Below are 56283 nucleotides of genomic sequence, written 5' to 3' on the forward strand. Positions count from 1 at the left end.
CCAGAAGAAAGACGCTCGATAGCGGTGCTCAGAGAAGCCTGTGATTTGTTCAGGTTGTTCTGAGTGGTCAGGGACATGATGTTAGTATTGATAACGGACATAATCGTTTCCTTAAAGTTTAACCAGGGTTCGGATACGGCGCCAGGATGCCCGTCACCGTCTGTATTATTTATCGTCACACCCTGAAAAAACTTTAAACAGTTTTAGCATAAAACCTGCACAAAACGGCTTATTCCTCCACATACGAACGATATCAATGGGTTACCCGGATGATTGGCTGAAGCATCGCTAATATTTCATCAACAGCACAAAATGAATTTACACATTTAAATGTTTAAATATAATGGCGGCTCTTATTACCTGAGCGAGTGGAATTATGAGCAAGCAAACCCTGTTTACGCCTTTGCAAATTGGCGATCTGACCTTACGTAACCGTATCGTGCTGCCGCCGCTGACGCGTTGCCGCAGCGACCAGCCGGGCAACGTGCCGGGCGAGATGATGGTGGACTACTACCGCCAGCGCGCCAGCGCCGGTTTTATGATCACGGAAGGCACGCAGATTGAACCGCGCGGGCAGGGCTACGCCTGGACGCCAGGTATCCACAGCGCGGAGCAGATTGCGGGCTGGAAAAAGGTCACCGCAGCCGTCCATCAGGAAGGCGGAACAATTTTTTGCCAGCTGTGGCATGTGGGACGCGTTTCACATAGCGAACTGCAACCGGGCAAGCAGCCGCCGGTGGCGCCGTCTGCCGTGCCTGCAACGGGCGTACGCGTCTTTATCGAAACCGGACCGGGCGAAGGCATCCTGACCGCGCCGGATGCGCCGCGCGAACTGACCACCGCCGAAGTCAAAGAGATTGTCGAGCTGTACCGCACGGCGGCGCAAAACGCGAAGGAAGCCGGGTTTGACGGCGTTGAGCTGCATTCAGCCAACGGCTACCTGATCAATCAGTTTATTTCCGAACACAGCAATTTCCGCACCGATGAATATGGCGGCTCGCTGGAAAACAGGCTGCGCTTCCTGAAAGAAGTTACCGAAGCGGTCAGTTCCGTGTTTGGCAGCCATCGCGTCGGGGTACGCTTTGCACCGCTGTTTACCAGTACGGATGAAGAGCGGGTTTACCTGGGCCTGGTGGAAAGCGATCCGCAGACTACCTACACCGTAGCGGCAGAGATGCTGAATACGCTTGAGATCGGTTATCTGTCAATCGCAGAAGCCGACTGGGATAACAGCCCCGATCTGCCGGAAACCTTCCGCATTGCGCTGCGTAAAGCCTGGCGCGGGCCAATTATCTATTCCGGCCGCTACACCCAGGAAAAGGCAGAACACGTGCTGCAACAGGGCTGGGGCGATCTGTTTGGCTTTGGCAGAACCTTTATTGCCAACCCGGATCTGCCGGAACGCTTTCGCCACGGCTATCCGCTGAATGCCGTGGATGCCGCTTCGCTATATGGCGGCACGCGTAAAGGGTATACTGACTATCCTTTTTACGGTTCCTGATTTTGTGAGGCTGGATGACCCCTGAAAACGCGATGAAGCTGCTGGCCAATCCGACACGTATGGCCGTGCTGGCCTGGCTGAAAAACCCTGATGAAGCCTTTGCCGGCTATAGCCAGCTGTATGACTTCGACCGTTACGGGGTGTGCGCCAGCCTGATTCAGGACAAGGCGGGCTTATCGCAGCCCGCCACCTCGCTCTGCCTGAAGGTGCTTCAGGAAGCGGGCCTGCTGGAGGCGAGCAAAGTCGGCAAGTGGACCTACTATCGCCGCTGCGAGCCGCGTATCCGCGAGCTTGCCGACACGATAGGTAATTTCCTGGGCGCGTTATAGTTTACGCGTCCGGTCTCGTCACGCGGCGGCGCAGCGTCCGCCATGAGTAAACCGCATTGAAAAGCACGATGGCGGCCGTCACGATAAACACCGCACGAAACCCCCAGTGAGCCGAAACCACCGCGCCCATCAGCGGCCCGGTAACGTTGCCAATATCGCGAAATGACTGGTTATAGCTAAAGATACGTCCGGCGACGCTATTACTGACGTTATAGATCAGCAGCGTCTGTACCGCGGGCAGCAGCGCGCCGTCGGCCGCGCCCAGCAGAAAACGCAGGATCCCCAGTTGCAAAGGGGTCTGCACCAGCGACATCGGGATCAGTAGCAGCACGGAAACCACCAGCATGGCGATAAGAATACGCTCAGGCCCGATACGGTCGCCCAGTTTACCCAGCCGGGGCGCGCTGAGCAGCGCAGCGACGCCGGGCACCGAGGCAATCATTCCGCTGACAAACGCCAGATTCTGGATATCGCCAGCCAGATCCCGCACGTAGAGCGTCAGAATAGGCGCGATAGATCCGGTAGCGACCTGAATAATCAGCGTGGTGACAAACAGCGCCAGCACCAGCTTAGGCCGTTTTAAAGAGCTAAAAACGTCACGGGCGTGCAGCATATCTTTCTTCTGTACCGGCACGAAGGTTTCGCGGATAGCAAACAACGTCATCAGGAAACAGAGAAACAGCACGGCGGCGGTAATAAAGAACACCGGGCGCAGGCCAAAGCTGTCGGCCAGCAATCCGCCAATCAGTGGGCCGATCAATGCGCCGCTAACCGCGCCCGTCGACAGCCAGCCCAGCGCCCAGCCGCTTCGCTTCCGCGGCACCTGAGTCGCTATCAGCGCGTTGGCATTGGGCACAAAACCGCCCAGCAGACCTAACAACGCCCGCAGCGCCAGAAACTGCCAGATGGAGGTGGTCATCCCCATCAGCACCATCACTATCGCCATGCCAAGCGCCGACCGCAACAGCATGATTTTGCGGCCTTTACGATCGGCCAGCCCGCCCCAGAATGGCGACGCGACAGCGGAAAACAAAAAGGTAATGCTGAATACCACCCCCGACCAAAGATTCAGCGACTGCGGATCGGTTACGCCAAGCTGCTCGACGTAAAGCGGCAGAAAGGGCATCACGAGGCTGAAGGCGACGCCGGTCAGAAAACAGCCGCACCAGGCGACAAAGAGGTTTTTTTGCCAGTTAATCGGGGAAGGGGAAGCATCGGTCACAGCCATAAGCGCAGCCTGGTCAGTTTGTTAGCAGACTAAGTATGCGCCTAAAGCGCACGACTTAATAGCACCCGCCGGGGAAAACGCGGGAGGATTGAGCCGTGGTTGAGAAACGGGCGGGGTCGGTTCCGCCCGGAGCATCAATACAGAGAGGGTTCGCCTGCGGGGCGCGTTTTAAAGCGGCGGTGCAGCCACATATACTGCTCCGGCGCCATCAGCACGCCGTGCTCGACGACTTTATTCATTCGCGCGGCGGTAGCAGCTTCATCATCCAGCGGCATATTCTCTTCCGCCGGCAGGATCACCATCTCATAGCCTCTGCCGTGCGGTAAGCGACGCGGCACAAAAGGGATCACGGCGGGCTGGCCGCTGCGGATCAGCAGATAGCTGCCTTTGGTGGAAGCCGCTTTTTCCACGCCGAAAAAGGGCACGAACACGCTGCTTTTTGGGCCGTAGTCATGATCGGGCGCGTACCAGATAATATCGCCGTTTTTCAGCGCGCGGATCATGCCTTTCAGATCCTTGCGATCCAACATGCTTTTATTGGATCGCATTCTGCCCCAGGTTTGCAGCCAGTCCAGCAGCGCGTTGTCGTTAGGACGATAAACGCCGATACCGGGATTATGGATGCCGAAGATGCGGGCGCCCAGTTCCAGGGTCAGAAAATGCATCCCGATCAGCAGCACGCCTTTGCCTTCCTGATGCGCTTTGTCGATATGCTCCAGACCGCTGACCTGAAACCATTTGCTGATGCGCCAGTCGGGCCAGAACCAGGCCATGCCGGTTTCGATTAAGCCCATGCCGACGGATTCGAAGTTGCGAATCACCATCGCCTCGCGCTCCGCTTCCGGCATTTCAGGGAAGCAAAGTTCCAGATTGCGTCGGGCTACCGCCACGCGGCGAGTGATAAAACGCATGGAAAGACGACCCAGGCCGCAACCGAGGCGATAGAGCACGGGATAGGGCAACAGCACCAGCACGTAGAGCAGACCAATACCCAACCAGGTAAACCAATAACGGGGATGCAACAAAGCGCGCGAAAACTGAGGCAGCTGAGTCATGAGTTTCCAGATCGTAAAAAAGGGGCACCATTATGCTGCCCGGGATTTATTATTTATGACCTATTGTGCCATTTTTTGACAGCGAACTGAAATAATGCGTTGAGATTCAGAAGGTTTAAACACCAGCGCGCGGGCGCGCGCTGGTTAACAGGGACTACGAATTAAACAGCCCTTTGACTTCATGGGGTTCGCAACGCCAGTATTGCTCTGGCGCGTCCACCTTCGCACCCAGCTCGGCGGCGGCATGCCACGGCCAGCGCGGGTTATAAAGCATACCGCGAGCCAGCGCGACCATATCCGCTTCACCTTCCACCAGCACCGCTTCCGCCTGGCGCGGTTCGGTAATCAGCCCGACCGCAATCACCGGGATGGCGACTTCTTTTTTAATCGCCGCAGCGAAAGGCACCTGATAGTTCGGGCCGACGGTGATTTTCTGCTGCGGTGCCAGGCCGCCGCTGGACACGTGGATATAGGCACAGCCTTCCGCCTCCAGCGCTTTGCTCAGCGCGATGGACTGCGCCAGATCCCAGCCGCCGTCTACCCAGTCGGTAGCGGAAATACGCACGCCAACCGGCTTGTCTGCCGGGAATACGCGACGCACCTCGCGGAACACTTCCAGCGTCAGGCGCATACGGTTTTCCAGCGAGCCGCCGTACTGGTCTTCGCGCTTGTTGGAAAGCGGTGACAGGAACTGATGCAGCAGATAGCCATGCGCGGCGTGAACTTCCACCAGATCCAGACCAAGGCGATCGGCACGAACAGCGCTGTCGACGAAGGCCTGTTTGATCTCTTCAATACGTTCGAGCGTGAGCGCAACCGGCGCGTTATCGTCATCGCTGAAAGGCACCGCAGAAGGCGCGGAGGTCTGCCAACCGCCCTGTTCCGGCTGCAGGAAACCGCCGCCGCGCCATGGCACATCGGTAGAGGCTTTGCGGCCGGCATGGGCCAGCTGGATACCAATCGGCATCGTGGAATAGCTGCGTACATCCTGCAGCACGCTGCCCAGCGCCTGTTCGGTTTCGTCATCCCACAGGCCTAAATCCTGCGGCGTAATGCGGCCGGCGGCTTCAATGGCCGCCGCTTCGACAATCAGCAGGCCGGCGCCGGAGAGCGCCAGATGACCCAGATGAATGCGGTGCCAGGCGGTGGCTTTGCCGTGCTCGGCGGAGTACTGGCACATCGGTGCGATGGCGATACGGTTCTTAAGCGTTAACTTGCCCAGCTCGATTGGGGTAAATAGCTGACTCATGCAATATCTCCGTAAAAAATTAAGTCGGAACAGGCTAACTATAGGCGGATTTTTTTGTGATGTTGGTCCGGATATGCTTTTCCACCTGTTGCAAGGCTCTAACTTTCCTGAGACGAATTTTTTACGCTGCGGCCCGATTTTGGTTTGCTTCTGGCGCTATTCAGGTATGATATCGCCCGCAAAATTTCTCAAAAGTCGCAGGAACGTACACCATGCCAGTGTTACATAACCTTGTTTCTAATGAAGAGCTGAAAGCGCGGATGCTGGCCGAGACCGAGCCGCGTACCACAGTCTCTTTTTACAAGTATTTCACCATTACCGATCCCAAAGCGTTTCGTGACGCGCTCTATATCGCCTTAACCAAACTGAAAGTGTTTGGTCGCGTTTACGTCGCCGCAGAAGGGATCAATGCGCAAATCAGCGTGCCGGCCAGCAATTATGAAGCGATGAAGACGATGCTTTACGCTTTCGACCCGGCGCTGGATAACCTGCGAATGAATATAGCGCTCGACGATGACGGAAAATCGTTCTGGGTGCTGCGTCTGAAAGTGCGCGAGCGCATCGTTGCTGACGGCATCGCAGACGAAACCTTCGATGCCAGCGACGTCGGCGGCTACCTGAAAGCGGGCGAGGTCAACGCCATGCTGGACGATCCGGATGCGGTCTTTGTCGATATGCGCAACCACTACGAGTATGAAGTCGGGCACTTTGACAACGCGCTGGAAATCCCGGCGGATACCTTCCGCGACCAGCTGCCGATGGCCGTGGATATGCTGCAGGACAGCAAAGATAAAAAAATCGTGATGTACTGCACCGGCGGGATCCGCTGTGAAAAGGCGAGCGCCTGGATGCGGCACAACGGTTTTGAGAACGTCTATCACATTGAAGGCGGCATTATCGAATACGCGCGTCGCGCACGCGAGCAGGGGCTGCCGGTACGCTTCAAGGGCAAAAACTTTGTTTTTGATGAGCGCATGGGCGAACGTATTTCCGATGATGTTATTGCGCATTGCCATCAGTGCGGCACGGCCTGCGATACGCACGTTAACTGCAAAAACGACGGCTGCCATCTGCTGTTTATTCAGTGCGCCAGCTGTGCGGAAAAGTATCACGACTGCTGTAGCCCAATCTGTATGGAAGAGCTGGCGCTGGCGCCGGAAGAACAGCGGGCGCGTCGCGCCGGTCGGGAAAACGGCAATAAAATTTTCAACAAGTCGCGCGGCTTGCTGAATATGACGCTAAAAATCCCAACGCCCGATAACTGAGTGACCGTCAGGCAGCATTCAGGGCCGGTTTTACCGGCCTTTTTTGCTCTTTCAGCCGGTAACGGCGGCAATTCCCCGTTTTCTCACTTTTTTGCCTCGCTAACATTGCGCTAACGTTTTGTCGTCTACATATAGTTACAACATAGTGAAAGCCCGTAAAGAATGTCAATCTCAGCAGTCAGTAGCGCATCAGCACGGCTTTTTCAGGCAGGGCGTCCTGCTGCCTTCCGGCCCCACAACGCGATACGCACAGTATTAAAATGGCTATTACAGCGATTTCTGTCACAAACTTGATAAAAAGAAGACTGTCGTATAGAGTAAATTCCCGTAAAGAAACGTTTTTAAGCGCCGTACTTTTAATCTTCGCTGCTTTATAGCTTTCATTCCCTTCTTTCTCTACAGGCTCCACCGGCAACGAAAGCTATGATGCTGCCAGTCATTCTCATTAAGGGGACTGCATGAGCACGCACTCAGAAAACAGACATAAAAAGCACTTCTGGCAGAAAAAACAGAAAGAACTCACCGTAGACGATATCACCATCGTGGATAACGACATGCTGAAGCGTGCCGTAGGCGCAGCCGCGCTCGGTAACGCGATGGAATGGTTCGACTTCGGCGTCTACAGCTATCTGGCCGTGACTATTGGTAAGGTCTTCTTCCCCGGCGGCAGTTCGGCGGCCCAGCTGCTTGCCGCCTTTGGTGCCTTTGCGGCAGCCTTTGTGGTGCGTCCTATCGGTGGGCTGGTGTTCGGGCCGCTGGGCGATAAAGTTGGACGGCAGAAAGTGCTGGCCGTCACCATGATTATGATGGCTATCGGTACCTTCTGTATCGGCCTGATCCCCAGCTATGACAGCATCGGTATTCTTGCGCCAATTCTGCTGCTGGTCGCTCGCCTGGTGCAGGGCTTCTCCACCGGCGGTGAATATGGCGGCGCGGCGACTTTTATCGCCGAATACTCTACCGATAACCGTCGCGGCTTTATGGGTAGCTTCCTGGAGTTCGGCACGTTAGGCGGCTATCTGCTCGGCGCAGGGCTGGTCACCGGCCTGACGGCGGCGATGCCGGAGGCGACGCTACTGGACTGGGGCTGGCGTATTCCGTTCTTTATCGCCGCGCCGCTGGGGCTGTTTGGTCTTTATGTCCGTCTGAAGCTGGAAGAAACTCCGGCGTTCCAGAAGCATATGGAAAAGCAGGACGCACTGGAACACAGCAAGCCACGTCTGACGCTGCTGCAAATGCTGAGCAAATATCGCGCCCAGATGCTGAAATGTATTGGCCTGGTGCTGCTGTTTAACGTCTCCAACTACATGCTGACCTCCTATATGCCAAGCTACCTGACCGGTATCCTCGGCCTGAGCGAGATGAGCAGCCTGCTGCTGATCCTGGTGGTGATGTTTGTGATGATGCCGCTGACGCTGTTTTCCGGGCACTGGAACGATCGCCTGGGCCGTCGTCCGGTTATTTTAAGCGGCGCTATCGGCCTGATTGTGCTGGCTATCCCAAGCATGATGCTGATTGGTTCCGGTAATATGTGGCTGGTGTTTGCCGGGCTGATCATCCTTGGCGTGCTGCACACCTGCTTTAGCGGCTCGATGCCGGCCACGCTGCCTGCGCTGTTTGCCACGGATATTCGCTATAGCGCGCTGGCGATCGGCTTTAACCTGTCCGTTTCGCTGTTTGGCGGCACCACGCCGCTGATTACTACCTGGCTGGTGGAAACGACGCATAACCTGATGATGCCGGCTTACTATCTGATGGGCGCTGGCGCAATCGGCGTGATCACCGTCTTTACCATGCGTGAAACGGCACGTAAGCCGCTGACCGGTTCAGCGCCTGCGGTTGGCAGCGAAGCGGAAGCGCACAAGCTGGTGAAAAAACTCCGTCTGCGTCAGCAAAAGAAAGATGCGGCGGCGTCGGTTAAATAATATTTCTCGCCGTTATCAGATGACGGCTGGAAATAATTAGCGTTATGGAAAGGCGGCATTTAACGATGCCGCCTTTTTTATTTATAAGCGGGAAAGTGAGAAGGGCGTTAAATCAAATTCTGCGGTTTTTCCCTGAGCAAATTGCGCGGCGATTTCACCCAATACCGTGGCGAATTTAAATCCGTGTCCGCTTAGCCCGCTAATAATCAACCTGTCTGCTCCCAGCGTATCGATAATAAAATCTTCGTCCGCCGTATTATCGTAGGTACAGGCTTCACCACGCAGGCAAACGCCTACACCAGGTAAAAACTGCCGTAAAAATCCGAAGAGTTCGCTGCCGTCTTCAGCAACGGCGCCAAAAGGCTTACGTTGTTCCGGCGCGCTAATCGGCTGACCGCCGTTGTGCTTGCCGATTTTGATCGCGTTGTTTTCAGCAGGAAATCCATAAAAATGGGTGCCGTCCGGCATTTCCACGGCAAACGCGGGAAACTTATTATTTTCACTGTAGCGGCCGTCCGCCTGATGCCAGGCAAAGACTTTTCTGACAGGGGTGACAGGCAGTTCCGGCAGCAGCGTTTTGATCCAGGTTCCGGCGCTCAGCAGCAGCTTTTTGCCCCGGAAGGCGCCTTCCGGGGTCTGGACGACTTGCAGGCCGTCACGCTCCTCCAGCCCGGTGACCGCGCAGTTAAACAGCTGCGCGCAGCCCGCTTCTTTGCACAGGCGGATCAGGTGACGAATAGCCAGTTCGGATTTCAGATAGCCGGACTGCGGCTCGTAAATCCCCGTATAGTTTTCAGGGACGGCCAGCTGCGGCCAGCGCCGCATGGCATCTTCACCGCTGAAGATCTCCACCGGCAGGCTATAGGTTTCGGCGCTCTGCCGCACGTTGCGGATAAATTCGGAACGATCAGGCGCAAGATTCAGCACGCCGCTGCGCTGCATAATTCGCTCGCCGCACTGCTGCTCCAGCTCGTCCCACAGCTGCTGAGCGCGCAATACCATCGGCACGTAGCGGGCGCCTTCGCCGTAAGCGTGGCGAATTAAACGCGTGTCTCCATGATGGCTGCCTTCGCGATGGGGCGGATGCGCCCGATCGATCATCAGGACATTCAGTCCCGCCTGGGTGGCGTACCAGCCGGCCGCTGCACCTACCGAGCCGCTGCCCACCACAATTAAGTCATAAACCATCAGTACCTGGCTCCATCGGTTATACAGGCAGGCAGAATAGCAAAATGCGGCTGGAATGAAAAAAAATGCGGCAGAAATGAAAAAGGCACCCATTTGGGTGCCTTCAGGCCAACGCGGACGAAATTAGTGCTTTTTGTAGTCGCGATCCTGATATTCAGTAGCTTCTATCTTCGCTATGCCAGCTTCGAGAATGGAGATAAATTGTCTGGCAACATCGGTGGTCAGCCAGTAGGTCTGGCCCACTTCAGCTTCATCGTCTGGCTGTTCATTTGATGAAAGTGAATGCAGACGGATCATCATAGCATCGTAGCTGTCTACGGTACTGATATCCCACCCAACGAGGGGATGTGTCTGGATAACCTCTTTGTTTCTGTCCATTATAACCCCCTTATTACTCGTGTTAACAATGACAACGAAGTGATTTATCGAGGTTCAATGCGGCTTTTTTTCATAGAACAGGAAAATTATAACAGAAATTCCAATGTTCGCAGAATGAAATGTCGATCTGAGCCGATTGCCTTTAATTGTTACGGGATTGCGTACGCAGAAACTAAGAGCGGGTGCTCCCGATATAATAAATATCGGCAGCGAAATAACAATACTTGAGTAAATATTATTCACCCGGCTCGTTTGGCTAACTCATCGGCCAGCGCGGCGAAGTGCTGCCGCTTATTTTCATCATAATCTGAACGGGTCGCTTCCAGACGAAGCTTGTCGACCAGCCGCAGCGCGGCCTGTTCATCCAGGCACAAAGAGAGAGAGGAGAAAGCAACTTCCAGCACGCTCAGGCGGCGCTGTTGATCGGCGATCAGCGCCAGCAGCTCGCCAAACGTCATCGCTTCTTCAGGATTTTCAACATTCATGGCAGACCTCTTAGCCAGCGGCAGCAACGCATATTTGGTCACTCTACTATAGCCAGATTCCGTCAGGAGCAAAGAGGGGAGAAAAGAAAAAAGCCGGACGGCGAAGCCCGGCAAAAAACGGAAAGACCACGGGACGTCGATCAGTCGGTGATAAACCAGTCGTCGGCGCTTTCCCAGGTTTCCTGCAGGATATCGGTAATCTGGTCTTTTGCCTCTTTACCGCCGCCCATCACCGTCAGATTATTGGCTGCGGCGTAGCGTACCGAAACGCTGTGGGCGGATTCAGGAAATTGTTTGTCGATTCGCTTGCTCAGCTCGGCGCTCAGCGCATCGATGGCGCCAGCGGGCAGCGAGGTGGTTCTTGCTACAGTGACTTCAATACGCATAAAAGCCTCCGATGAATTCACTGTGAATATATACAGTAAGATCGGCGGAAGCAATCATTTTGTCTGAATTACAGCTCGACGCGCCAGTTCAGCGTTTCGCCAGCCAGGAACGGCACCAGCGTGTCTTCGCCCAGCGTGACGCTCTCCGGCACCGTCCACGGCTGACGCACCAGCTTCAGCGTGCCTTCATTCAGCGGCAGGCCGTAGAAGCGCGGGCCGTTCTCGGAACAGAACGCGGCGAAATGCGCCAGCGCGCCCAGCTCTTCAAACACGGTGGCGTAGGCGGGCAGGGAAGAAGGGGCATTAAAGACGCCTGCACAGCCGCAGCTGGCCTCCTTACGATGACGCAGGTGCGGCGCGGTGTCCGTTCCCAAAAAGAAGCGTTCGTGGCCGCTGGCGACCACTTTGCGCAGTGCTTCCTGATGCACGTTGCGCTTCAGGATGGGCAGACAGTAAAGATGCGGACGCACGCCGCCCACCAGCATATGGTTACGGTTGAACATCAGGTGCTGCGGGGTGATGGTAGCACCAAGCAGATGATTGCCTTCCTGCACGTACTCAGCGGCTTCTTTGGTGGTGATATGCTCAAAAACCACTTTCAGCGCCGGATAGCGTTTGCGCAACGGCTCCATCACGGTTTCGATAAAGCGTGCCTCGCGATCGAAAATATCGATGTGCGCATCGGTCACTTCGCCGTGGATCAACAGCGGCATGCCGATTTTCTGCATCCGCTCCAGCACGGTGGCGATGGCATCGATATTGGTCACGCCGTGGCTGGAATTGGTGGTCGCATGGGCGGGATAAAGTTTGGCAGCGGTAAACACGCCTTCGCTAAAGCCTTTCTCGACCTCGTCCGCAGCCAGCGAATCGGTCAGATAACAGGTCATCAGCGGCGTAAAACGGTGGCCTTCCGGCACGGCGGCCAGGATGCGATCGCGATAGGCCACGGCGGCGGCTACGCTAACAATCGGCGGCACCAGATTAGGCATAACGATTGCCCGACCGTTGACCTCGCTGGTGAAGGGCAGCACGGTTTTCAGCATCTCATCGTCTCGCAGATGGATATGCCAGTCGTCAGGGCGGCGGATAATAAGTTGCTGAGGGTGTGCAGTCATGAACAGGCTCCGGCAGAAGTGAAATCGTATGGCGCGATTTGGCCGGGTATCAAGGATAAAGGGAAAGCCAAACGTTTGCACCTGCTTTGTGAGGGCGGCAGCGAAATGGGTCAGGGTTTCCCATAGCGTTTGCACCTGCTTTATAAAGGCGGCGGAGAAATAAATCAGGGTTTCCCGCAGCAATTGGGAAACCCTGAGGTGTTAATCAGTAAATGGGATCACCAGCTCGCCAGGCTTCACTACCAGACCTTTAGCGAAACGCTTCGCCATCGACTCCGCCTTGCTGCGATCGGTGCTGAGCAGGTAAGCCGGCTTCTGATTGAAATACTCTTTCAGCGACTGATTCAGGTAGGGCGTCAGCGTATTCAGCACGCCCTGCATTTTCGCGGGCTGCGCCTGGACGTCGGTCAGCTGCATATCTTTCAGGAAGATTGCCCCCTTTTCCTTATCGAAAACAGGCTGCGCCTTCATGGTCAGCAGCATTTCCGCGTGCTGTGGGCCGAACAGCGAGCTGATGTCCACGGTAGCTTTACCGGTCAGCGTGACTTTGTCCGCCTCTTCGCGCCCGATTTTGCTGTTGAGATCGGTCAGGACAATATGGGCATCGACCAGCCCGGCCACGCCAATCTGCTTTTCATAATTATTATGCTTTTGCAGCGCCTGGTTTACTTCCTGCTCGCTGACGGAATATTGAGTCAGCTTGTTGCAGCCTGCCAGGCTCAGCGCCAGCATCAGGGCCATCGCGCCCCGCATAAGATTGTTCATAGTGCTCCTCGTCACGTTATGACGTCAGTTACCCCTTCTGACGCGCAGCGATAGCTTGCCCGACAAATGACAAAGAGTCACCCGGCTGGTGGGAAAAGTTGTGACGAAATAAGGCGGGGCCGTGAAAACGGCCCCGGAAGATCAGGCAGCCACGGAAGAAAGCAGATTGATCTGCGTCTGTTTCGCCATATTGTCGCGATAGTCAGCCACGCGGCTGGGATAGTCGACGCCCGCGACCAGGGTCAGGGAACGCAGCACCGGGAAAAGGTGGATATCATCCAGCGACAGCTCGCCGTTCACCGCGTTGGGCTTCACAATCAGCTTGTCGAGCTTGCGCAGATCGTCATTGATATTTTTAATAAAGCCTGCGGAATGCTGCCTCAGCTCGTCAAAGCTGCCGACGCTGGCTTCTTTTTTCTCCGTGAAGTAGCGGCGCGCTTCGGGCGTGGCGAACTCGGCAAAGGATGCCGTGGCGATGCGAGGCAGCAGCAGCTTGTTCAGATAGCTGTTAACGTGACGCAGCCAGTCGCTGATCGCGGGATTAGGACGGCCCTTCAGCAGCGGCTCGCCGTCGCTTTTATCAACAAAGGCGACGATATCCAGGCTTTCCGGCATGCAGCTGCCGTCTTCTTTCATCAGGATCGGCGCCATTTTTTGTCCGATCAGCTTCTTCGGCGTTTCTTCATCGTCATTCAGCATCACCACCAGTTCGACCGGCAGGTTTTTCAGGCCAAAGATCATGCGTGCCTTTACGCAGAACGGACAGTGTTCGTAAATAAACAGTTTCAAAAGTGCCTCCTTACAGCGATAAAGGTAACGGCAAATACCATTAACCTTCTTAATGTATGCAGGGAGTATGGAAGAGAACGGCTGACAGGGCAAACCGGTGCGCCAGCTATCGTGCGTTTCAGCCGTTTCCGCCATTCACAACGGGAATATTTCCCGGCATTATTTTACCCGACTGCAATCAGGCGGTTATAGTAAAAAGACGTGCCGTCGACGCAACGCGGCGCTTTTATTTATGATCGGCTGAATTCAGGAGAGAAGATGTTTGGCTATCGTTCCGCAGCCCCTAAAGTGCGCCTGACTACCGACAGGCTGGTCGTGCGCCTGGTACACGAGAGAGACGCCTGGCGTCTGGCGGATTACTATGCGGAAAACCGGGCATTTCTTAAGCCCTGGGAGCCGATTCGGGATGAAAGCCACTGCTATCCTTCCGGCTGGCAGGCGCGGCTGGGGCTGATCACCGATATGCATAAGCAGGGCAACGCCTACTATTTTGCGGTGATGGATCCGGACGAAAACGAAGTGCGCGGCGTGGCCAACTTCAGTAACGTGGTGCGCGGCTCGTTTCACGCCTGCTATCTGGGCTATTCGCTGGGGCAGAAATGGCAGGGACAGGGCATGATGTTCGAGGCGCTCCAGTCGGCTATTCGTTATATGCAGCGCCAGCAACATATGCACAGAATTATGGCGAACTACATGCCGCATAATCAGCGCAGCGGCAACTTACTGGCCCGGCTCGGCTTTGAAAAAGAGGGCTATGCCAAAGACTATCTGCTGATAGACGGACGCTGGCAGGATCACGTGCTGACCGCGCTGACCGCCAGAGAATGGACACCCGAACGACGTGGACCTCTTTGATGAAAATTCTTCTTCCGCCCGTTGAGGCGCGCATTATTGGCTGCCTGCTGGAAAAGCAGGTGACGACGCCCGATCAGTATCCCATGTCGTTGAACGGCGTGGTCACGGCCTGTAACCAGAAATCGAACCGCGAACCCGTGATGACGCTGGCTGAAACCGGCGTGCAGGATGCGCTGGACATGCTGGCGAAAAAGCATTTGGTTACCTCGTTTAGCGGATCCGGCCAGAGAGTGGTGAAATATGAGCACCGCTTCTGCAACAGCGAGTTCGGCCAGCTCAAATTTTCTGCCGCAGAGCTGGCGCTGGTGGCTACTTTGCTGCTGCGCGGCCCGCAAACGCCGGGCGAACTGCGCACGCGCAGCGCCCGGCTGCATGAATTTGCCGATATGGCTGAGCTTGAGCGGACGCTGGAAAATCTTGCCGCGCGCGAGGACGGCCCCTTTGTCGTCCGGCTGGCGCGTGAGCCAGGCAAGCGGGAAAGCCGCTATATGCATCTGTTCAGCGGCGAGGTGGATGAGGCCGCGTTGCCCGCCTCTTCAGACGCACCAGAAAGCGGCGATTTGACAGAAAGAGTGGCGGAACTCGAGCGCCAGATGGCGGAAATGCAGCGGCAGCTGGCTCAATTGCTGAAAGGATCCTGATATGACGTTGCGTATAGGTATGGTGGGGCTGGGCAATATTGCGCAGAAAGCCTGGCTTCCGGTGCTGGCTGACGCGCAGGGCTGGCGGCTGGCGGGCGCGTTTTCCCCTAATCAGCAGAAGGCCCGCCCGATTTGCGACAGCTGGCGTATTCCTCTTTATGCCACGCTGGAGGGATTGATTAACGACTGTGACGCGATCTTTGTGCATACCTCAACCGCCACGCACTTCAGCATCGTTAAACAGCTGCTGCTGGCGGGCAAGGATGTCTGCGTCGATAAACCGCTGGCGGCAACGCTTGCCGAAGCCGAACAGCTGGTGGCGCTGGCGCAGCAGCGTGGCCGCAAGCTGATGGTGGCGTTCAACCGCCGCTTTGCGCCTCGCTATCTGCAGCTAAAAGCGCTGGGCGGTCTGGCCTCGCTGCGCATGGACAAACACCGCAGCGACAGCGTCGGCCCGCGCGATCTCTTTTTTACGCTGCTGGACGATTATCTGCACGTCGTGGATACCGCGCTGTGGCTCGGTGGCGGCGGGGCGACACTGCAAAGCGGCACGCTGCTGACCAATGACGACGGCGAAATGCTCTATGCCGAGCACCATTTTCAGGTCGACAAGCTGCAAATCACCACCAGTATGCACCGTCGGGCGGGCACCCAGCGCGAATCGGTGATGGCGATAGCGGACGGCAGCGTCTGGCAGGTTGACGATATGCGGGAGCTACGGCAGGAAACGGCCGGTCGCCTCGTTATCGATCCCGTTCCAGGCTGGCAGAGCACGCTGGAGCAGCGTGGGTTTGCTGGCGCGGCGCGCCATTTTATCGACTGCGCGCAAAATCAGACTATGCCGCAAACCTCCGGCGAGCAGGCGCTGGCGGCGCAGCGCGTCATTGAAAAGCTCTGGCGCGACAGCGACAGGGAATAATGCTGTAACAATAGGATGTGGTTATTTCACGGCATATCAGTAGACTATGCCAGCTTTCGCGCCGTCTGAAGCGGCCGGATGATAACCGTGGCGCGCCACCTCCTTTAAAAGAATCGAAGATCATGAACCTGTTGAAATCCCTGGCAGCGGTCAGCTCGATGACCCTGTTTTCTCGCGTGCTGGGCTTTGCGCGCGATGCCATCGTGGCAAGAGTGTTCGGCGCGGGAATGGCAACCGACGCCTTCTTTGTCGCCTTTAAACTGCCGAACCTGCTGCGCCGCATCTTTGCCGAAGGCGCCTTTTCTCAGGCCTTTGTGCCGATCCTTGCGGAGTACAAAAGCAAGCAGGGCGAGGAGGCGACGCGGGTGTTTATCGCCTACGTCTCGGGGCTGTTAACGCTGGCGCTGGCGATTATTACCGTGGCCGGGATGTTTGCCGCGCCCTGGGTGATTTTAGTGACCGCGCCCGGCTTTGCCGATACGGCCGACAAGTTTGCGCTGACTTCAGCGCTGCTGCGCGTCACCTTTCCCTATATCATGCTGATTTCGCTGGCCTCACTGACGGGCGCGATCCTGAATACCTGGAACCGCTTTTCCGTGCCGGCCTTTGCGCCGACGCTGCTGAACATCAGCATGATCGGCTTTGCGCTGTTCGCGGCCCCGCATTTCCACCCGCCGGTGATGGCGCTGGCCTGGGCCGTGGTGGTCGGCGGCGTCTTACAGCTGGGCTATCAGCTGCCGCATTTAAAGAAAATTGGCATGCTGGTGCTGCCGCGCCTTAACCTGAAGGATGCGGGCGTCTGGCGGGTGATGCGCCAGATGGGGCCAGCGATCCTGGGCGTGTCCGTCAGCCAGATTTCCTTGATTATCAACACTATTTTCGCTTCATTTCTGGTTTCCGGTTCCGTTTCCTGGATGTACTACGCCGACCGCCTGATGGAGTTTCCTTCCGGGGTGCTGGGCGTGGCGCTGGGCACCATTTTGCTGCCCTCGCTGGCCAAAAGCTTCGCCAGCAATAATCACGATGAATATAACCGTCTGATGGACTGGGGACTGCGCCTCTGCTTCGTGCTGGCGCTGCCAAGCGCGGTTGCACTGGGGATCCTCGCTAAGCCGCTGACCGTCGCGCTGTTTCAGTATGGGAAATTCTCCGCGTTTGACGCGGCCATGACCCAGCGCGCGCTGGTCGCCTATTCGGTCGGACTGATGGGGCTGATCGTGGTGAAAATCCTGGCGCCGGGCTTTTATTCGCGGCAGGACATCAAAACGCCGGTCAAAATCGCCATCGTGACGCTGATTATGACGCAGGTAATGAACCTGGCCTTTATCGGCCCGCTGAAACATGCCGGTTTGTCGCTGTCGATTGGTCTGGCGGCCTGTCTGAACGCCGCGCTGCTTTACTGGCAGCTGCGCAAACAGAAAATATTTCTGCCACAGCCTGGCTGGTTCAGCTTTTTGCTGCGTTTGGTTATCGCGGTTATCGCTATGGCGGCCGCGCTGGCAGGGATGATGTGGGTCATGCCGGAATGGGCGCAGGGCAATATGCTGATGCGTTTGCTGCGTCTGGCGGCGGTCTGCGCCGTTGGCGGCGGCGTCTACTTTGCGGTGCTGGCGCTGCTGGGATTCCGCGTTAAGGATTTCGCCCGCACTACGGCCATATAAAACAAAACCCCGTTGCAAAACGGGGTTTTTAGCTTCTGCACTCACTAAAACGCAAAACCCGGCGCAGGCCGGGGTAGTGACGGCGCTTTATACCTTACGGCTGATAAAGCCGCTTGAAGTTGCCTGGCCGTTCGGGCCATAAAACTTCTGGGTCTGATAGGGCTTTAATACCTCAATCGCCTTTTCCGTAAAGGTGATTTGATGGTTAAGCAACATCCCGTTATGCAAATTAGTATCGCGCAGTTTTACCGTCTGCTCCTGTAGCGCAGCCCAGCGACGAGCCATTTCCGGCTGACCGCTGTAGGGCGCGTGGAAGCCCGCTTCTTTCTCCGCATCGCGGCGCAGCTGCTCAAGGAAATTGAGCGTGGCCAGCAGCGAACTTTTATCTTCCGTAATACGTTGCAGCAGGCTGCTGTTGATCTGACCGCTCGAGAGCTGTTGTTGCTCTGCCGCCATTACGTCAGACAGACTTTTCAGGACTTCCAGCATTTTATCGAGCGCGTTCAACAGTTTAGTCATTTACCTGATTAACCTTTTAAAGAGTCTTTGGCTAGCTGGATCAGGGCGTCGGCGATTTTGCCGGTGTCCATTTTCAGTTCGCCGTTACGGATGGCGGTCTTCAGCTGCTCAACGCGCGCGGTATTAATATCCTGCGAGCTGGATTTGGTCAGCTGTGACTGTGCGCCGCTCAGTACCACCTGGGTACCTGATTCGGTTGTTTTTGTCTCTACCTTCTGCGCCTTCGGCGTAGCCATTTCAGGAAGATCGCGAGGCTGCACGGTACTGGCCGGCTTCATAGGTTGAGTTCTGTCAATGCTCATAATCTGGCTCCAGTTTGCTCAGGCAAATAGCGGCCTGAATTGCTCAAGTGTATTACGTCTGTTATTTACACTATCGGCAGAGATGAAGCCATCTTTAACGCTTTACAACGATATAAGAATATTCCCATCGGAGCCGACTTTCCCGCTCACAATCTGCCCTGAATTCATGCGTACTCTGACCGGCTGCGCCGCCGTGGCGTTGTTCATGGCGCGGCCCTCGCTGGCGACGTTAAAACCGTCTCCGCTGGCGATAACATTGACGTTGTCGCCGGCCTTCACGCGCCACGGCTGGCGCACCATCATCATCGTCAGCGGCTGGCCGGGCACGATGTCCCGCAGCGCGACAGCGTCGGCCACGTCGGCCATATTGATCACCGCACGCGCCGGCAGCGTATCCAGACGGCCATGCACCACTTTTAAATCGTCCGCGGTCAGCGCGGTACCGCGCACGACCTGGCGAGCCGCCACCAGATAATCGCCTTCAACCTGCACCTGTACCTGTAGATAGCGCCGGTTCTGGCCACAGTTGGCGGCCACGCTCATGTTGCCCCACATCCGGCTATTGCCCGGTAAGGAAAATTGCGGTGCATCACAGGCGGGCCACTGCCCCTGCGGCGTTTTCACTACCACGCTCAGGGTATCGGCACCCTGGCCGGTTTCCCCATAGCGGGCTTTAAAAAATTGATTGAGCTGGGCCGTCAGGTCGGCGGCGCTGGCGCTAACCGTTGCCAGACTCAGACTCATCAGGAAGAGAGTCAACACACGCATATTTTTCATCCTCGCTGCAACATGGCGACGATTCTACGCACGGGGCCGCAAAGTCAAGGCGCAAATTAACGACGCTTTTTAGCGCTATTCTGCCGATCGGATTAATCCTAACCCGCTTATTCTCTCCCCACTGAATTTTCAATTGCGGAGGAAACATGCTCGACAAACTCGACGCAGCCCTACGGTTTAACACTGAAGCACTTAACCTGCGTGCACAGAGGCAGGAAATCCTGGCATCCAATATCGCTAACGCGGACACGCCAGGCTATCAGGCGCGCGATATCGATTTCGCCAGCCAGCTGAGCAAAGTGATGGAGCAGGGGCGAGCGCAGGGAACGGGCATGTCGCTGGCGGTCACCTCGTCACGCCATATTGCTGCGCAGTCTTCTGCACCGGCATCAATGGATCTGATGTACCGCGTGCCGTCCCAGCCCTCGCTGGATGGCAACACGGTGGATATGGACCGCGAACGTACCGAATTTGCCGATAATAGCCTGAAGTATCAAACGGATCTGACTCTTATCAGCGGCCAGATCAAAGGCATGATGTCCGTATTACAGGGGCAATAATAAATGGCTTTACTGAACATTTTTAATATCGCCGGATCGGCAATGGCTGCCCAGTCGCAGCGTCTGAACGTCAGCGCCAGTAACCTGGCCAACGCCGACAGCGTAACCGGGCCGGACGGTCAGCCTTACGTGGCGAAGCAGGTGGTTTTCCAGACCGATGCGGCGCCAGGCGCAGCGACCGGCGGCGTACGCGTCGCGCAGGTAGTGGACGATCCTACGCCAGCGAAGCTGGTTTACGAACCGGGCAACCCAATGGCCGACGCGAAAGGTTACGTCAAGATGCCAAACGTGGACGTGGTCGGGGAAACGGTTAACACCATGTCGGCGTCGCGCAGTTACCAGGCCAACGTTGAAGTGCTGAACACCGTTAAACAAATGATGATGAAAACCCTGACGATGGGTCAATAAGGAACAGACAGATGGGCATTACCGTTGGCGTTAATGAGTCACTTGACAACACAGCTATTACTTCTTCGTCGTCGACTACCGATAAAACGGCAGCCGACCTGCAAAGTAACTTCCTGACCCTGCTGGTCACGCAGTTAAAAAACCAGGATCCGACGAACCCAATGGATAACGGCCAGCTGACTACACAGCTGGCACAGATCAATACCCTGAGCGGCATTGAAAAACTGAACACCACGCTGGGATCGATTTCCGGCCAGATCAACAGCGGACAGTCTTTGCAGGCTTCCACCCTGATCGGCAAAGGCGTGATGGTTAACGGCTCGCAGGTGCTGGTCGGCAGCGGTCAGACCACGCCGTTTGGCGTTAGCCTGGAACAGGCTTCAACGGCGACCACCGCCACCATTACCGATCCTTCTGGCAAGGTAGTGCAAACCATTAACCTGGGTGCGCTCAGCGCCGGCGTCCACACCTTCTCCTGGGATGGTTCGTCAGCAGACGGCACCACCGCAGGCGACGGCAAATATAACGTGGCCATCAGCGCCAGCAACGCTACCGGACAGCTGGTCGCGCAGCCGCTGAATTATGCATTAGTCAATGGGGTTACTAACGACACCAGCGGTGCCGTTCTCGACCTCGGCACGATGGGTAAGACCACCATCGCGAATGTTCGTCAGATTATTTAACTTAACCCCGATTCAGGAATACACACATGGCATTTTCTCAGGCAGTCAGCGGTTTAAACGCAGCATCCAGCAACCTGGACGTTATCGGCAACAACATCGCCAACTCCGCAACGGTGGGTTTTAAATCCGCTACCGTTTCCTTCGCTGATATGTTCGCCGATTCTAAAGTCGGTCTGGGCGTAAAAGTAGCTGCGGTAACCCAGGACTTTAACGACGGTACGACCACTTCTACCAGCCGTGGCCTGGACGTGGCAATCAGCCAGGCCGGCTTCTTCCGTATGGCTGACGCCAGCGGCGCGGTTTACTACAGCCGTAACGGCCAGTTCACGCTGGACGCTAACCGTAACATCGTTAACGCCAACGGCCTGCAGCTGACCGGTTATCCGGCAACCGGCACGCCGCCAACCGTGCAGACCGGTGCTAACCCGGTTGCGCTGAGCGTACCAACCACGGCGATGGCGGCGAAATCCACCAGCGCAGCGGCACTGGTAGCTAACCTGAACTCAACCGACAGCGTGCCGACGACCACGCCGCTGGATATTAACAATACCAGCTCTTACAACAGCAAAGCGTCAATGACCACCTATGACTCGCTGGGTAACGAGCACAACCTGAACCTGTACTTCACCAAAACGGCTGACAACGCCTGGACGGTGAACGTGAAGGACGGCAGCTCGGCGAACCCAACCGCTGACGTGGGCACGTTCAACATGACTTTTGATACCAGCGGCCAGATGACATCCACCGCGACGCAGGCGATTACGCTGGCGGGCCTGAACGGTTCTGCTGCCACTAACTTCACGCTGAACATGGCGGGCAGCCAGCAGCAGAACACCGGCACCAGCACCTTCGGCAACCCAACGCAGGATGGTTACAAGCCGGGCGAACTGACCAGCTACCAGATCAACAACGACGGCACGGTAGTAGGTAACTACTCCAACGAGAAAACCCAGACCCTGGGTCAGATCGCCCTGGCTAACTTTGCTAACCCGGAAGGCCTGAAGTCTGAAGGCAACAACGTGTGGTCAGCAACGGCTTCTTCTGGTCAGGCGCTGGTTGGCCTGGCGGGCACCGGTAACCTGGGTACGCTGACCGCAGGCGCGCTGGAGTCTTCCAACGTCGACCTGAGTAAAGAACTGGTCAACATGATTGTGGCACAGCGTAACTATCAGTCTAACGCCCAGACCATTAAAACACAGGACCAGATCCTCAACACCCTGGTCAACCTGCGTTAATTCGGCTAACAGGGGAGTCAAATGGATCACGCGATATATACCGCAATGGGGGCTGCCAGTCAGACCCTCCAACAGCAGGCAGTCACGGCGAACAACCTGGCCAACGCCTCCACGCCTGGCTTCCGTGCGCAGCTGAACGCGCTGCGCGCCGTGCCGGTGCAGGGCGAGTCACTGCCGACACGTACGCTGGTGACGGCTTCGACGCCGGGCTCAGATATGACCCCGGGCGCGATGGACTACACGGGACGTTCGCTGGACGTCGCCGTTCGTCAGGATGGCTGGCTGGCCGTGCAGGCTCAGGATGGCGCTGAGGCCTACACCCGCAACGGCAACATGGAGCTGAACCCGGCCGGACAGCTCACCATCCAGGGCAAACTGGTGATGGGCGACGGCGGACCGATTGCCGTACCGCAAGGCTCGGAAATCACCATTGCCGCTGACGGTACGATTACCGCGCTGAACCCTGGCGATCCGCCGAACGCCACTGTCCAGCTGGGACGTCTGAAGCTGGTAAAAGCCACCAGCTCGGAAGTCACTCGCGGCGACGACGGCCTGTTCCGTCCGACCGGCGCAGCGCAAACCCTGCAGGCCGATGCGACCATTCAGGTGATGCCTGGCGTACTGGAGGGCAGCAACGTCAGCTCCAGCCAGACCATGGTCGATATGATCGCCAACGCACGCCGCTTTGAGATGCAAATGAAAGTCATCTCCAGCGTCGATGAAAACGAACAACGCGCTAACCAGCTGCTGTCAATGAGCTAAGAGCAGAGGAACTAACATGATTAACTCTTTATGGATTGCCAAAACCGGTCTTGATGCTCAGCAGACCAATATGGACGTTATCTCGAACAACCTGGCGAACGTCAGCACCAACGGCTTTAAACGCCAGCGTGCCGTGTTTGAAGATCTGATGTATCAGACCATTCGTCAGCCTGGCGCGCAGTCTTCTGAACAGACTTCTCTGCCTTCCGGGATGCAGCTGGGTACCGGTACTCGTCCGGTAGCGACCGAGCGTCTGCACACTCAGGGCAACCTGAACAAAACCGACTCATCGAAAGATGTGGCGATCAGCGGGCAGGGTTATTTCCAGGTACAAATGCCGGACGGCACGCTGGCCTATACCCGTGACGGCTCTTTCCAGACTGACCAGAACGGCCAGCTGGTGACCAACGCCGGTTTCCCGGTGCAGCCGGCGATCACTATCCCGGCCAACGCCCTGAACATGACTATCGGCCGTGACGGCGTGGTCAGCGTGACGGTGCAGGGTCAGACCCAGCCTACGCAGGTCGGCCAGCTGACGCTGAGCACCTTTATTAACGATGCTGGCCTGGAAAGCAAAGGTGAAAACCTGTACCAGGAAACGCAGTCATCGGGCGCACCGACCGACAGCACGCCGGGCAACAACGGCGCGGGCCTGCTCTATCAGGGCTACGTTGAAACCTCCAACGTAAACGTTGCCGAGGAGCTGGTCAGCATGATCCAGACTCAGCGCGCCTATGAGATCAACAGTAAGGCAATCAGCACGTCCGATCAGATGCTGGCCAAACTGACTCAGCTGTAAGTAAGACCGTGCCGGGTTCGCCCGGCGCTTAATAAAAGTTTTCTCTAATGATTAAAGGTTAATTCCATGGCGAAGCAAATTTCAGTGCCTGGACGCTTGTTAGTAGCCTTAGCGCTTCTGACGCTTAACGGTTGTGCTTTAGTTCCACGTCAGCCCCTGGTTGAAGGTTCGACAACGGCCCAGCCGCTGGCCGCTTCGCCGCCTGTGGTTAACGGCTCCATTTTTCAGGGCGTGATGCCGATGAACTACGGCTACCAGCCGCTGTTCGAGGATCGTCGTCCACGTAATATCGGCGATACGCTGACCATTACCCTGCAGGAAAACGTCAGTGCGAGCAAAAGCTCCACGGCCTCCGCAGGACGTGACGGTAGCGCATCCCTTGGTCTGACGGCGCTGCCTTCCGCGCTGACCGGCCTGCTGGGCGGCGAAAAAACCAATATCGACGCCAACGGCAAGAGCGACTTTGCAGGTAAAGGCGGCGCAACGGCGAACAACACCTTTATCGGCGTCATCACCGTGACCGTGAATCAGGTGCTGCCGAACGGCAACCTGAAAGTGGTTGGTGAGAAACAGATTGAGATTAACCAGGGTACGGAATTTATCCGCTTCTCGGGCGTGGTTAACCCACGCACCATCAGCGGCAGCAACAGCGTAGTTTCGACCCAGGTGGCGGATGCCCGCATTGAGTACGTCGGCAACGGCTATATCAATGAGGCACAGACGATGGGCTGGCTGCAACGGTTCTTCCTGAACCTGTCACCATTCTAAGAGGTTAAAATGCGTAAGATTATTCGATTCACCCTGCTGCTGCTGACTGCGGTCAGCGCTTTTGCCCACGCCGATCGCATTCGCGATTTGACCACGGTTGGCGGCGTGCGCGACAACTCCCTGATCGGTTACGGTCTGGTTGTCGGGCTGGATGGATCCGGTGACCAGACTACCCAGACGCCGTTTACCACGCAAAGTCTGAACAACATGCTGTCGCAGCTGGGCATTACCGTGCCCAGCGGCACCAACATGCAGCTGAAAAACGTCGCGGCGGTGATGGTCACCGGCAAGCTGCCTGCCTTTGGCCGTCAGGGCCAGGTGATTGACGTGGTGGTTTCTTCTATGGGTAACGCCAAAAGCCTGCGCGGCGGCACGCTGCTGATGACCCCGCTGAAAGGTGTGGATAACCAGGTTTATGCGCTGGCGCAGGGCAACATCCTGGTGGGCGGCGCGGGCGCTTCTGCCGGCGGCAGCAGCGTCACCGTTAACCAGGTGAACGGCGGCCGTATTACCGGCGGCGCGACCATCGAGCGTGAGTTACCGAACAGCTTCGGCGCGTCTAACGTGATCAATCTGTTCCTGAATGAAGAAGACTTCAGCATGGCGCAGCGTATTGCTGACGCGATTAACGGTCGCTACGGCTCTGCTCAGGCGCTGGATGGCCGTACCGTGCAGGTGCAGGTTTCCGCTAACGGCACCTCTCAGGTTCGCCTGCTGGCTGATATCCAGAACATCGATGTTTCCGTGCCGATTCAGGATGCAAAAGTGATTATCAACTCGCGCACCGGCTCGGTGGTAATGAATCGCGAAGTGATGCTCAGCTCCTGCGCTATCGCTCAGGGCAACCTGTCGGTCACGGTTAACCAGCAGCAGAACGTCAGCCAGCCGAACACGCCGTTCGCAGGCGGCCAGACCACGGTCACGCCGCAAACGCAGATCGACCTGCGCCAGAGCGGCGGCGCGCTGCAAAGCGTAAACGCCAGTGCCAACCTGAACAGCGTTGTTCGTGCCCTGAACGCCTTAGGCGCCACGCCGATCGACCTGATGTCCATCCTGCAATCAATGCAGAGCGCGGGCTGTCTGCACGCCAAACTGGAAATTATCTGATGAGCAACGCCCAGTCTCTGATGGGAGCCGCCTACGACAGCGGCTCACTGAACAACCTGAAACGCCAGGCCAGCAACGACCCGAAAGCGCATGCGCGGGAAGTCGCCAAACAGGTAGAAGGGATGTTTGTGCAAATGATGTTGAAAAGTATGCGCCAGGCGCTGCCGCAGGATGGTCTGCTGAGCACCGAACAGACGCGTCTTTATACCTCAATGTACGATCAGCAGATTGGGCAGGAAATCGCCTCGAAAGGGCTTGGCCTGGCCGACATGATGGTCAAGCAGATGGAGCAGGCGCAGGCGCCCGATGAGAAAGCGGGCACCGTGCCGATGAGGCTGGATAAAGACTTTATCAACACGCTGCCGCCGCTGGCGATGGCGATGGAAACAGAGCAGGAGCGGATCGTCCGTCGCGCCGTGCCGCGCCTGCCTGCTTCGCCGGACAGGCCGCTCAGCGGCGACAGCGCTGACTTTATTGCCAAACTGTCGCAGCCGGCGAAAGAAGTCAGCGCCGGTACCGGTATTCCTCATCACCTGATCCTGGCGCAGGCCGCGCTGGAGTCTGGCTGGGGCCAGCGGCAGATCATGACCGCAGAAGGCAAGCCAAGCTTTAACCTTTTCGGCATTAAGGCGACGGGCAGCTGGCAGGGCAAAACCACCGAAATCACCACCACCGAATATGAACACGGCGAAGCGAAAAAGGTGAAAGCCAAATTCCGCGTTTATGACTCCTATTTCGATGCGCTGAGCGACTATGTGAAGCTGATTGCCAACAACCCGCGCTACCAGGCGGTGACCACGGCGGCAACGCCGGAGCAGGGCGCGCAGGCGCTTCAGGCGGCAGGCTACGCCACCGATCCGAAGTATGCGCAGAAGCTGGTGGGAATGATCCAACAATTCAAGAACATGGGCGAGAAAGTAGTGAAAGCCTATAGCCAGGATATCGGCGATTTGTTCTGATTTTCCGCTCAAGTTTGCCTTATTTTTGCCGATAACGTTTAAAAGCCGGTTCCGCATCAGCGCATGCCGGCAACCGATTGTAATGCCGGCCCGTGCTGGAGCAATAAGGAACCGACATGTCTAACTTAATTAACACCGCTATGACCGGTATCAACGCCGCTTCGGCCGCGCTGAGCACCACCAGTAACAACATCAGCAATTACAACGTTGCTGGCTATTCACGTCAGACTACGGTTCTTGCCCAGGCAAGCAGCACGCTGAACGGCACGCAGTATTATGGCAACGGCGTGGCGGTGGCCAGCGTCAACCGCGAATACGATGCCTTTATTACCAATCAGCTGCGCAGCGCCAGCACCCAGTCCAGCGCGCTGACCACGCAGTACAGCCAGCTGTCCAACATTGACGATATGTTTTCCAGCACCACCAATACGCTGTCGACCACCGTGCAGGATTTCTTCTCTTCGCTGCAAACGCTGGTCAGCAATGCCTCCGACTCGTCTTCGCGTCAGGCGGTATTGGGTAAGGCCGACGGTCTGGTTAACCAGTTCAGGGTTACGGATACTTATTTACGTAACGTAGACAGCAGCCTGAGCACCTCGATCACCTCCAGCGTCGATCAGATCAACGGCTACGCTAAGCAGATCGCCAATATCAACCAGCAGATCACCAAGCTGAAAGGCGCGGGCGCGGGCAACGAGCCTAACGATCTGATGGATCAGCGCGATCAGCTGGTCAGCGATCTGAACAAAATTGTCGGCGTAACCGTCAGCCAGCAGGACGGCGGCAGCTATAACATCAGCATCGGCAACGGTATTTCGCTGGTGCAGGGCGACAGCTACAGTAAGCTGGCTTCCGTTTCTGCCAGCAGCGATCCGAGCCGTAAAACTATCGCTATGGTGGATAATACCAGCGGTAAGGCGACGGAAATCCCGGAAAGCCTGGTGACCACCGGCTCGCTGGGCGGCCTGCTGGCTTTCCGCACCGATCTGGATAATACCCGTAACCAGCTTGGCCAGATGGCGATGGCGCTGGGCGACAGCTTCAATACCCAGCACAAAGCGGGCTATGACAGCAACGGCGACGCGGGCGAGGCCTTCTTTAACCTCGGCGGCCCGTCGGTGACGTCCAACACCAATAACAGCAAGACGGCTTCGCTTTCGGCAGCCTGGACCGATACCAGCGCGGTAAAAGCGTCTGATTATAAGGTGAGCTACGACACCAACGGCTGGAGCGTAAAGCGTCTTTCCGACAATGCCAGCGTGTCCGCGAACCCGTCTACGGACGCCAGCGGCAACACCACGCTGAACTTTGATGGCCTGCAGCTGACGGTGTCCGGTACGCCAACGGCGAAGGACAGCTTCCTGGTGAAGCCGGTTGCCAACGTTATCACCAATATGAGCGTCAATATCACCGACGAAGCTAAAGTCGCCGCTGGCGATGCCGATAATGGTGTGAGCAACAACAAAAATGCTCAGTCGCTGCTGGATTTGCAGACCAAAAAAGTGATTGGCGGCAGCAGCACGGTGACGCAGGGCTACGCCAGCATGGTTGCCTCTATCGGTAACAAAACCAGCAACCTGCAAACGACCAGCACCACGCAGGGCAACGTGGTGACGCAGCTGACCAATCAGCAGCAGTCCGTTTCCGGTGTGAACCTGGATGAAGAATACGGCAACCTGACGCGCTATCAGCAGTATTACACGGCCAATGCGCAGATTTTGCAGACCGCCACGACCATATTTAACGCGCTGATTGGCGCCGTAAGCTGATTCCTCAGAAGGATAAAATCATGCGTTTAAGCACCACAATGATTTATGACCAGCAAATGCGCGGCATTTCTGATTCGCAGGCCAGCTGGCTGAAGTCAGGCGAACAGTTATCGACCGGCAAACGCGTGGTCAGGCCCTCGGACGATCCGGTCGCGGCGGCCCAGGCCGTTGTGCTGTCTCAGGCTCAGGCCGAGACCAGCCAGTACAAAACGGCGCGTAACTTCGCCACCAGCAGCCTGTCGCAGGAAGCCACCAATCTGTCTCAGGTGACCAGCGTGATCACCCAGGCGCAAACGGCGGTAGTGGCGGCTTCAACCGGCACACTGTCGGACGAAGACCGCTCGACTTATGCAACCACGCTCACCAGCCTGCGCGATCAGCTGATGAACCTGGCGAACTCCACGGACGGTAACGGCCGCTATATTTTTGCCGGTTACAAGTCCGATACGGCGCCTTTCACTCAGGATGCCAGCGGCAACGTCGCCTACAGCGGCGGCGATACCGCCATCAGCCAGAAAGTGGATGCCAGCCGCACCATGACCACCAGCCACACCGGCAGCCAGGTCTTTACCTCGCTGACCAGCAATGCGGTGGCGGAGCCGGACGGCAGCGCCAGTGAAAGCAACATCTTCACCACGCTGAACACGGCGATTAACTCGCTGAAGCAGCCGCTGGCGAATGCGGACGGCGCGACCAAAGATGCGGCGGCAGCGGATATGGCTAAGGCCAACCGTGGCCTGCGTAACTCCATGAACAACGTGCTGAAAGTTCAGTCCGAAGTGGGTACGCAGCTGAGCGAGCTGGACAGCATTGAAGCGAAATCTGACGATACCGCGCTGAGCCAGGCGACCCAGATGAGTAATCTGGTAGATGCCGATTACACCAGCACGATTTCGTCTTACACCATGAAGCAGGCTGCGCTACAGGCGTCTTATAAAGTGTTCAGCTCCATGTCGCAGATGTCGCTGTTTAAAATGAATTCTTAGGTTTACCCATTTTGGACGCGCTTAAACCGGGTGCGTCCGTTTTTTCCCCGTCTTCAGATTAACCTCCTGACGACGGGTTTTTTTTGCCTGTTGTTTGCTTATTCCACCACCAGCGACGTGCCGGTAGTATAGAAATGTTTGCCGGCAATATAGTGCAGGCTGCGCCACTCATCGCCCGCTTCTTCAAAGTGCCAGTGACCTTCTCTGAACACCCGGCTGTCAGCCCACGCGCTTTTAATTTCCCCGATAAATAAATCATGATCCTGCTGATTTTGTTCAAGCGGGATAAGATGACAAAAAAGCCAGGCGGCACAGCCTGCCACCAGCGGCGGCGCAACTTCCGGCACGGAGAAAAGATCCACGCCCGATTTCAACAGTTTATCCTGCTCTTGATGGCGTGAATGGGTGCCCAGGTAATGCACAAGGTCGGCCTGCGCGGCGGTGGGAACCTGGATAACAAACTGACCGCTGGCTTCAATCAGGCGGCGGGTAAAAGCGCTTTTATCAAGCACCACCGTTAATTTTGCCGGTTTGAAATCCAGTCCGCACGCCCAGGCGGCGGACATCACGTTTTCGACGCCTTCATGTGTTGCCGACACCAGGATTGTTGGGCCGTGATTGATCAGCCGATAAGCTTTTTCGAGTTCAACAGGTTGAAAAAAAGCATCCATAAATAGCCTCCTTTGAAATGGATAAATAAAGCTAAGCGTGGCGGCGGGATATGACAATGCCGGATGGCATCCCTTCACCGGAGTAACGGCTTCCGGTAACGAAACCACGTGTAAAGCAGTCGCTTCTGCATGCCATTTACTGACGATCTGCACTGCCCGTACCAAAAGGAAGCGACACGCCGGGTAAACCGGTTATGTTAAGCGGTACCGTCGCCCCTTGCAGACAGGTTGCGTCAACGCTTTGCCCCGCAATAGTAAACTGTTCAACGCCATGTTTATGAGCAGGAACGGGCAGCACTTACGTAATCAGCACGTCATAGCGTGAAAAATAATCGGCAACGCCATCGCGTAGCCGCCTGGCCGGCCTGATCCCGACCAAGGCCGGAAATCGAGCGATTGGCGCGGATAATTACTACCAAAAATAATGATTAATAGCGGAGAAGCGGCGCATATCGCGCAGCCAGCATAGTATTGCGCCAGCTCAGGCAAAAAAAAGCCCCGGTCAGTGACCGGGGCTTTTTATCAGCCTTGCTGCTTACTCAGGGCGGGTAGCCGGAGCCGTCGCCTGATGAGTGGCGGCATGACCACCTGCGGAACCTTTGCCTTCGAAGTTGAAGGAAGGACGCACCCAGTCGCTGTTGCGAGCAGGTTCTGCCTGGTACTCAGGCGCTGGCGCTTTGGTCATCGGTGCCGTGGCATGATGTTTAAAGGCCGGCGCGGCAACTTCAGGCTGCGCTTTTTCAGCAACGGCTGTTGTTGACGCTGGTGCTGCCTGAGCCTGTGGAGCGGCTTCAGCAGGTGCCTGAGGACGCGCTGGCGCAGCGGAAGCAACACGCGGTGCTTCAGCCTGGGCTGCTGGCGCTGCTGCTTCAGCCGGAGCATCAGTCTGCGCTGCTGGTGCTGCTGCTTCAGCCTGAGCCGGAGCCTGTGCTACTGGCGCTGCGGCTTCAGCCTGAGCCGGAGCCTGTGCTGCTGGCGCTGCTGTTTCAGCCTGAGCCGGAGCCTGTGCTGCTGGCGCTGCGGCTTCAGCCTGAGCCGGAGCCTGCGCTGCTGGCGCTGCGGCTTCAGCCTGGGCCGGAGCCTCAGTCTGCGCTACTGGCGCTGCTGCTTCAGCCTGGGCCGGAGCCTCAGTCTGCGCTGCTGGCGCTACCGCCTGTGCGGACGCAGAAGCAGGCTCGTCGCGACCGGCAACCGGCGCGTGCGGCTCGGAAGCCACTACGGGTGCTTTGACTTCTGGCGCGTTAAGCACTTCGGCTACCTGCTGCTCTGTTTGCTCGCTGACGTCGGCGGCGAAAGCCCGATCGGCAGCTTCGCTTTCTGCGGGTTCCGCAGCCGGGAAGGCGGCCTGTGCAACCTCTTGTGCGACTTCTTCGTCAGCGGCGGAGATAACGGCAGGTTCTTCATTCACCGGCGCAGCAATCGCAGCGTTGTCGGTTACGGCTGTTGGCGCTACGGCAGCAGCGATTTCAGCCGATGTTGTTGGCTCGACAGAGACTGGCTCAGCGATATGTACCGGCTGCGCTTCGTCCTGTACGTCCTGCGGCAGGCTTTCAGCGACCGCCACGGCAACGGCTGCGGCCGTCTCTTCGTGACCGTAATCCGGCACTACCGACTGCTCAATCTCATGGTTATCAGAGATATGGGCTACCGGATAGGAGACCCACACTTTACCTGAAGCCATTTCCGGGGAAGCGGCGGCAAAGGTCAGCGGCATCGGCGACTGGTTCGGGTAACGCTCGTCACGATAGCGACGACGACGCTGGCCGCTAACGCGCAGATGACGTGGCGAACGACGTGAACGACGAGGCATGCTGTTGGTGTCGCGCTCTTCCTCATCAGCTTCCACGATATCCACCGCTTCGGTCAGGGCTGGCTGCTGTTCTTCAGCTGGCGCGGCTTCTTCCGGCGCGAAAGAGCGGGCTGCGGTTTGCTCAGCCGTCTCGATACGCACTTTCTGGCTCAGCTGGCGCGGCTTACGACGCGGCATTACCTGAACCTGCTCTTCACCCTGTTCAACAGCGACAGCCGCTTCTTCTTCTGGCAGTGCGCTTTCAACTTTTTCTTCCTGAGCGGCCAGGCGTTTTTCTTCCTGACGACGTTTGCGCTCGGCGCGCTGTTCGCGGCGTTGCTGCTGCTGCTCTTCACGCTGCTGGTTGCGAACTTCTTCACTGACCGGCGCATCATCCTGCGGCGTGACGTTGCGTTTGTTGCGACGATTCTCTTCGCGTGCTTCCGCCTGCGGATCGCTGTCGCGCACCATGCGCTCGTTACGATTGCTGTTGCGATTGTTGTTACGCTCGCCGTTGCGGTCGTTACGTTCGCCATTGCGGTCATTACGCTCGCCGTTGCGGTCATTACGCTCGCCGTTGCGGTCATTACGCTCGCCATTGCGGTCATTACGCTCGCCGTTGCGGTCGTTACGTTCACCGTTGCGGTCGTTACGTTCGCCGTTGCGATCGTTACGTTCGCCGTTGCGGTCGTTGCGTTCACCGTTGCGGTCGTTACGCTCGCTACGGTCACCGTAACGATCGCCATTGTTGCGGTCGCGACGGTTATTCTGACGGCGGTTGTTACGACGCTCGCTGCGCGGCGGGGTAGCTTCCGGCGCTTTCTCTTCTTCTTCCACCACGGCGGCAGGCTGAGGCTGTTCGGCTGGCTTCTCTTCGGCAGCGAACATCTTCTTCAGGCCACGCAGGAAGCGGCCGACCAGGCCCGGCTCGTTAGCAGCAGGCGCGGCGGCAGGCTGAGCGACAGCAGCAGGCTCGACAGGCGCTTCTGGTTCCGGCTCGTGCGGCACGGGCGGCGCATCCGGCATTACAAACGCGGCCAGAGCTGGTTGCTCAGGACGTTTGCGCTCGGCGTGCTCTTCTTCCGAAGGCAGCGCCATTTCGGCTTCATGCAGCTTTGGCAGATGATAGCTGAGGGTCTGCGTTTCTTCGCCGCTGCGCACGCGCAGCACGGAGTAGTGCGGTGTCTCCATCTGATCGTTAGGCACGATAATCGCGCGCACGCCGCCCTGGCGTTTTTCAATGGCGCTTACCGCTTCACGTTTCTCATTCAGCAGATAGGATGCGATCTGTACCGGAACAATAGCGTGGACTTCTTTGGTGTTCTCTTTCAGCGCTTCTTCTTCAATCAGACGCAGAATAGAAAGCGACAGCGATTCGTTATCACGGATGGTGCCGGTGCCGCTACAGCGAGGGCAGACGTGATGACTGGATTCGCCCAGCGACGGGCTGAGGCGCTGACGCGACATCTCCAGCAGGCCGAAACGCGAGATATGGCTAATCTGGATACGGGCACGATCCTGGCGCACGGCTTCACGCAGGCGGTTTTCTACCGCGCGCTGGTGGCGAACCGGCGTCATATCGATAAAGTCGATAACAATCAGGCCGCCCAGGTCACGCAGGCGCAGCTGGCGGGCAATTTCATCCGCCGCTTCCAGATTGGTATTAAAGGCGGTTTCTTCGATATCGCCGCCGCGGGTAGCGCGCGCGGAGTTGATGTCGATAGCGGTCAGCGCTTCGGTGGAATCGATAACGATAGAGCCGCCGGAAGGCAGACGCACTTCACGCTGGAAGGCCGACTCGATTTGCGATTCGATTTGGTAATGGCTGAACAGCGGGATTTCGCCGGTGTACAGCTTGATTTTGCTGCTGAAATCGGGACGGCCCAGCGCGGCGATATGCTGGCGAGCCAGCTCCAGCACTTTCGGGTTATCAATAAGGATTTCGCCGATATCCTGACGCAGATAGTCGCGGAAGGCGCGAACGATAACGTTGCTTTCCTGATGGATCAGGAAGGGAGCAGGGCGGCTGTCGGCAGCCTTTTTAATCGCTTCCCAGTGCTTCATACGGAAGCTTAAATCCCACTGCAGCGCCTCGGCGGATTTGCCGACGCCTGCGGTACGCACGATCAGTCCCATGCCTTCCGGGAGATCCAGCGCGGAAAGCGCTTCTTTCAGCTCGGTGCGGTCATCGCCTTCGATACGGCGGGAAATGCCGCCCGCGCGCGGATTGTTCGGCATCAGCACCAGGTAGCTGCCGGCCAGACTAATAAAGGTAGTCAGCGCCGCGCCTTTATTGCCGCGCTCTTCTTTATCAATCTGAACAATAACTTCCTGACCTTCACGCAGCACGTCTTTGATATTAGGACGGCCATGAGAGGAATAGTTGGCAGGAAAGTTTTCGCGGGAGATTTCTTTCAGAGGGAGAAAACCGTGTCTCTCAGCGCCGTAGTCAACGAAGGCGGCTTCAAGGCTGGGTTCGATGCGGGTAATTTTACCTTTATAGATATTGGCTTTCTTCTGTTCGTGTCCTGGGCTTTCGATATCCAGATCGTACAGACGCTGTCCGTCTACAAGGGCGACACGCAACTCCTCCTGTTGAGTTGCGTTGATCAACATTCTTTTCATCGTAACTTACTCATTATTCTTACATTAGTGACAAAGCTACGGGCATAGTAACGCTGGACGCGTCTAAACCGATGGCCCCGTGTCTCATCGCAAAGCCGTCAACCTCCCGGTTGTCGCCAGCTCAAGGGGCGCAAATCTCGGTAGCCTGCTTTTCAACTGGAAAAACAGCGCGTTTATAAAGAGGGATAACCACCAGTGGTACCAGAGTGAACCTGTCCCGTCTTGTCGTCCAGGCTGCAACCCGCAGCCCGCTAAATGCCTGATTGCACAATACGTCTTACGCCATTGCTGCGTGTATGTACGATCCGGCAAAATTCTTATAACGCTATTCTCTTGTTTCACATGCGTTGAGCCAGTAAAACGGAATCATTATTCCACTGCTAAGCTTGTGATAGCAAGGTGACTTTTCCCGCTCTGCGAAGTTTATTCCAGCTTTTAAAACGATTTGCAGCGCTTTTCAGCAAATTGCCGAAAAAACAGGCATAAACCTTCTGCGGCAGAGGTCACTGTCAGTTAAGCACAGAAAAAGAAGTGGCGCTATGCTGACGCTCTATTTAGAATCGCCAACCATGAAAACCAATACTCCAGCAGTTCAAATTGTGACTATCGCCGCCGATGACGCGGGGCAGCGCATCGATAATTTTTTACGCACGCAGCTAAAAGGCGTGCCGAAAAGCATGATTTATCGCATTTTGCGCAAGGGCGAAGTGCGGGTAAATAAAGGACGCATTAAGCCGGAATACAAGCTGGAAGCCGGGGATGAAGTGCGTATTCCACCGGTTCGGGTCGCAGAACGCGAAGAAGCGGCCGTTTCGCCAAAGCTGGATAAGGTGGCCGCGCTGGCGAACGCTATCGTTTATGAAGACGATTATATCCTGGTGATGAATAAGCCCTCAGGCACCGCCGTTCACGGCGGCAGCGGGCTAAGCTTCGGCGTAATCGAGGGCCTGCGGGCGCTGCGTCCGGAGGCGCGTTTCCTGGAGCTGGTGCACCGTCTGGATCGCGATACCTCTGGCATCCTGCTGGTAGCAAAAAAACGCTCCGCGCTGCGTTCGCTGCATGAACAGCTGCGTGAAAAGGGAATGCAGAAAGACTACCTGGCGCTGGTGCGCGGCTCGTGGCCTTCCCATGTAAAAGCGGTGCAGGCGCCGCTGCTGAAAAACATTTTGCAAAGCGGCGAGCGCGTGGTGCGGGTAAGTAGCGAAGGCAAGCCTTCCGAAACGCGTTTCAAAGTTGAAGAGCGTTATGAAAAGGCGACGCTGGTCAAAGCCAGCCCCATTACCGGGCGGACGCACCAGATCCGCGTACACACGCTGCATGCGGGGCATCCGATTGCCTTTGACGATCGCTATGGCGAAAGAGATTTCGATGCTCAGCTGGCGGGAACGGGTCTGAAAAGGCTGTTTCTGCACGCCGCCGCGCTTAAGTTCACCCATCCGAACAGCGGAGAAGTGATGCGAGTGGAAGCGCCGCTGGATGATGAGCTGAAGCACTGCCTGGCCGTATTGCGAAAAACCTCTCCGGCGAAGTGATCTTTAGTGCAGCGTTATTCGACATTGGCATGGATGCTCAGCGTCAGTAAAGGCAGGTCATAACCGGTTCTGGCAATCGTCAGCGGTAAAGACGGTTCGCCAGTGAGAGATAACGGACGATCGTATGTCTTAAATACTATGCCTTCAATAAATCAGTGATAAATTGCAGGCCCTGTTTTTAAGCGATTCCTCCCTGGCGCTACGCTAAGGCTAATGGCGGGAGGCGCTGTCCGGATAAGCGAACCGAGCGTGTCAGGGATGACGTTTTTTGCGTGTCCCGGTTCCGGATGGCCCCTCCCGCTTTCTTACAGGCTAAAGCGACTTAGCCCATGGGGACTTACGTATAGCCTTGAACCTCCTGACAAGCCAGAAACGACCTGCCAGCCTCAAAATTTCTGACCAGCCAGAAGCTGCCGAGCCGACAGGATCCTAACCTGCCAGCGGATCCATTCCCGCCTCGCGCAGCATTTCGCAAAGCGCGATTAGCGGCAGCCCGACCAGCGTATTAGGATCGCGGCCCGTTAATCTGTCGAACAGCGTAATACCTAATCCTTCGCTCTTAAAGCTGCCTGCACAGCCCAGAGGCTGCTCTTTGCGAACATAATTAATAATCTCCTGCTCCGTTAATAATCTGAAATCCACGCTGAAAGGTTCGCAGATCGCCTTTATGCTTTTCGTCCGGCTATTAAAAAGCGCAAGGCCGGTATAAAAAATCACGCTATGGCCGCTGGCCTGGCGTAACTGCTCGCAGGCTTTCTCTTCCGTATGCGGTTTTCCGGTTATTTTACCGTCTATTACGCAAACCTGGTCGGAGCCTATAATCAGATGGTCAGGATAGCTTGCCGCCAGCGCGCGGGCCTTCTGGCCGGCAAGGCGCTGCACCAGATCTATCGCAGATTCGCCGGTCTGCGGCGTTTCATCCACCTCCGGCGCTGCGGTAATAAAAGCGAGGCCCAGTTTCTCAAGCAAGGCTTTTCTGAAAGGGGAGGTTGAAGCCAGAACCAGCTGTGTCATAATTTTTTCCGGAATAGATAGCGCAGGAGTGCAGGACATTTTAAACTATGCGCCGCACTGGTTGCGAATAATGGGTGAAAGATGCTGTTAAACGGCCTTTTTCTTTGACTCTAACTCGTTACAAAGTTAATATGCGCGCCCTATGCAAAAGGTAAAATTACCCCTGACTCTCGATCCGGTTCGCACCGCTCAGAAACGCCTGGACTACCAGGGCGTTTACACCCCTGAACAGGTGGAGCGTCTTGCCGAATCGGTAGTGAGTGTGGATAGCGATGTAGAATGTTCGATGTCGTTCGCAATCGACAATCAGCGTTTAGCGGTGCTGAAAGGCACTGCGGCGGTCTCCGTTACGCTGTGTTGTCAACGCTGCGGCCAGAACTTTCCGCATTCTGTCCACGTAACGTATTGCTTCAGCCCGATCGTCAATGACGAGCAGGCGGAGGCACTGCCGGAAGCGTACGAGCCGGTCGAAGTCAACGAGTTTGGCGAAATCGACCTGCTGGCGGTGGTGGAAGATGAAGTTATCCTCGCCCTGCCGGTCGTTCCGGTGCATGATTCTGAACACTGTGAAGTGTCCGAGGCGGACATGGTCTTTGGCAAGTTGCCTGCAGAGGCGGAAAAACCAAACCCATTTGCCGTATTAGCCAGTTTAAAGCGTAAGTAATAGGAGTAAGGTCCATGGCCGTACAACAGAATAAACCAACCCGTTCCAAACGTGGCATGCGTCGTTCACACGATGCGCTGACCACTGCCACTCTTTCCGTAGATAAAGTTTCTGGCGAAACGCATCTGCGTCACCACATCACTGCGGATGGTTACTACCGCGGTCGCAAGGTCATCGTTAAGTAACTCACGGCCCAGCCGGCGATACTTTGACACGTTTGACCCTGGCGATTGATGCCATGGGCGGGGACTTCGGTCCCTGCGTGACAGTGCCTGCGGCAATGCAGGCACTGGCGTCCGATCCGCAGCTACATCTTCTTCTGGTCGGCGATCCCGACACACTCACGTCATTACTCGCAAAAGCTGATTCCGCGCTCCGGGAACGTCTACAGATTATTCCTGCCGAGTCGGTTATTGCCAGTGATGCCAGACCGGCACAGGCTATTCGCCATAGCCGGGGTTCCTCAATGCGCGTGGCGCTTGAGCTGGTAAAAGAAGGACAGGCCGACGCCTGCGTCAGCGCAGGCAATACCGGCGCGCTGATGGGGCTGGCCAAGCTCATGCTCGGATCGTTAAACGGTATCGAGCGTCCGGCGCTAATGACCGTGCTGCCCAACGTACGGGCTGGCAAAACGGTGCTGCTGGATTTAGGCGCTAACGTGAATTCCGATAGCGCTATGCTGGTGCAATTCGCGATAATGGGTGCGGTCATGGCGGAAGAAGTGCTGGCCATCAGCCGACCGCGCGTTGCGCTGCTGAATATTGGGCAGGAAGAAACCAAAGGTCTGGAAACGATTCGGGACGCCGCAGGTATTCTGCGTGACGCGCCGGAAATTAACTATATTGGATACCTCGAAGGCAACGAACTCCTTACCGGGAAAACGGACGTCCTTGTGTGCGATGGTTTCATCGGCAACGTCACGTTAAAGACAATGGAAGGCGTGGTCAGAGTGTTTCTTTCGCTGTTGCAATCGCCAGAAGGTAAAAAAAGGGCCTGGTGGCTGTCGCTGCTGGGGCGTTTGCTGAAAAAACGCCTGGCTAAGCGCTTCGGTCATCTTAACCCCGACCAGTACAATGGCGCCTGCCTGTTAGGGCTACGCAAAACCGTGGTAAAAAGTCACGGCGGCGCCAGCCAGCGCGCATTTGTTGCGGCGATAGAACAGGCAGAGCAGGCGGTGCGGCGGCAACTTCCGGAAAGGATTGCCGCCCGCCTTGAAACTGTATTACCTAAGAGTGACTGAGCGGACATGTATACAAAGATTATCGGTACGGGCAGCTATTTGCCTGAACAGGTGCGGACTAACGCCGATCTGGAAAAAATGGTGGATACGTCGGACGAGTGGATTGTCACCCGTACCGGTATCCGTGAACGTCGCATCGCTGCGCCCGACGAGACCGTGGCGACGATGGGCTTTCATGCCGCCGAGCGCGCGCTGGAAATGGCGGGTATCGATAAAGACGATATCGGCCTGATTGTGGTGGCAACGACCTCCTCCAGCCACGCCTTCCCAAGCTCCGCCTGCATGATCCAGCAAATGCTGGATATTAAAGACGCCGCGTCTTTCGATCTGGCGGCGGCCTGTGCGGGCTTCACCTACGGCCTGAGCGTCGCCGATCAGTACATTAAAAACGGTGCGGTAAAAAATGCGCTGGTGATTGGTTCCGACGTGCTGGCGCGTATGCTCGATCCTGAGGATCGCGGCACGATCATTCTGTTCGGCGATGGCGCGGGCGCCGTGGTGCTTGGCGCCAGCGAAGAGCAGGGCATCATTTCCACCCATCTGCACGCCGACGGCCGCTACGGGCAGCTGCTGACGCTGGCTAACCAGGATCGTGAGAATCAGGCACAGCCTTCTTACGTCACCATGGCCGGCAACGAAGTCTTCAAAGTTGCCGTGACGGAGCTGGCGCATATCGTTGAAGAAACGCTGCAGGCCAATAACCTTGAGCGCGAAGCGATTGACTGGCTGGTGCCGCATCAGGCCAACCTGCGTATTATCAGCGCTACCGCGCGCAAGCTGGGTATGGAAATGGATAAGGTCGTGGTCACGCTCGATCGTCACGGCAACACGTCTGCCGCCTCTGTGCCGACCGCGCTGGATGAAGCGGTGCGCGATGGCCGCATCAAGCCAGGTCAGCTTATTCTGCTGGAAGCCTTTGGCGGCGGTTTCACCTGGGGCTCGGCGCTGGTTCGTTTTTGATTAACAGGATATAACAATGACGCAATTTGCTATGGTTTTTCCAGGTCAGGGTTCGCAGACCGTGGGTATGCTGGCCGAACTGGCGGCAGAAAACGCGCTGGTAGAACAGACGTTTCGCGAAGCTTCCGACGCGCTGGGTTACGATCTGTGGGCGCTGGTGCAAAACGGCCCTGCTGAAGAACTGAACAAAACCTGGCAGACGCAGCCCGCTCTGCTGGCTGCATCTGTTGCTATTTTCCGCGTTTGGCAGGAAAAAGGCGGATCTCAGCCTGCAATGCTGGCAGGACACAGCCTGGGCGAGTATAGTGCGCTGGTTTGCGCAGGCGTGATCGACTTCAAAGAAGCGATCAAACTTGTCGAACTGCGCGGCAAACTGATGCAGGAAGCGGTGCCGGCAGGCACGGGCGCCATGCAGGCGATTATCGGTCTGGACGACGCGGCTATCGCTAAAGCCTGCGAAGAGTCGGCGCAGGGCGAAGTTGTTTCTCCGGTGAACTTTAACTCGCCAGGTCAGGTTGTTATCGCGGGCAACAAAGCGGCGGTAGAACGCGCTGGCGCAGCCTGTAAAGCCGCTGGCGCAAAACGTGCGCTGCCGCTGCCGGTTAGCGTCCCGTCGCACTGCGCGCTGATGAAGCCCGCTGCGGACAAGCTGGCCGTCGCGCTGGAGGCGATTGTCTTTAGCGCGCCAACCGTGCCGGTCGTCAACAACGTGGATGTTAAGTGCGAAACGTCGCCTGAAGCGATCCGCAGCGCGCTGGTTCGCCAGCTCTACAGCCCGGTTCGCTGGACTGAATGCGTAGAGTTCATGGCGCAGCAGGGCGTTACGTCGCTGCTGGAAGCAGGGCCTGGCAAAGTGCTGACCGGCCTGACAAAACGAATTGTAGACACCCTGACGGCAACGGCGATCGGCGATGCGGCCAGCCTGTCAGCGGCGATCGAGCAGTAAAAAGAGGATGAAGATGAGCTTCGAAGGAAAAATTGCGCTGGTGACCGGCGCGAGCCGCGGCATTGGCCGTGCGATTGCAGAAACCCTGGTCGCGCGTGGCGCGAAGGTGATTGGTACCGCTACCAGCCAGAGCGGTGCGGATGCAATCAGCGCTTATCTGGGCAGCAATGGCAAAGGCCTGCTGCTGAATGTTACCGACAGCGCGTCTATTGACGAAGTGTTGGGAAATATTCGCGCAGAATTTGGCGAAGTGGACATTTTAGTCAATAATGCTGGCATTACGCGTGATAATCTTCTGATGCGTATGAAGGACGACGAGTGGCAGGATATCCTGGACACTAATCTGACTTCCGTATTCCGCCTGTCAAAAGCGGTAATGCGCGCTATGATGAAAAAACGCGTGGGCCGAATTATTACCATTGGCTCCGTTGTTGGAACAATGGGTAATGCGGGTCAGGCAAACTACGCGGCAGCAAAAGCGGGTTTGATCGGCTTCAGCAAGTCACTGGCGCGTGAAGTCGCGTCACGTGGTATTACCGTTAACGTTGTGGCTCCCGGTTTCATTGAAACCGACATGACGCGTGCGCTGACTGAAGAGCAGCGTGCGGGCATCCTGGCGGAAGTGCCGGCGGGTCGCTTAGGCGGCGCGCAGGAAATCGCCAGTGCCGTTGCATTTTTAGCCTCTGACGAGGCGGCGTACATCACTGGTGAGACGCTGCACGTCAACGGCGGAATGTATATGGTCTGATAATCGCGAAAACTATTTGCGTTATTTGCGGTAATGCCCGCAAAATAGCGTAAATTCGTGGTTTGACCAGCCGGGATTTAGTTGCATCTTTTTCAACATTTTATACACTACGAAAACCATCGCGAAAGCGAGTTTTGATAGGAAATTTAATAGTATGAGCACTATCGAAGAACGCGTTAAGAAAATCATTGGCGAGCAGCTTGGCGTTAAGCAGGAAGAAGTTGTTAACACTGCCTCTTTTGTAGAAGATCTGGGCGCTGATTCTCTTGATACCGTTGAGCTGGTAATGGCTCTGGAAGAAGAGTTTGATACCGAGATTCCGGACGAAGAAGCTGAGAAAATCACTACCGTTCAGGCTGCTATTGATTACATCAATGGTCACCAGGCGTAAGTGAGCATCTCCAGGCGGTCGCTCGACCGCCTGAGTTTTATCTGTAGGTCCCACTGATTCTCTTTTATCCCCTCCCTGGAGGACGAACGTGTCTAAGCGTCGTGTAGTTGTGACCGGTCTTGGCATGTTGTCTCCTGTCGGCAATACCGTAGAGTCTACCTGGAATGCTCTTGTTGCCGGTCAGAGTGGCATCAGCCCGATCGACCATTTTGAAACCAGTGCCTACGCAACGCGTTTTGCTGGCTTAGTAAAGGATTTCAACTGCGAGGAGTTTATCTCGCGTAAAGATCAGCGCAAGATGGACGCCTTCATTCAATACGGCGTTGTTGCTGGTATGCAGGCTATGCAGGATGCCGGTCTGGTCATTACTGACGAGAACGCGCACCGTATCGGCGCCGCTATCGGCTCCGGCATCGGCGGTCTTGGTCTGATAGAAGAAAACCATACCTCGCTGGTGAACGGCGGTCCGCGTAAAATCAGTCCTTTCTTTGTGCCTTCCACTATTGTGAACATGATTGCCGGTCATCTGACTATCATGTACGGCATGAAAGGGCCGAGCATTGCCATTTCTACCGCCTGTACAACCGGTGTGCATAACATTGGTCAGGCTGCGCGTATGATTGCCTACAACGACGCCGACGTCATGATTGCCGGCGGCGCAGAGAAAGGCAGTACGCCACTGGGCATTGGCGGCTTTGGCGCGGCACGTGCGCTTTCTACCCGTAACGACAATCCTCAGGCGGCAAGCCGTCCGTGGGATAAAGACCGTGACGGCTTCGTGCTGGGCGACGGGGCAGGTATCGTCGTGCTGGAAGAATACGAACATGCTAAAAAGCGCGGCGCGAAGATTTACGCCGAGCTGGTTGGCTTCGGCATGAGCAGTGATGCTTACCACATGACCTCGCCGCCGGAAAACGGCGCGGGCGCGGCGCTGGCAATGGAAAACGCCCTGCGCGATGCACAGCTGTCGCCGGAAAAAATCGGCTATATCAACGCACACGGCACCTCGACGTCTGCGGGCGATGTGGCAGAAGCGCAGGCTGTGAAATCCGTATTTGGCGCTGCGGCGTATGACGTAATGGTCAGCTCCACAAAATCCATGACCGGTCATCTGTTAGGCGCGGCGGGAGCAGTAGAATCCATCTACTCTATCCTTGCACTGCGCGATCAGGTCATTCCGCCTACCATCAATCTGGATAACCCGGATGAAGGTTGCGATCTGGATTTTGTGCCGCATACGGCGCGTCAGGTTAAAGGACTGGAGTACGCTCTGTGCAACTCCTTCGGGTTTGGCGGCACTAATGGCTCGCTGATCTTCCGGAAAATCTGATTGTCTGTTGTGAAAAAAGGCCCGCAAATGCGGGCCTTTTTTGTATAGTATTCACGCCTGTTTTATTATCAATTCAGCATCTTAGATTTTTTCTGGTACATCACGGCTCCTCTGGAATCCACAGATGTAGTCCTCTGCATTCGTTTGTTGATGCGCGTCCGATGCACTCTGTATTAACCCGGCCAGCAGGTGAGCGCACTTAAACAGAAGTCCAGTCTTCTAATCGACTAAATTGTCACTCGCGTGCGGGTTTTTATACGCCTATTAAAGTGTCGCCTGTTGCTTACTGAGTCGTTCAGACCTGGCCGCCATTGCAGCGTACGCACCCCTGTAATTTGACAGAATAAATAGTTTGCAGACAAACCAGCACCGCGCCGGGTGTGCTTGCGTAATTCCAGCCAAAATTTTCTACAGTGGGCTTGATTCTGAAAGGAAAAATAGTCGATGGAAGGGATGTGATTTCCTGGTTATTATTTGGGCTATTTTGATGGAAAGGAACTCCATAAATGAGTAAACGGCAAAATATAATTGACGGTCGCCAAAGTCATTTAAGATATGGATTGATTTATACTGAAGTACTTGGATGGGTCGATCTCGGTCATGCGCAGGGTAGCGATATTAAAAGCCTGTTGAGAAAAATCGATAACGGAGAACACTCAGATCAGGCGTGCTATGACGTTTCTTATTCGCAGGCTATGGTTGACCCGACTCACTCTTACAGGACAGGTAAATTTATAACCTGGCGCATTAAAAAAGGGCGTTCTAATTCTGAACGGCAAAGTATTGCACTGGCAATGATGATGTCGCTGGCACGGAAATTTGAAGGTTTGCAGGCCTCGTTTCCGTTTAATCTTATGACGGATAGTGGATTTAGCGGGGAAGATTTGGTTTCAGATTTACTGGGGTTCTACCGCGTCATTTCCAGCCACGATGTTTTTCCAGCATTACGACCTGTTAGTAAGAAAGAGGCGCTCAGGCGTTGGGATCATTACGGCCCAATAGGATCCTTTAAAAACGATTCATTTTTACCACTTCTTTTCCCCGATCCTGAAAAATCCCCTAATGGCAGGCCGCATAAAGGTGTATTACCTGATTTTATGAACTGGGTCAGACCGTGGGATGACTTTCATTCCGGGAAGGTCAGTATCGCTTCCGCTGATGGTTCGTACATTGATAAAGCAAAGCGAGGCACATTACCCTATGCGTAAATCGTTGAAGGTACTTATTCCCATTTTTATAGTAGCTATTGCCGCACTTGCCTGTACCTGGCCTTACATCAGGATGGAGTTTGCTGGTAGCGCACACTATACCGAACAGAATAAGCGTGAATACAATTTTTATACGCCTGATATTCTCAAAAAAATGCCGCGTATTTCCTGTCGCTATGACTTCGATTTTGCCAACATTACCGGCCCGGCAACGCACGTCTATGCAATAAAATTTTATGATACTGTTGATACTCACAGAATTAATAATTACCTGGCTTCAGCCGGTTATAAGCAACAAAATGAATGTGATGCAGAGTCAGTGTGCTGGCATGGCTCAAATCCTCTGGAAATAATTTATGTCGGGGTATTGAGAGGGGAAAAAACCGTCATTGTGCAGGTTGTCTACAATTTTACATAATGTTAGCCTGCATGGCCTGAAAATGAGTATAAACATAAAGCAGAAACTGTGAAGTAAAATTATTTATGTTTCAAAAGGTTAGTTTTATTTGCAGGCCCGCAAATGCGGGCCTTTTTTGTTTTATCCCCATGCTACTTTAGCCGTTTAAACGGACGTGAATCTACGCGAGGATGCAGGTAAGCTTGCGCGTAGCAAATAAGGAGAGCAGATGATCTGGATAAACGGTCAGCCTCAGGAGCATTTGTCCGTCAGGGACCGCGCCGTACAGTTTGGTGACGGCTGTTTTACTACGGCCCGTATAGAGCAGGGTGAAGTCTTTGACCTGCGCGCGCATCTTGAACGATTACAGCAGGCCTGCGAGCGCCTGCTAATCCGTGATGTTGACTGGCAAGCCCTGCGGCAAGAGATGAAGATAGCCGCCGCGACGCGTACAACCGGCGTGCTTAAAGTCATTGTTTCTCGCGGTGTCGGCGGCCGGGGCTACAGCGCCAGCGGCTGCCAGCAGGCTTCACGCATCATTATGCTGTCGGACTATCCGACGCATTATCATCAGCTGCGCCAGACGGGCGTAAGGCTGGCGCTAAGCACCATCCGTTTGGGCCGCAATCCGCAGTTAGCCGGTATCAAGCATCTTAATCGCCTGGAACAGGTACTCATTCGCACAGAGCTTGAGCAGACCGGCGCTGACGAAGCGCTGGTCCTTGACACTCAGGGGCTGCTGGTGGAATGCTGTGCGGCAAATTTATTCTGGCGTAAAGGCGAGGAAGTTTTTACCCCCGACGTGACGCAGGCCGGCGTAAACGGTATCCAGCGTCAGCGGGTGATGCGGCTGCTGGCCGCGCAGGGTGTCAGAGTCAGGGAAGTCAGCGTACCGCCACAGATCCTCGAACAAGCGGACGAAATTTTTATCACCAATGCGCTGATGCCAGTGCTGCCGGTAGTGGAGATAGACAACCGGTTTTATCGCTCAAGAACGTTGTTTAATCGGATCAATGAGCACGATTTTCAGGGAAATTTATGACAGTAAAACGCAAACTAGTCGGCGGGATCGTCGCGCTTGTTATCGCCGGTTTGGCTTTCAGCTACTGGCAAATTAAGCAGCTGGCCGGTTCGCCGCTCTCGATTAACCATGAGACGATTTTCACGCTTCCGGCCGGATCGGGCCGCGTGGTGCTGGAAGCCGAGCTGAACAGGCAAAAAATTATTCCGCATTCCATCTGGTTTGGCTGGCTGCTCAAGCTGGAGCCGGAGCTGGCGAATTTTAAAGCCGGTACCTATCGCTTCACGCAGGGTATGACGGTACGCCAGATGCTGGCGCTGCTCTCCAGCGGTAAAGAGGCGCAGTTCCCGATCCGGTTTATCGAAGGGTCGCGGATGCAGGAGTGGCTGGCGCAGCTGCGCACAGCGCCCTATATCAAACACACGCTGGCTGACGATAAACTGACCACGCTGGGTCAGACGCTGAAAATGTCGGAGCAAAACGTCGAAGGCTGGTTCTATCCCGATACCTATTCCTACACCGCCAATACCACGGACGTGGCGATCCTGGAGCGGGCTCACGGCCAGATGGTAAAAATCGTCGATACGCTGTGGCAGAACAAAGCGGACGGGCTGCCCTATAAAGATAAAAATGATTTGTTAACCATGGCGTCGATTGTGGAAAAAGAGACGGCGTTGGGCGAAGAGCGCAGCAAGGTCGCTTCGGTATTTATCAATCGTCTGCGGCTGGGAATGCGTTTGCAGACCGATCCGACCGTGATTTACGGTATGGGCGACAGCTATAAAGGCACGCTGACGCGCAAGGATCTGGAAACGCCGACGGCCTATAACACCTATGTGATTGCCGGCATGCCGCCGGGGCCTATCGCCACGCCGGGCAAAGCCTCGCTGGAAGCCGCGGCGCATCCGGAAAAAACGGACTTCCTTTATTTTGTTGCGGACGGCAAAGGCGGACACACTTTTACCACTAACCTGGCGAGCCACAATCGCGCGGTCCAGGCGTGGCGCCTGCTGCTCAAGGAAAAAAATGAAAAGTAATTTTATCGTTATCGAAGGGCTGGAAGGCGCGGGCAAAACGACCGCTCGGGATACCATCGTTGCGACGCTTAAACAGCACGGCATTGAGGATATCGTCTTTACCCGCGAACCGGGCGGCACGCCGCTGGCGGAAAAACTCCGCGAGTTGATCAAGCAGGGGATTGAAGGCGAGCAGATCACCGATCGTGCGGAGCTGCTGATGCTTTACGCGGCACGAGTGCAGCTGGTGGAGAATGTCATTAAACCGGCGTTGGCGCGCGGCGCCTGGGTGGTTGGCGATCGCCACGATCTCTCTTCTCAGGCCTATCAGGGCGGCGGGCGAGGCATGGATATCCGTCTGATGGCGCAGCTGAAACAGAGCGTACTGGGTGATTTCGCGCCTGATTTGACCCTCTATCTGGACGTGACGCCAGAAATCGGCCTGCAACGCGCCCGCTCGCGAGGCGCATTAGATCGGATCGAACAGGAGTCGCTGAACTTCTTTACCCGCACGCGTGAACGCTATCTGACGCTGGCCGCCGCGGACGAAAGCATTAAAACTATCGACGCCACGCAGGATATAGAGGGCGTCTCCGCCGCTATCCGACAGACGCTGGCGCAGTGGCTACAGGTACGGTCATGATCTGGTATCCGTGGCTTAACCAGCCTTACCGGCAGATCGTCGGCCAGCATCAGGCCGGACGCGGACACCACGCGCTACTGCTCCAGGCGCTGCCGGGCATGGGCGATGCCTCGCTGGTCTGGGGGATCAGCCGCTGGCTGATGTGCCAGCGCAGAGACGGGCTGAAAAGCTGCGGAGAGTGCCACGCCTGTCGTTTGATGCAGGCCCATACGCATCCGGACTGGTACGAACTGACGGCGGAAAAGGGCAAAAGCTCGCTGGGTATTGATGCGGTGCGCGGCGTTACGGAGAAGCTCTTCCATCATGCCCAGCAGGGCGGGGCGAAAGTGGTCTGGCTGCCCGATGCCGCTCAGCTGACGGAGGCCGCCGCCAACGCGCTGCTGAAAACGCTGGAAGAGCCGCCGGTGAACACCTGGTTTTTGCTCTGCTGCCAGCAGCCTTCACAGCTGCTGGCCACGTTGCGCAGCCGCTGTCAAAGCGTTCACCTGGCCGCGCCGGACGAGACGCAAAGCCTGAGCTGGCTGCAAAAGCAGGCTGGCGCATCACAGCAGGATTGCCTGACCGCGCTGCGGCTAAGCGGTGGCGCGCCTGCAGCGGCGCAAACGCTGCTGGAAAAAAGCTGGGCGGCGCGGCAGGCGCTGTGCGAGGCGCTGCCGGGGGCGCTGCAAAAAGATATGCTATCCTTGCTGCCCGTTCTGAACCACGACGACGCGGCGGCGCGTACCGGCTGGCTTTGCGCGCTGCTGGTGGATGCGCTGAAATGGCAGCAGGGCGGCGGGCGCTTTATCGCCAATGCCGACAGCCAGACGCTGGTGGCGGAGGTTGCCCGTCAGCTACCGGCCAGCGCGCTGGATGAGAGCATTCGCCAATGGTTCCTGTGCCGCGATCGCCTGCTGAACGTGCTGGCCGTAAACCGTGAACTCTTATTGACCGACCAGCTGCTGGCGTGGGAGCAAATGCTCCACGCTTCCGTGGTCGGCTAACGAACCAGAGAATAATTATGTTTTTAGTCGATTCCCACTGTCATCTTGACGGCCTGAATTATGATAGCCTGCACCGCGATGTGGATGACGTGCTGGCGAAAGCCGCCGCGCGCGACGTGAAGTTTATGCTGGCGGTAGCGACCACGCTGCCCGGCTATAAAGCGATGACCGACCTGATTGGCGATCGTCCCAACGTAGCGTACTCCTGCGGCGTGCATCCGCTCAATCAGGATGAACCTTATGATTTTGCCGAGCTGCGCCAGCTGGCCGCCGACGAGCGTGTTATCGCCATGGGCGAAACCGGGCTGGACTACTACTATCAGAAAGAAACCATGGCGCAGCAGCAGGCCTCTTTCCGCGAGCATATTCGCATCGGCCGCGATCTGAATAAACCGGTTATTGTGCATACGCGCGATGCGCGCGAGGATACGCTGGCGATCCTGAAAGAAGAGAAGGTGGAAGGGTGCGGCGGCGTACTGCACTGCTTCACGGAAGATCGGGAAACGGCGGAAAAGCTGCTGGATATGGGCTTTTATATTTCGTTTTCCGGCATTGCCACTTTCCGCAATGCGGAAACGATCCGCGAGGCGGCACGCTATGTTCCGCTCGATCGCATGCTGGTGGAAACCGACTCGCCTTATCTGGCGCCCGTGCCTTACCGCGGCAAAGAGAATCAGCCAGCTTACACGCGCGATGTAGCGGACTATATGGCCGTAGTGAAAGGCGTCAGTATTGAAACGCTGGCCGAAGCCACCACAGCGAATTTCTCCCGCCTTTTCCACGTGCCGATGAGCCGCCTTACAGACTAACCGCTTTATTTCATTGCTCGTAATAAATTTGTAAAAAAAGCAGTTCGTATCGCCTCTTTGCGGGCGATACGGCTTTTGAATGGGCAAAAACTGGCAAATTTCCGGGAATTAAACTACATAGCAGGCGGTTGTTCAGTGAAACGTGATAACCGTCAAACAAATGCTTTCGGAATTATTTTACAGTTCGTAATAAATCACGAGGGCGCAAAGCGCTCCACCCATAGCGGGTCCTCCCCCCGTTATATCGCGTTGAAAAGCGCGTAAAGCACCCATACTCAGGAGTTTCACACTATGTTCAAAAACGCATTTGCAAACCTGCAAAAGGTCGGTAAATCGCTGATGTTGCCGGTATCGGTGCTGCCGATTGCCGGTATTCTGCTTGGCGTAGGCTCCGCCAACTTCAGCTGGCTGCCCGCCGTTGTCTCTCACGTTATGGCGGAAGCAGGTGGATCCGTCTTTGCCAATATGCCGCTGATTTTCGCCATCGGCGTGGCGCTGGGCTTTACCAACAATGACGGCGTTTCTGCGCTGGCGGCGGTGGTGGCCTACGGCATCATGGTAAAAACGATGGCGGTCGTAGCACCGCTGGTGCTGCATATGCCAGCCGGGGAGATCGAAGCGAAGCATCTCGCCGATACGGGCGTATTGGGCGGTATTATTGCCGGTTCGATAGCAGCCTATATGTTTAACCGCTTCTACCGTATCAAGCTGCCGGAATATCTCGGCTTCTTTGCGGGTAAGCGCTTTGTTCCAATTATCTCCGGTTTCACGGCGATCTTTATCGGTATCCTGCTTTCCTTTATCTGGCCGCCAGTTGGTACCGCCATTCAGGAATTCTCACAGTGGGCCGCCTATCAGAACCCGGTAGTCGCTTTCGGTATCTACGGCGTGATTGAGCGTTCTCTGGTGCCGTTTGGTCTGCACCATATCTGGAACGTGCCTTTCCAGATGCAGATCGGCGAGTTCACCAATGCGGCTGGTCAGGTTTTCCACGGCGATATCCCACGCTATATGGCAGGCGACCCGACCGCGGGCAAACTCTCCGGCGGCTTCCTGTTTAAAATGTACGGCCTGCCTGCGGCAGCGATTGCTATCTGGCACTCCGCTAAACCAGAAAACCGTGCGAAAGTGGGCGGCATCATGATTTCCGCCGCGCTGACCTCGTTCCTGACCGGCATCACCGAGCCAATCGAATTCTCCTTTATGTTCGTGGCGCCAGTCCTGTATGCGATCCACGCTATCCTGGCCGGTCTGGCTTTCCCTATCTGTATCCTGCTGGGGATGCGCGACGGCACCAGCTTCTCGCACGGCCTGATTGACTTTGTGGTGCTGAGCGGCAACAGCAGCCGTATCTGGCTGTTCCCGATTATCGGTATCCTGTACGGTCTGGTTTACTACACCGTGTTCCGCGTGCTGATTGTTAAATTGAATCTGAAAACGCCGGGCCGTGAAGAAACTTCAACGACGCAAACGGCAGGTAATTCCAGTGAAATGGCTGCTAACCTGGTTGCCGCTTTCGGTGGTAAAGAGAACATCACTAACCTTGATGCCTGCATCACGCGTTTACGCGTCAGCGTGGCGGACGTATCCAAAGTGGATCAGTCCGGTCTGAAACAGCTTGGCGCAGCGGGCGTGGTCGTGGCGGGTTCCGGCGTTCAGGCCATTTTCGGCACCAAATCCGATAACCTGAAAACCGAGATGGATGAGTACATCCGCAAGCAATAATCAATCGGTAAGATAAAACAAAAAGCCCCACCTTCGAGTGGGGCTTTTTTTATCCGGCGTAAATGTCAGCCGCCAAAAAGGCCGCGATTCATCCATCCAATCCAGACAAGCGCGCCAGCAGCAGCTGAAAGGCTGCCGACAGCCAGCATTTGCACGCGCGCCAGCCTGCTCTGCTGCATGGCTAATGCATCCTCGCTCCATTGTTTTAAAGCTATAGTTTGCTGCTCATACTGTTGGTGGAGCTTCTGGCAAAAGGCTTCCGTTTGCTGTTGCGCTACCTTAAGCGCCTCGCTTACGTCTTTTTGCTGATTGGCAAGCTGATCTTCCACGCAACGAGCCAGCGCCTGCGATTCATCCTGTATCTGCTGACGCTGGCGCTGCCAGGCGATGTCGTAATGTTGCAGGCTTAGTTCAGTTTGTTGATGAAGCCTTTGTGCTTCCAAAAGCTTTTCGTCAAAGGCTTCCAACAGTTGCTCTTTAGTCTGCTTAACTTCATGAGCAATAAGGATAAGCTGTTTAGCGCCTTCGGCCGTTAAGCCTTTTAATTCAAAATAGTCATTAATCAGCTTTTCCAACGACTGCTGCTGTACTGCCAGCGTCTCCTGCTGTCCTTTAATGACCTCATTTGTTTCAGCTATCTCATTGGTCTGTTTTTTGATGCGGGTTTGTTGATTTTGCAGCTGCTGCTGTTGCTCATTCAGCATCTGGGCCTGGGCGATGGAAATCATCATCAGCTGGCCCAGCTTTTTAGCGAAGCTGGCCTGCAGTTCGGCGGCGTTCAGCTGCGCCGTTTCCAGCTCGTCAGAATTCCACCAGCGAGAGACCGCATGACGAGCCTCATGCTTTTCCCTGTCTTTTTTAAGATTATCCAGCTTGTCGTAATCTTCCTTGAAACTCTTCAACAGACCGGGCACATCTACCTGTCGGAGCATGGCTTCTGATACGCGAACCTGCGCCAAATCTTTAATGACATCCATTACAAAGGATCCTTTGCCAGATAATTTTCCAGAAGCAGCATGACATCAGCCTCTGCAGCGCCGAGCGAGTCGATGTTAGCGTTCAGTTGTTGATTGAATTGCTGATTCGCCTGTATTCTTGTGCGTTGGCTGGCTGCGGCGTCACTTTGGCTGTTGCGAGCGCTCTTCAGGTGGGATTCGATAAGCTGGTAGTCTGCACCGATCATGCGATAGCTTGCAGAATTCTGAAACTGGAGTTCCAGCCACTGTGCCATTTTTCCCATGTTCTCTTTACCCGCATCCAGACCGACTTCCATCGCCTTCAGGCGTTCGGTGCCGGTTTGAGAAAGCCAGTCGAAAAAACGATCCAGGCCGTAGACAACTAGCGACGAAACAATCCCTGTGAGGATAGCGGTGATGGCGGGAGAAAGGATCCCTACCATTGGCAGCAGCAGCGGAATGCCGGACAGAAAGCCTTTGATAGCCTCTTCAAACATGAGCCCCAAAGAGGTTGTTACTACACCGGCTAAAATTTTTGTCACGGCGCGCGCGGTTTCAATACCGGTCTGGCCGGGTGGCGGATTGATCAACATTTTTACCGCTTTCCACAGGCCTGCCATCCCTTCACGGATCACAGAGACAACTTTTGCTGCTGTGGTAATAAAGTTATTGATCAGAAAGGTCAGCAGGTTGCTGATAAATCCCTGCAGCAGGCCGTTTACAGCCGCATCCCACATGGCGCGCAGTTTAGATAAGACTTGATTGACCACGCGTTTGAGCGCCGCCGTCAGTCTGTCGATCAGATTGCTTTTATCAGGGTCGTTAAACAGCCGCTTAAGCTCGATAAAGGTATGATTAACAAGCGTGTGCAATGCTATGCCCAGCGCCTGACGGAGTGCAGATCTTATCGCCTGTTGCGCCCCGGTTTTCGCCAGTTCCGCACCCTGTTTTTTTACCTGAGCTATCAGTACATCTTTTTTGACATGTGCCTCTGCCGTACTGGCCGTCTGTGCGAGCTTTTCCCTGTCTATGCCAAAATATTCTGTATTGCTCAGGCCTTGCCCTTTATTATTTTTACGCACCTTATCAGCCCATTCATTTTTCTCCATTTCCTGCATGGACTGATTGATATTACTCTCTGCCGCAACGAGGTTTTTAGGATCGTTAGCCATTGCTACCCGTTGCGCCTGCGTCATAAACAGATTATTACGGCTGTCTGTTTCAATGCGATTAGCGGAAACGACATGGTCGAGATGAGTTGTACCATCTCTTTTTAGTTCATTGCCGGTATAAGCAGAAATAACGGGTTCGTCTTTCATGAACATGTCTTTGCGTTTGCCAGACAGCTCTTTGTCGTAAGGCTTGCGGTTGTAGCCACCGCTGTTTGTCTCGGACCAGGCCTCGTAACGTGCTTTATCGCTGTCCGTCGCCACCACGCCTTTTTCGAAATTATGGGTAGTCGTTACGTTGCCGCCATCGCTGTCAGTAAACATCGTACTATTCAGTCCAAATGGACCAATTAGCTGCTGCAATATATGGCTTTGACAGCTTTCCAACAGCTCCTGCAGGCGCTGTTCACGTAAAGCGGGTCTTGTGTTACCGCTCTGATTACTCTCAGCCTCAGCAGCTGGAAAAGTAGACATGTAAATATCCTTTTATCAAGGCCATGTTCATTTTTCGTGGATAAACGTAGGCCAGGTGGGTATTGCTGAAACTATGGCATGACAAAGAGTCATAACTTCTTACTTGATTCAGGTGTTTATTCCACAAGTATTATCTCTGCTGTTAACTTAATTTATCAATAAAACTTATTTATTTTTTAAAGGGTAGTTATCTGCTGCCGATAATACGTATAGCGATATTATGGCCAATTTAAGACGGTTTGAGCTTTAGCCTGGTGTGCAATAAAAAGAGGGGATGCGCCGTTGCTTCTCGTGGCAAATAAATCAGTAGATCAAAAGCAGTAAGCCATAAAGGTGACGGATTATGTTACCCGATTTATATCTGTCACAGTCGGTAGTCACTGCCAGATACAAAGCACTGTCCTGCGCCTTTTCATCAACAGCAGTCCGTCAGGAAAAGTGAACCCCTTCTCTGTAACACCTCAAACAGGCAAACGTTACTCGCGCAAAGCGTCACGTAAGGCGTTAAATCTGCGGTCAGCGCCGCGAAAAGCGGCAGACAGTAAAGAAAAGCCAGCGGAAGGTTGAAAGAAAACAAATATCTCGCTCATACTGCCGTAACTCATCTCATAGCTTAAGGACATGCATCATGGCTGAAGAAACGATTTTCAGTAAAATTATCCGCCGCGAAATCCCGGCCGATATTGTTTATCAGGACGAGCTGGTCACGGCCTTTCGCGATATCTCGCCAAAAGCGCCGACGCACATTCTGGTCGTGCCGAATATCCTGATCCCTACCGCCAACGATGCGGTGGCGGGGCATGAAGCCGCGCTGGGCCGGATGATTGTGGTGGCCGCGAAAATCGCTAAACAGGAAGGGATCGCCGAGGACGGCTATCGTCTGATCATGAACTGCAATCAGCATGGCGGACAGGAAGTCTATCATATCCATTTGCATCTGGTTGGCGGTCGTCCGCTGGGCCCGATGCTGGCTGAATAACGTGCCGGAGGCACTATGATGCGGATTATCGTCCTGGGCGCCATGCTGGCGTTGCTGAGCGGCTGCGCCAGCGATCGCACGACCATTGATACTTCGCAGTCGCTGGTTATGGAATCATCGGTACTGTCGGCGGGGATCCTTACCGGCGAGCCGGTGATATCGGAGCATGAAGGGCAGCAGCGAGGCGCTTCGCAGCTCTATAACCAGCAGGAAAAACCCGTTACGCTCTACTATCGCTTTTACTGGTATGACGATAAAGGGCTGGAAATTCTGCCCTTCGAAGCGCCTCGCAAGATTACGGTCGCGCCGCATAGCAGTGTTGAAATATCGTCGCAAACGGGTAACCTGACGGCCAGTAAGGTTCGCCTTTACCTGTATCTGTAGGAGATTATTGCGTGGAAAGGAAGATAGCTAAACTCTCGGGCGTCATGTTGCTGGCGCTTATTCTTAGCGGCTGTGTGGTGCAACAGCAGCAACAGCCCGCGCCCGTCGAGCCGGTGCAGCCGGTTCCCGAACAGCCGCAGCCCGTGCCGACCCAGCCGCCGCCGCCGGAAACGGTGCCGCAGCCGCCTAAAATGCAGTCGATTAACTGGGATGCCAGCGTAACGCCGCTGGTGGCGCAAATGCTGAAAGCGGACGGCATCACGCCCGGTAGCGTATTGCTGATCGACGGCGTGAAAAACAGCACCAACGGCAGCCTGCAACGCGCCAAAGCCACCGCTTCGCTGCAAAGCGCGCTGCAAAATAACACCCAGTTCAAGCTGGTGACGCCTGAACAGCTTGCTACCGCTAAACAGACGCTGGGACTGTCAGCCGAAGACAGCCTGAGCTCGCGCAGCAAAGCCGTCGGCCTGGCTCGCTACGTTGGCGCACAGTATGTGCTCTATACCAACGCTAAGGGCGACGTAAAATCGCCGGAACTGCAAATGCAGCTGATGCTGGTGCAGACTGGCGAAATCATCTGGTCGGGTAACGGTGTCGTACAGCATTGATCCCGCACTGAGCAGGCTGATTAAACAACGATTTCCGGCGGAGCGATCCGCCGGTTCTTTTTTTCCGCTGCACGGCCTGACGGGGCTGACGGCAAAGGTGGAGCTGGAAAGGGCAACGCTGCTGGCCCGCCATCAGCGACAGGATAATCCCGTGCCGGGTGTGGATCGCCAGCGTGAGTATCGTATTTTACGCAAGCTTTCCGGCTGCGATCTCGCGCCTGCCGCCTGCGGCTATGCTGATAACTGGCTGCTGCTGGGCTGGCAGCCGGGCGAGGCGCTGAGCGAGGCGGCCTTTCCCGGCGCGCTGGACGCGGTTGTCAGCGAGCTGGCAAGGCTGCACCAACAGCCGCTCAGCGGCTATCCTTTGCAGCTGCAAAAGCTGCTGGAGCGCTACTGGCAGCTCAGTCGGCCTGCACGGCGGCACTGCGGCTGGCTGCGGGCATTGCAGCGGCTACAGCGGCGCGGCGAGCCAAAACCGCTGCGGCGGGCGCTGCTGCATATGGATGTGCATCCGGGCAATCTGATCCGTCAGCAAAATAGCCTGCGGCTGATTGACTGGGAGTATGCCAGCGATGGCGATGTCGCGCTGGAGCTGGCCGCGCTGGTAGCAGGAAACGCGCTGGATGCTGAGCA

The 56283-nt window shown here is 55.8% G+C and carries 59 protein-coding genes (1 of these 59 only partly in view); 40 read left to right on the plus strand and 19 right to left on the minus strand.

All coding sequences use genetic code 11. From position 1 onward, the window contains the following. Window positions 1–101 (minus strand): flagellin N-terminal helical domain-containing protein (locus AB3U87_RS18835; protein WP_477181476.1); only part of this gene is annotated, 101 nt, incomplete at its 3' end. Between the two features lie 275 nt (window positions 102–376). Here AB3U87_RS18835 and AB3U87_RS18840 point away from each other — a divergent pair. Together AB3U87_RS18840 and AB3U87_RS18845 are read left to right on the plus strand one after the other, a co-directional pair. Then, complete coding sequence (locus tag AB3U87_RS18840) at window positions 377–1501, plus strand: alkene reductase (RefSeq protein ID WP_253454624.1); 1125 nt, start codon at window positions 377–379, stop codon at window positions 1499–1501. 14 nt (window positions 1502–1515) lie between these two features. Further along, entirely contained in the window at window positions 1516–1830 is a 315-nt protein-coding gene (locus AB3U87_RS18845; protein ID WP_253454623.1) for an ArsR/SmtB family transcription factor, read from the plus strand. Between the two features lies 1 nt (window position 1831). Here the strand turns inward: AB3U87_RS18845 and mdtG are convergent, their stop codons facing one another. The 3 genes from mdtG to AB3U87_RS18860 form a co-directional block, all read right to left on the minus strand. Next, entirely contained in the window at window positions 1832–3058 is a 1227-nt protein-coding gene (mdtG, locus tag AB3U87_RS18850) for a multidrug efflux MFS transporter MdtG (RefSeq protein ID WP_394150086.1), read from the minus strand. A 134-nt stretch (window positions 3059–3192) separates the two neighbouring features. Further along, a complete protein-coding gene (locus AB3U87_RS18855) occupies window positions 3193–4113 on the minus strand; it encodes a Kdo(2)-lipid IV(A) acyltransferase (RefSeq protein WP_394150088.1) in 921 nt (306 codons plus the stop codon). 154 nt (window positions 4114–4267) lie between these two features. Then, window positions 4268–5362 carry an NADH:flavin oxidoreductase/NADH oxidase gene (locus tag AB3U87_RS18860; RefSeq protein ID WP_253454620.1) on the minus strand — a complete coding sequence of 365 codons (1095 nt, stop codon included), beginning with the start codon at window positions 5360–5362 and terminating at the stop codon, window positions 4268–4270. Between the two features lie 212 nt (window positions 5363–5574). Between AB3U87_RS18860 and trhO the strand changes: the two genes are divergently transcribed. Both trhO and proP read left to right on the plus strand, forming a co-directional pair. Further along, a complete protein-coding gene (gene trhO / locus AB3U87_RS18865) occupies window positions 5575–6627 on the plus strand; it encodes an oxygen-dependent tRNA uridine(34) hydroxylase TrhO (protein WP_253454619.1) in 1053 nt (350 codons plus the stop codon). Between the two features lie 458 nt (window positions 6628–7085). After that, window positions 7086–8552: a glycine betaine/L-proline transporter ProP gene (gene proP, locus AB3U87_RS18870; RefSeq protein WP_301252705.1), complete on the plus strand. Its 1467-nt coding sequence runs from the start codon at window positions 7086–7088 to the stop codon at window positions 8550–8552. 81 nt (window positions 8553–8633) lie between these two features. Here proP and solA read toward each other — a convergent pair whose 3' ends face one another. The 7 genes from solA to grxB form a co-directional block, all read right to left on the minus strand. Then, on the minus strand, window positions 8634–9740 hold the full coding sequence (solA, locus tag AB3U87_RS18875) for an N-methyl-L-tryptophan oxidase (RefSeq protein WP_301252706.1): 1107 nt from the start codon (window positions 9738–9740) through the stop codon (window positions 8634–8636). A gap of 123 nt (window positions 9741–9863) precedes the next feature. Then, window positions 9864–10118, minus strand: coding sequence for a biofilm formation regulator BssS (bssS, locus tag AB3U87_RS18880; RefSeq protein WP_125290802.1), 255 nt, complete (start codon window positions 10116–10118; stop codon window positions 9864–9866). Window positions 10119–10357: 239 nt separating this feature from the next. Then, on the minus strand, window positions 10358–10603 hold the full coding sequence (locus AB3U87_RS18885; protein ID WP_253454615.1) for a hypothetical protein: 246 nt from the start codon (window positions 10601–10603) through the stop codon (window positions 10358–10360). A 140-nt stretch (window positions 10604–10743) separates the two neighbouring features. Next, the gene (gene dinI, locus AB3U87_RS18890) at window positions 10744–10989 is read right to left on the minus strand and encodes a DNA damage-inducible protein I (RefSeq protein ID WP_125290800.1); all 246 of its coding nucleotides are present in this window, start codon (window positions 10987–10989) and stop codon (window positions 10744–10746) included. Window positions 10990–11057: 68 nt separating this feature from the next. Next, a complete protein-coding gene (gene pyrC / locus AB3U87_RS18895; RefSeq protein ID WP_301729740.1) occupies window positions 11058–12104 on the minus strand; it encodes a dihydroorotase in 1047 nt (348 codons plus the stop codon). 201 nt (window positions 12105–12305) lie between these two features. Beyond that, window positions 12306–12869 carry a lipoprotein gene (locus AB3U87_RS18900; protein WP_253454613.1) on the minus strand — a complete coding sequence of 188 codons (564 nt, stop codon included), beginning with the start codon at window positions 12867–12869 and terminating at the stop codon, window positions 12306–12308. A gap of 141 nt (window positions 12870–13010) precedes the next feature. Continuing rightward, complete coding sequence (gene grxB / locus AB3U87_RS18905) at window positions 13011–13658, minus strand: glutaredoxin 2 (protein ID WP_394150092.1); 648 nt, start codon at window positions 13656–13658, stop codon at window positions 13011–13013. 258 nt (window positions 13659–13916) lie between these two features. Here grxB and rimJ point away from each other — a divergent pair, with 258 nt between their 5' ends. The 4 genes from rimJ to murJ all read left to right on the plus strand — a co-directional run bounded on the left by rimJ (window position 13917) and on the right by murJ (window position 17734). After that, a complete protein-coding gene (gene rimJ, locus AB3U87_RS18910; RefSeq protein ID WP_125290796.1) occupies window positions 13917–14513 on the plus strand; it encodes a ribosomal protein S5-alanine N-acetyltransferase in 597 nt (198 codons plus the stop codon). After that, entirely contained in the window at window positions 14513–15154 is a 642-nt protein-coding gene (locus AB3U87_RS18915; RefSeq protein WP_394150095.1) for a DUF480 domain-containing protein, read from the plus strand. The genes rimJ and AB3U87_RS18915 overlap by 1 nt, the downstream gene beginning before the upstream one ends. Window position 15155: 1 nt before the next feature. Beyond that, window positions 15156–16073, plus strand: coding sequence for a Gfo/Idh/MocA family protein (locus tag AB3U87_RS18920; protein ID WP_301729738.1), 918 nt, complete (start codon window positions 15156–15158; stop codon window positions 16071–16073). 122 nt (window positions 16074–16195) lie between these two features. Further along, window positions 16196–17734 carry a murein biosynthesis integral membrane protein MurJ gene (murJ, locus tag AB3U87_RS18925; RefSeq protein WP_253454609.1) on the plus strand — a complete coding sequence of 513 codons (1539 nt, stop codon included), beginning with the start codon at window positions 16196–16198 and terminating at the stop codon, window positions 17732–17734. 87 nt (window positions 17735–17821) lie between these two features. Here the strand turns inward: murJ and flgN are convergent, their stop codons facing one another. The 3 genes from flgN to flgA all read right to left on the minus strand — a co-directional run bounded on the left by flgN (window position 17822) and on the right by flgA (window position 19323). Further along, window positions 17822–18253 (minus strand): flagellar export chaperone FlgN, encoded by a 432-nt coding sequence (gene flgN, locus AB3U87_RS18930; protein ID WP_125290792.1) that lies wholly within the window; start codon window positions 18251–18253, stop codon window positions 17822–17824. Window positions 18254–18261: 8 nt separating this feature from the next. Next, a complete protein-coding gene (flgM, locus tag AB3U87_RS18935) occupies window positions 18262–18555 on the minus strand; it encodes a flagellar biosynthesis anti-sigma factor FlgM (protein WP_394150098.1) in 294 nt (97 codons plus the stop codon). A gap of 102 nt (window positions 18556–18657) precedes the next feature. Further along, window positions 18658–19323 carry a flagellar basal body P-ring formation chaperone FlgA gene (flgA, locus tag AB3U87_RS18940; RefSeq protein ID WP_253454608.1) on the minus strand — a complete coding sequence of 222 codons (666 nt, stop codon included), beginning with the start codon at window positions 19321–19323 and terminating at the stop codon, window positions 18658–18660. Between the two features lie 155 nt (window positions 19324–19478). Between flgA and flgB the strand changes: the two genes are divergently transcribed. From flgB to flgL, 11 genes are all read left to right on the plus strand, one after another. Continuing rightward, on the plus strand, window positions 19479–19892 hold the full coding sequence (flgB, locus tag AB3U87_RS18945) for a flagellar basal body rod protein FlgB (protein ID WP_125290789.1): 414 nt from the start codon (window positions 19479–19481) through the stop codon (window positions 19890–19892). 3 nt (window positions 19893–19895) lie between these two features. Then, entirely contained in the window at window positions 19896–20300 is a 405-nt protein-coding gene (flgC, locus tag AB3U87_RS18950) for a flagellar basal body rod protein FlgC (RefSeq protein WP_253454607.1), read from the plus strand. An 11-nt stretch (window positions 20301–20311) separates the two neighbouring features. After that, on the plus strand, window positions 20312–20983 hold the full coding sequence (gene flgD, locus AB3U87_RS18955; RefSeq protein WP_253454606.1) for a flagellar hook assembly protein FlgD: 672 nt from the start codon (window positions 20312–20314) through the stop codon (window positions 20981–20983). A gap of 26 nt (window positions 20984–21009) precedes the next feature. Next, window positions 21010–22218 carry a flagellar hook protein FlgE gene (gene flgE / locus AB3U87_RS18960; RefSeq protein WP_253454605.1) on the plus strand — a complete coding sequence of 403 codons (1209 nt, stop codon included), beginning with the start codon at window positions 21010–21012 and terminating at the stop codon, window positions 22216–22218. Between the two features lie 21 nt (window positions 22219–22239). Then, window positions 22240–22980: a flagellar basal body rod protein FlgF gene (locus AB3U87_RS18965; RefSeq protein ID WP_253454604.1), complete on the plus strand. Its 741-nt coding sequence runs from the start codon at window positions 22240–22242 to the stop codon at window positions 22978–22980. 16 nt (window positions 22981–22996) lie between these two features. After that, window positions 22997–23779, plus strand: a complete 783-nt coding sequence (flgG, locus tag AB3U87_RS18970; protein WP_125290784.1) for a flagellar basal-body rod protein FlgG — start codon at window positions 22997–22999, stop codon at window positions 23777–23779. A gap of 66 nt (window positions 23780–23845) precedes the next feature. Next, the gene (locus tag AB3U87_RS18975) at window positions 23846–24547 is read left to right on the plus strand and encodes a flagellar basal body L-ring protein FlgH (RefSeq protein WP_253454603.1); all 702 of its coding nucleotides are present in this window, start codon (window positions 23846–23848) and stop codon (window positions 24545–24547) included. A 9-nt stretch (window positions 24548–24556) separates the two neighbouring features. Then, window positions 24557–25654 (plus strand): flagellar basal body P-ring protein FlgI, encoded by a 1098-nt coding sequence (locus AB3U87_RS18980; protein WP_301252711.1) that lies wholly within the window; start codon window positions 24557–24559, stop codon window positions 25652–25654. Further along, on the plus strand, window positions 25654–26613 hold the full coding sequence (gene flgJ, locus AB3U87_RS18985; RefSeq protein ID WP_301252713.1) for a flagellar assembly peptidoglycan hydrolase FlgJ: 960 nt from the start codon (window positions 25654–25656) through the stop codon (window positions 26611–26613). The genes AB3U87_RS18980 and flgJ overlap by 1 nt, the downstream gene beginning before the upstream one ends. A 116-nt stretch (window positions 26614–26729) precedes the next feature. After that, the gene (flgK, locus tag AB3U87_RS18990; RefSeq protein WP_253454601.1) at window positions 26730–28382 is read left to right on the plus strand and encodes a flagellar hook-associated protein FlgK; all 1653 of its coding nucleotides are present in this window, start codon (window positions 26730–26732) and stop codon (window positions 28380–28382) included. Between the two features lie 20 nt (window positions 28383–28402). Next, window positions 28403–29368, plus strand: coding sequence for a flagellar hook-associated protein FlgL (gene flgL / locus AB3U87_RS18995; protein WP_253454600.1), 966 nt, complete (start codon window positions 28403–28405; stop codon window positions 29366–29368). A 98-nt stretch (window positions 29369–29466) separates the two neighbouring features. On the opposite strand, the gene AB3U87_RS19000 is transcribed toward flgL, so the two are convergent. Both AB3U87_RS19000 and rne read right to left on the minus strand, forming a co-directional pair. Then, window positions 29467–30039: a flavin reductase family protein gene (locus tag AB3U87_RS19000; protein ID WP_301252714.1), complete on the minus strand. Its 573-nt coding sequence runs from the start codon at window positions 30037–30039 to the stop codon at window positions 29467–29469. A 535-nt stretch (window positions 30040–30574) separates the two neighbouring features. Then, window positions 30575–34453, minus strand: a complete 3879-nt coding sequence (gene rne, locus AB3U87_RS19005; RefSeq protein ID WP_394150104.1) for a ribonuclease E — start codon at window positions 34451–34453, stop codon at window positions 30575–30577. Between the two features lie 569 nt (window positions 34454–35022). Here rne and rluC point away from each other — a divergent pair. Continuing rightward, window positions 35023–35985, plus strand: a complete 963-nt coding sequence (gene rluC, locus AB3U87_RS19010; RefSeq protein ID WP_253461018.1) for a 23S rRNA pseudouridine(955/2504/2580) synthase RluC — start codon at window positions 35023–35025, stop codon at window positions 35983–35985. 429 nt (window positions 35986–36414) lie between these two features. Here the strand turns inward: rluC and AB3U87_RS19015 are convergent, their stop codons facing one another. Then, entirely contained in the window at window positions 36415–36999 is a 585-nt protein-coding gene (locus AB3U87_RS19015; RefSeq protein WP_253454597.1) for a Maf family protein, read from the minus strand. A 142-nt stretch (window positions 37000–37141) separates the two neighbouring features. Between AB3U87_RS19015 and yceD the strand changes: the two genes are divergently transcribed. The 16 genes from yceD (at window position 37142) to ptsG (ending at window position 51080) form a co-directional block, all read left to right on the plus strand. Next, complete coding sequence (yceD, locus tag AB3U87_RS19020) at window positions 37142–37663, plus strand: 23S rRNA accumulation protein YceD (protein WP_125290775.1); 522 nt, start codon at window positions 37142–37144, stop codon at window positions 37661–37663. Window positions 37664–37677: 14 nt separating this feature from the next. Next, window positions 37678–37848, plus strand: coding sequence for a 50S ribosomal protein L32 (gene rpmF / locus AB3U87_RS19025; protein ID WP_013025362.1), 171 nt, complete (start codon window positions 37678–37680; stop codon window positions 37846–37848). A gap of 23 nt (window positions 37849–37871) precedes the next feature. Beyond that, window positions 37872–38903, plus strand: a complete 1032-nt coding sequence (gene plsX, locus AB3U87_RS19030; protein WP_301252720.1) for a phosphate acyltransferase PlsX — start codon at window positions 37872–37874, stop codon at window positions 38901–38903. A 6-nt stretch (window positions 38904–38909) separates the two neighbouring features. Next, window positions 38910–39863, plus strand: coding sequence for a beta-ketoacyl-ACP synthase III (locus AB3U87_RS19035; protein ID WP_125290773.1), 954 nt, complete (start codon window positions 38910–38912; stop codon window positions 39861–39863). Between the two features lie 16 nt (window positions 39864–39879). After that, complete coding sequence (gene fabD, locus AB3U87_RS19040) at window positions 39880–40809, plus strand: ACP S-malonyltransferase (protein ID WP_301252721.1); 930 nt, start codon at window positions 39880–39882, stop codon at window positions 40807–40809. Between the two features lie 13 nt (window positions 40810–40822). After that, the gene (gene fabG / locus AB3U87_RS19045) at window positions 40823–41557 is read left to right on the plus strand and encodes a 3-oxoacyl-ACP reductase FabG (RefSeq protein ID WP_125290771.1); all 735 of its coding nucleotides are present in this window, start codon (window positions 40823–40825) and stop codon (window positions 41555–41557) included. A gap of 154 nt (window positions 41558–41711) precedes the next feature. Continuing rightward, a complete protein-coding gene (gene acpP / locus AB3U87_RS19050) occupies window positions 41712–41948 on the plus strand; it encodes an acyl carrier protein (RefSeq protein ID WP_004157115.1) in 237 nt (78 codons plus the stop codon). An 88-nt stretch (window positions 41949–42036) separates the two neighbouring features. After that, a complete protein-coding gene (gene fabF / locus AB3U87_RS19055; protein WP_125290770.1) occupies window positions 42037–43278 on the plus strand; it encodes a beta-ketoacyl-ACP synthase II in 1242 nt (413 codons plus the stop codon). A gap of 506 nt (window positions 43279–43784) precedes the next feature. Next, window positions 43785–44486, plus strand: coding sequence for a hypothetical protein (locus AB3U87_RS19060; protein WP_301252724.1), 702 nt, complete (start codon window positions 43785–43787; stop codon window positions 44484–44486). Further along, a complete protein-coding gene (locus AB3U87_RS19065; protein WP_301252726.1) occupies window positions 44479–44904 on the plus strand; it encodes a hypothetical protein in 426 nt (141 codons plus the stop codon). Before AB3U87_RS19060 ends, AB3U87_RS19065 begins: the two co-directional genes overlap by 8 nt. A gap of 208 nt (window positions 44905–45112) precedes the next feature. After that, window positions 45113–45925, plus strand: a complete 813-nt coding sequence (pabC, locus tag AB3U87_RS19070) for an aminodeoxychorismate lyase (RefSeq protein ID WP_253454593.1) — start codon at window positions 45113–45115, stop codon at window positions 45923–45925. Continuing rightward, the gene (mltG, locus tag AB3U87_RS19075; RefSeq protein WP_370733906.1) at window positions 45922–46941 is read left to right on the plus strand and encodes an endolytic transglycosylase MltG; all 1020 of its coding nucleotides are present in this window, start codon (window positions 45922–45924) and stop codon (window positions 46939–46941) included. Before pabC ends, mltG begins: the two co-directional genes overlap by 4 nt. Continuing rightward, the gene (gene tmk / locus AB3U87_RS19080) at window positions 46931–47563 is read left to right on the plus strand and encodes a dTMP kinase (RefSeq protein ID WP_253454591.1); all 633 of its coding nucleotides are present in this window, start codon (window positions 46931–46933) and stop codon (window positions 47561–47563) included. The genes mltG and tmk overlap by 11 nt, the downstream gene beginning before the upstream one ends. After that, window positions 47560–48546 (plus strand): DNA polymerase III subunit delta', encoded by a 987-nt coding sequence (gene holB, locus AB3U87_RS19085; protein ID WP_394150112.1) that lies wholly within the window; start codon window positions 47560–47562, stop codon window positions 48544–48546. The genes tmk and holB overlap by 4 nt, the downstream gene beginning before the upstream one ends. 17 nt (window positions 48547–48563) lie before the next feature. Next, window positions 48564–49355 carry a metal-dependent hydrolase gene (locus tag AB3U87_RS19090; RefSeq protein WP_394150114.1) on the plus strand — a complete coding sequence of 264 codons (792 nt, stop codon included), beginning with the start codon at window positions 48564–48566 and terminating at the stop codon, window positions 49353–49355. A gap of 291 nt (window positions 49356–49646) precedes the next feature. Continuing rightward, window positions 49647–51080, plus strand: a complete 1434-nt coding sequence (gene ptsG, locus AB3U87_RS19095) for a PTS glucose transporter subunit IIBC (protein WP_253454588.1) — start codon at window positions 49647–49649, stop codon at window positions 51078–51080. A gap of 65 nt (window positions 51081–51145) precedes the next feature. On the opposite strand, the gene AB3U87_RS19100 is transcribed toward ptsG, so the two are convergent. Both AB3U87_RS19100 and AB3U87_RS19105 read right to left on the minus strand, forming a co-directional pair. Then, entirely contained in the window at window positions 51146–51811 is a 666-nt protein-coding gene (locus AB3U87_RS19100) for a hypothetical protein (RefSeq protein ID WP_394150115.1), read from the minus strand. A 245-nt stretch (window positions 51812–52056) separates the two neighbouring features. Next, a complete protein-coding gene (locus tag AB3U87_RS19105) occupies window positions 52057–53679 on the minus strand; it encodes an AI-2E family transporter (RefSeq protein ID WP_394150117.1) in 1623 nt (540 codons plus the stop codon). Between the two features lie 628 nt (window positions 53680–54307). Between AB3U87_RS19105 and hinT the strand changes: the two genes are divergently transcribed. The 4 genes in view from hinT to thiK are tightly spaced (at most 44 nt apart) and all read left to right on the plus strand, a layout consistent with a single transcriptional unit that may run on beyond the window. Then, window positions 54308–54658 carry a purine nucleoside phosphoramidase gene (gene hinT, locus AB3U87_RS19110; protein ID WP_253454585.1) on the plus strand — a complete coding sequence of 117 codons (351 nt, stop codon included), beginning with the start codon at window positions 54308–54310 and terminating at the stop codon, window positions 54656–54658. Window positions 54659–54676: 18 nt separating this feature from the next. Continuing rightward, window positions 54677–55042 (plus strand): YcfL family putative periplasmic lipoprotein, encoded by a 366-nt coding sequence (locus AB3U87_RS19115; RefSeq protein WP_253461015.1) that lies wholly within the window; start codon window positions 54677–54679, stop codon window positions 55040–55042. Between the two features lie 44 nt (window positions 55043–55086). Then, complete coding sequence (lpoB, locus tag AB3U87_RS19120) at window positions 55087–55650, plus strand: penicillin-binding protein activator LpoB (protein WP_301289722.1); 564 nt, start codon at window positions 55087–55089, stop codon at window positions 55648–55650. Continuing rightward, window positions 55634–56283: the 5' portion of a thiamine kinase gene (gene thiK / locus AB3U87_RS19125; RefSeq protein ID WP_253454583.1), read on the plus strand. Its footprint extends 193 nt past the window's final position; only the first 650 of its 843 coding nucleotides appear in the window; its start codon is at window positions 55634–55636; its stop codon lies off the right edge, out of view. Before lpoB ends, thiK begins: the two co-directional genes overlap by 17 nt.

The sequence above is a fragment of the Erwinia plantamica genome, assembly GCF_043420595.1.
GTDB classification, from domain to species: Bacteria; Pseudomonadota; Gammaproteobacteria; order Enterobacterales; family Enterobacteriaceae; genus Erwinia; species Erwinia aeris.

Excerpts from the sequence above, each read along its gene's own strand:
- holB (WP_394150112.1), top strand. The coding sequence starts at position 47,560 with ATGATCTGGTATCCGTGGCTTAACCAGCCTTACCGGCAGATCGTCGGC.
- trhO (WP_253454619.1), top strand. The coding sequence starts at position 5,575 with ATGCCAGTGTTACATAACCTTGTTTCTAATGAAGAGCTGAAAGCGCGG.
- AB3U87_RS19065 (WP_301252726.1), top strand. The coding sequence starts at position 44,479 with ATGCGTAAATCGTTGAAGGTACTTATTCCCATTTTTATAGTAGCTATT.
- fabG (WP_125290771.1), top strand. The coding sequence starts at position 40,823 with ATGAGCTTCGAAGGAAAAATTGCGCTGGTGACCGGCGCGAGCCGCGGC.
- AB3U87_RS19105 (WP_394150117.1), bottom strand. The coding sequence starts at position 53,679 with ATGTCTACTTTTCCAGCTGCTGAGGCTGAGAGTAATCAGAGCGGTAAC.
- lpoB (WP_301289722.1), top strand. The coding sequence starts at position 55,087 with ATGTTGCTGGCGCTTATTCTTAGCGGCTGTGTGGTGCAACAGCAGCAA.
- AB3U87_RS18965 (WP_253454604.1), top strand. The coding sequence starts at position 22,240 with ATGGATCACGCGATATATACCGCAATGGGGGCTGCCAGTCAGACCCTC.
- pabC (WP_253454593.1), top strand. The coding sequence starts at position 45,113 with ATGATCTGGATAAACGGTCAGCCTCAGGAGCATTTGTCCGTCAGGGAC.
- dinI (WP_125290800.1), bottom strand. The coding sequence starts at position 10,989 with ATGCGTATTGAAGTCACTGTAGCAAGAACCACCTCGCTGCCCGCTGGC.
- solA (WP_301252706.1), bottom strand. The coding sequence starts at position 9,740 with ATGGTTTATGACTTAATTGTGGTGGGCAGCGGCTCGGTAGGTGCAGCG.
- AB3U87_RS18845 (WP_253454623.1), top strand. The coding sequence starts at position 1,516 with ATGACCCCTGAAAACGCGATGAAGCTGCTGGCCAATCCGACACGTATG.
- flgD (WP_253454606.1), top strand. The coding sequence starts at position 20,312 with ATGGGCATTACCGTTGGCGTTAATGAGTCACTTGACAACACAGCTATT.
- AB3U87_RS19015 (WP_253454597.1), bottom strand. The coding sequence starts at position 36,999 with ATGACACAGCTGGTTCTGGCTTCAACCTCCCCTTTCAGAAAAGCCTTG.
- rne (WP_394150104.1), bottom strand. The coding sequence starts at position 34,453 with ATGAAAAGAATGTTGATCAACGCAACTCAACAGGAGGAGTTGCGTGTC.
- hinT (WP_253454585.1), top strand. The coding sequence starts at position 54,308 with ATGGCTGAAGAAACGATTTTCAGTAAAATTATCCGCCGCGAAATCCCG.
- AB3U87_RS18855 (WP_394150088.1), bottom strand. The coding sequence starts at position 4,113 with ATGACTCAGCTGCCTCAGTTTTCGCGCGCTTTGTTGCATCCCCGTTAT.
- flgE (WP_253454605.1), top strand. The coding sequence starts at position 21,010 with ATGGCATTTTCTCAGGCAGTCAGCGGTTTAAACGCAGCATCCAGCAAC.
- AB3U87_RS18900 (WP_253454613.1), bottom strand. The coding sequence starts at position 12,869 with ATGAACAATCTTATGCGGGGCGCGATGGCCCTGATGCTGGCGCTGAGC.
- bssS (WP_125290802.1), bottom strand. The coding sequence starts at position 10,118 with ATGGACAGAAACAAAGAGGTTATCCAGACACATCCCCTCGTTGGGTGG.
- fabD (WP_301252721.1), top strand. The coding sequence starts at position 39,880 with ATGACGCAATTTGCTATGGTTTTTCCAGGTCAGGGTTCGCAGACCGTG.
- rimJ (WP_125290796.1), top strand. The coding sequence starts at position 13,917 with ATGTTTGGCTATCGTTCCGCAGCCCCTAAAGTGCGCCTGACTACCGAC.
- AB3U87_RS18915 (WP_394150095.1), top strand. The coding sequence starts at position 14,513 with ATGAAAATTCTTCTTCCGCCCGTTGAGGCGCGCATTATTGGCTGCCTG.
- AB3U87_RS19100 (WP_394150115.1), bottom strand. The coding sequence starts at position 51,811 with ATGATGATTTCCATCGCCCAGGCCCAGATGCTGAATGAGCAACAGCAG.
- AB3U87_RS19035 (WP_125290773.1), top strand. The coding sequence starts at position 38,910 with ATGTATACAAAGATTATCGGTACGGGCAGCTATTTGCCTGAACAGGTG.
- AB3U87_RS18860 (WP_253454620.1), bottom strand. The coding sequence starts at position 5,362 with ATGAGTCAGCTATTTACCCCAATCGAGCTGGGCAAGTTAACGCTTAAG.
- flgG (WP_125290784.1), top strand. The coding sequence starts at position 22,997 with ATGATTAACTCTTTATGGATTGCCAAAACCGGTCTTGATGCTCAGCAG.
- acpP (WP_004157115.1), top strand. The coding sequence starts at position 41,712 with ATGAGCACTATCGAAGAACGCGTTAAGAAAATCATTGGCGAGCAGCTT.
- AB3U87_RS19060 (WP_301252724.1), top strand. The coding sequence starts at position 43,785 with ATGAGTAAACGGCAAAATATAATTGACGGTCGCCAAAGTCATTTAAGA.
- rpmF (WP_013025362.1), top strand. The coding sequence starts at position 37,678 with ATGGCCGTACAACAGAATAAACCAACCCGTTCCAAACGTGGCATGCGT.
- AB3U87_RS19090 (WP_394150114.1), top strand. The coding sequence starts at position 48,564 with ATGTTTTTAGTCGATTCCCACTGTCATCTTGACGGCCTGAATTATGAT.
- ptsG (WP_253454588.1), top strand. The coding sequence starts at position 49,647 with ATGTTCAAAAACGCATTTGCAAACCTGCAAAAGGTCGGTAAATCGCTG.
- flgL (WP_253454600.1), top strand. The coding sequence starts at position 28,403 with ATGCGTTTAAGCACCACAATGATTTATGACCAGCAAATGCGCGGCATT.
- mltG (WP_370733906.1), top strand. The coding sequence starts at position 45,922 with ATGACAGTAAAACGCAAACTAGTCGGCGGGATCGTCGCGCTTGTTATC.
- AB3U87_RS18840 (WP_253454624.1), top strand. The coding sequence starts at position 377 with ATGAGCAAGCAAACCCTGTTTACGCCTTTGCAAATTGGCGATCTGACC.
- murJ (WP_253454609.1), top strand. The coding sequence starts at position 16,196 with ATGAACCTGTTGAAATCCCTGGCAGCGGTCAGCTCGATGACCCTGTTT.
- AB3U87_RS18920 (WP_301729738.1), top strand. The coding sequence starts at position 15,156 with ATGACGTTGCGTATAGGTATGGTGGGGCTGGGCAATATTGCGCAGAAA.
- flgJ (WP_301252713.1), top strand. The coding sequence starts at position 25,654 with ATGAGCAACGCCCAGTCTCTGATGGGAGCCGCCTACGACAGCGGCTCA.
- yceD (WP_125290775.1), top strand. The coding sequence starts at position 37,142 with ATGCAAAAGGTAAAATTACCCCTGACTCTCGATCCGGTTCGCACCGCT.
- AB3U87_RS18885 (WP_253454615.1), bottom strand. The coding sequence starts at position 10,603 with ATGAATGTTGAAAATCCTGAAGAAGCGATGACGTTTGGCGAGCTGCTG.
- flgK (WP_253454601.1), top strand. The coding sequence starts at position 26,730 with ATGTCTAACTTAATTAACACCGCTATGACCGGTATCAACGCCGCTTCG.
- rluC (WP_253461018.1), top strand. The coding sequence starts at position 35,023 with ATGAAAACCAATACTCCAGCAGTTCAAATTGTGACTATCGCCGCCGAT.
- flgC (WP_253454607.1), top strand. The coding sequence starts at position 19,896 with ATGGCTTTACTGAACATTTTTAATATCGCCGGATCGGCAATGGCTGCC.
- flgB (WP_125290789.1), top strand. The coding sequence starts at position 19,479 with ATGCTCGACAAACTCGACGCAGCCCTACGGTTTAACACTGAAGCACTT.
- proP (WP_301252705.1), top strand. The coding sequence starts at position 7,086 with ATGAGCACGCACTCAGAAAACAGACATAAAAAGCACTTCTGGCAGAAA.
- AB3U87_RS18980 (WP_301252711.1), top strand. The coding sequence starts at position 24,557 with ATGCGTAAGATTATTCGATTCACCCTGCTGCTGCTGACTGCGGTCAGC.
- pyrC (WP_301729740.1), bottom strand. The coding sequence starts at position 12,104 with ATGACTGCACACCCTCAGCAACTTATTATCCGCCGCCCTGACGACTGG.
- AB3U87_RS18975 (WP_253454603.1), top strand. The coding sequence starts at position 23,846 with ATGGCGAAGCAAATTTCAGTGCCTGGACGCTTGTTAGTAGCCTTAGCG.
- flgA (WP_253454608.1), bottom strand. The coding sequence starts at position 19,323 with ATGCGTGTGTTGACTCTCTTCCTGATGAGTCTGAGTCTGGCAACGGTT.
- flgN (WP_125290792.1), bottom strand. The coding sequence starts at position 18,253 with ATGACTAAACTGTTGAACGCGCTCGATAAAATGCTGGAAGTCCTGAAA.
- AB3U87_RS19115 (WP_253461015.1), top strand. The coding sequence starts at position 54,677 with ATGCGGATTATCGTCCTGGGCGCCATGCTGGCGTTGCTGAGCGGCTGC.
- mdtG (WP_394150086.1), bottom strand. The coding sequence starts at position 3,058 with ATGGCTGTGACCGATGCTTCCCCTTCCCCGATTAACTGGCAAAAAAAC.
- AB3U87_RS19000 (WP_301252714.1), bottom strand. The coding sequence starts at position 30,039 with ATGGATGCTTTTTTTCAACCTGTTGAACTCGAAAAAGCTTATCGGCTG.
- flgM (WP_394150098.1), bottom strand. The coding sequence starts at position 18,555 with ATGAGCATTGACAGAACTCAACCTATGAAGCCGGCCAGTACCGTGCAG.
- tmk (WP_253454591.1), top strand. The coding sequence starts at position 46,931 with ATGAAAAGTAATTTTATCGTTATCGAAGGGCTGGAAGGCGCGGGCAAA.